Source organism: Paenibacillus sp. FSL R5-0527 (genome assembly GCF_038008055.1).
GTDB classification, from domain to species: Bacteria; Bacillota; Bacilli; order Paenibacillales; family Paenibacillaceae; genus Fontibacillus; species Fontibacillus macerans.
Genome location: NZ_JBBOYI010000001.1, coordinates 7,053,085 through 7,110,755, shown reverse-complemented (window position 1 = coordinate 7,110,755; position 57,671 = coordinate 7,053,085). Strand labels below are relative to the sequence as shown.

Below are 57,671 nucleotides of genomic sequence, written 5' to 3'. Positions count from 1 at the left end.
AAGCCTATCGCAAGAAGTGGAATCAGCATGTTGACGCCTTGGAGAATTTTTTGGACCAGCAGAAAAAAGATTAGGAGGAAACGGAACATGAGATCGCCGATTGAGAATCCAAAGCTTATGCAAGAGCAGGAGGACTGGGTGCTTGTACTGGAACGGGTATTGAATCATCCGCCGGAAAAAGCTTGGGACGCGCTGACCCGGGCCGATCAAATCACCAAATGGGGACCGTTTTCAGCAGAAAAGGATTTGACCGAAGTGGGACCCGTACGGCTGAAGATGATCAATGCGCCCGTGGAGGAAGAGACGGAAGGAGACGTGCTGGAGGTTAACGCTCCGCATCTGCTTGTGCTCCGCTGGGGTACAGACATCCTGCGTTGGGAGCTGTCCGGCTTTAATCAAGACAAGACGACCCTGGTGCTGCGGCATCGGTTTGCGGAGCGCAAACAAGCGCCTTCCTACGCGGCGGGTTGGCATCTTTGCCTGGATGGTTTGGCCGGAACGCTGGTCGGCGAACAAATGCCCTCGATGGTCGGGGAAGAAGCGCTCAAATACGGTTGGCAGGAACTGCACGAGGCCTACGCGGAAAAGCTGGGCATCCGTACGTAATGAAGGCCACAACCCAGCTGAAAATCGGCTGATTAAAGCATAACGTCACCCGCTTAACTAACTCGATAATAAACAATGTAAAGTGGCTCAAAACCGAGATCAATGCTTGACAAATAAATTATGACTTTGGCTCTGAGGTGGCTGGGCTGTCTATAGCGTTTCGTGTCTTGGTATCCCTGCATGCTGCTTTGCACGATTATCCCTCTTGTTAAGGGGGGGGGGGTAGGGGCTAATCACGGGCCTTTCATTTTTCACGATGTCGTGCCCCATTCCTTCCGTCAGGTCTGCTTCACTTCTCCAAACCTCCTTCTCACTAACCTGTCTAACGATCTGGAACTAATGATCTCGAACTAATGATCTCGAACTAACGATCTCGAACATGTCTGCTGCTCCCAAACCTATTTTCTTCTCCTGAATTTATCTTCCTCTCTGCTTCCGGATCAAACGGGATAATCATGCAAAGCGTCCGGACAGCGGATATGGATCTGCCAATATTTCTTGCCACGATCGGTTACCGGCCTTCCCTGTCAAGCGCTGATTATTAAGTTGAGTTTGTAAAGTCATTGAATAAGTCTTGGACAAGGGCGTCCCTTAAAGGGGCGTACGTTTTTTTACGCAAAAATTCAGAATTCTCCCCGTGCAGACAGTCGTTTTTCTAGGAAAGACAAGTTTTGGAAGTTTTGTGAACTGGGGCGCTGAAGACCCTGATAACCAATGTTTATCGGTGCTAAAAAAATCGTTGATTTGCTATAATGAAGGCGTAAATCAAAGCATCGCTCACAACGTCGGAAGGCCATGATTGTCAAAGTAAAGCTCATCAATTTAGGAGGGTGACTTAAGATGGTTGAAGGATTCCTTGAGATGCAAATCGCCGTACACCAAATTCAAGGACGGCTGGAAATCGACGGAGAGTCGGAATACCGCAAAATCGAATTCGGCACCGAACGTTTCCTGCATACTCCCGAACCCGGCCATCGGATCTACAGCGAAGGAGAACCTCAGCAACATCCGCGGCGCAAATGGTGGTTCCACTAAAAAGTGAAGCTGCCAAAAAAGAAGTTTTGTACCTGAACTTGTTATCCCGATTCCGCTTGATCGGACGTTTGTCCGGTGAAGCGGTTTTTTTGTTATCGAAGAGGGATGAGGGATTGATTGTTTTCGCAATGTTATGTTAGTTTAGTTATACATAATGTGTTACTTTTATCTATTTTTCTGTTCTTTTTCATATCATTTAGAACAAATTTGTCAGTTTTCATAACATATTTTTAAAATGACATCGCTTACACTATTGACAGTAAATTTCGACATGTTATAATTGCTTTAAATTTTAGTTTGTTTGTTCTCCGACGAAACTGAATGAAGGAGGGGAGAGGTTGTATAATCGAACCGGAAGTTTGGATCTGATCAAGAAGATCAACCGGAACTTGGTTCTGGAAATGATCCGAAGCGAGAAAAAAATCAGCAGAGCTTTAATAGCCAAGAAATTGGGCTTAAGCCGATCCACGGTCACCTCCATCGTCAATGAGCTGATCAAGAAAAAGTTTGTTGTGGAGACGGGGTTGGGCGACTCTACCAAGGATGGGGGCCGCAGGGGAATCGAACTGGGCTTTAATCCTAAATCGGGATACGGCATCGGCGTCGATATCGGGCGGACTCGAACCCTGATCGTACTGACCGACCTTGATGGTGAGATCGAGCATAAGGAAGAATGCAAAACAACAGCTACCGTAGAAGAGACTTTGGATCTGGTTCAATCGTTTATTCAAAAATCCGGGATTGAAAAAGATCGTATCCTCGGCATGGGGATCGGGCTTCCGGGGATTGTGGACAGCAGGGAAGGGGTTCTCCTCGACGTGCCCGCTTTGAACTGGGGCAACATCAATCTGATTGAGAAGGCGAAAACCTATTTTCCGTTTCCGGTATATGTCAACAACGATGTCAATTTTGCCGCATTAGGCGAAAGATGGCTGGGCAGCGAGGGGTTAACGGACAATATGTTCTTCATAGCTATTGGAAGCGGAGTGGGCGGCGCTATTATCGCCAACGGCGAATTAATCGAAGGCCATCGTTACTCGGCGGGGGAAATCAACTGTTTTATCGATCGGGAGGACCTGGCCCAAAACAGACGGAACCGTCCCGGACAGACGGGAGCGTTCGAGCAGCAAATTTCGGCATTCGCTCTGGAGAAAAGCGGGGTATCTCCCGAAGAACTTTTTGTGCGCTACACCCGGGGAGAGCCTGAGGCGGCTCGTGTTATTAACGAATTTGTGCAATATTTGTCCATCACCATCGCGAATATCGCGAGCTTGCTGAATCCGCAGAGAGTGATTATCGGCGGGGGCGTATCCGGCTCCATGTCCGCCGTGATTGAGGATATCCGCCAGCAGGTGTCCGAACTCACGCCGATCCGCACGGAGATTAAGCTGGCCCGCCTGGGCAGGGATGCGGGCGGATTGGGAGCAGTCGCTTACGTATTCCAGCAGCTGCAGGATGCGGAGGATCTATAAGAAAAAGCTTTTATCGACGTACTTTCAAGGAAGCCAGAACACATATAGCGGTAGTTTCTATGGTCTTAAAAAAATTCAGGTTCAGTCAGCAAGAGGCTCTGAAATGAAGAGCCGCGCCGCTTTCAATTTGTTTGTACTTAGAACAAACTAACATATCAATGGGGGTTATTTCATGAAAAAGTCATTACTCGGTATCATGTCCCTTGTGCTAATTCCGTCCCTGCTCGCCGGGTGTTCCGGCGGAAAACCGGCAAGCGGCGCCAATGACGGCGGCGTTCAAACGATCCGCGTTTTGTCGAGCGATGACTTTGCGGGCTTCCGGGAAAAAGCGGTGGAGGAGTTCAATGCGAAAAACCCGGACATCGAGGTCGTTCTGGATCATGTAGCGTACGATCAGTTGCACGATAAGGAGTTGGCCTCCTTCAATGCCAGCGGCGACGCGGCTTACGACATTGTGGACGTCGATGAAATCTGGACCTCCGAGTATGCCAACGCCGGATTCATTCTTCCGGTGACCGGCCGCTACACCGACGAGATGAAGCAAGGCATCCTGCCGGCGAGCCTGCAAATCGCCAGCCTGGGCGAAGAGATCTATGGCGTACCGATGTTTAACGATGTCGTGTTCTTTTACTATAACGAAGAACTGTTAAAGAAGGCCGGTTTCGATCATCCGCCGGTGACTTGGGACGAGTTCGCCTCGATGTCGAAAGCTCTGCAGGAAAAAGGAATAACCCCCGGTCCGGCCAGCGCATGGGGATGGAGCGCCAATGAAGGCCTCGTTGCTTACTTTGCCGAATTCCTCGGCTCCTTCGGAGGAAAGTTCATGGATGAGGCGGGTAAGCCGGCGTTCAATGACGAGAAGGGAGTTCAGGCGCTTACGTTCATGGCCGATTCCATGAAAAACGGAGTGATCGACAAGGCGTCGATCAACTACAACGACCGTCAAGTGCTGGATGCTTTTAAAAACGGGAAAACGGCGTTTGTTGCCGGATGGTCCTTTTACTGGGGCGAATTGAACGGCAGCGATTCCAAAGTCAAAGGCAAGGTGAAGGTGGGGATGGTTCCGGCGGCCGAGGGAGCCCCGCATACGGCGGCTACCGGGTCGATGTACCTGGCGATTACTCCGCAATCGGAACATGAAGACGCCGCTTGGAAGTTTATCGAATACCTGGGCAGCAAGGAAGTCCAAAAACAGCAATCGCTCGCAGCCGGCTCTCTGCCGATTTGGAAAGAGCTCTACAGCGACGCCGATCTCAATCAGAACTTTACGGCACTGAAGGATATGGAGAAACAGCTGGAGCAGGTGATTTCCCGCCCGTCGCTGGATTCCTACAATGAATTTTCCAAAAATATGCAGATTGTTCTCCAGGCGGTATTAACCGGTCAAAAGGATGCGAAGACCGCGCTTGATGAGCTGGCGGCATCGACGGAACAGCTTGCGGCCAACGGCAATTAAACGGGTCCCGCTCCGGCGGGACTTCCCATCAAACCTGCGGAGTCTCATATGGATGTGGAGGTATCTAATGATCAAAAAACTTCGGCCTTTCGGATATTTGCTGCCCAGTTTTCTCGTTATTCTCGGCGTGACCCTGCTTCCTTTGATCTACGCGATTTTTATCAGCTTCATTAACTTGACCAAAAATGTGCACAAACTGGACAATCCGAAACTTTGGGATTACGTAGGTTTTGAGAATTTCGCCAAAGTGCTGTCCGACGCTTCCTTTTGGCAGGCCGTCGGCCGAACGATGTATTTTACGGTGACCTCGGTAGGTTTGGAGTTCATTCTCGGCATGGCGTTTGCCTTGATTCTGAATGAGAAATTTGCGGGACGAGGTTTTGTCAGAGGTTTTATGCTGATTCCTTGGGCGTTCCCCACGATTGTAAATGCGGTCCTATGGAAATGGCTTTACGACCCGGATCATGGAACGGTCACCGTGTTGCTGGCCGCCCTTGGCATTACGGACGGTTACTTTAATATTTTGGGCTCCTCCTTCTCGGCTATGAATGCCATCATTATCGCCGATGTATGGAAAAATACGGCTTTCGTGACTCTGATTTTATTGGCGGCGATGCAGTCCCTCCCGATCGAGGCCTATGAAGCAGGGAAAATCGATGGGGCCTCGGCGTTCCGGAGATTTTTCAGCATCACGCTTCCGCTTTTAAGTCCGGCCATATTGGTCGCGCTGATCATGCGGACGATGGAAGCTTTCAAAGTATTCGACATTATTTATATCATGACCGGGGGCGGCCCGGCCGGGGGAACGCAAGTGCTGTCCTTCCTGACCTATCAGTCCTCCATGATGTTCGGCAAATTCAGTTACGGCTCGTCCATAGCGTTTGTGATGTCGATCTTTATTCTGATATTCGCCTTTACCTACATCAAAATTCTATACAAAAAAGCGGAGTGACCTATGAGAGAACAAGAGCTCAGAAGTTTTGGATATATGTCGGCGTGTGTCTTATCATGCTGTTTACGGCGCTGCCTCTGCTCCTGCTGGTGATCGCCACCTTCTCCTCCAGCGGGGATCTGAACGCGAAAACCCTTCACTTGTGGCCTGCGGTATGGACTTTTGACAATTACTCGAGAGTGTTCTCCGGTGAAGCGAGCGACGGCAGCCTGCCCCCCTTTCTAACGGCGATGAAAAATAGCGTGGTCGTCGCGCTCAGCTCCACCCTGCTGACGCTGCTTATCGGGATGTTTGCGGCGTATGCCTGCGCCAGGTTCCGTTTTCGCGGCAGGGACGCCTTGCTGGTCTCGATTCTTGGCTTCCGGATGGTGCCGGAAGTGGTGCTGCTGATCCCTCTGTACGTGATCTTCGCCCGAATGGGGATGATCAACCATAAGCCGGCGCTTATCGTGATCTATATGGCCTTCAACCTGCCGTACGTCATTTGGATGATGCAGACGTATTTCCGCTCGATCCCGAGGTCTATGGAAGAATCGGCGCAAATCGACGGTGTATCGCCGCTCGGCATTTTATTCAAGTTTTTGCTGCCGCTGTCGCTTCCGGGCTTGGTGGCCACCGGAATATTCGTGCTGCTGATTGCCTGGGACGAGTTTATGTTCGCCAGCATATTCACTTCGACTTATGACGCCAAGACCATTACGGTGGCGATCTCCGAGTTTTCGAAACGCGGCATGATCGACTTCGGCATGCAGATTACCGGCGGATTGCTGGCATCGCTGCCGCCGATTGCTTTGGCTTTGTTCTTACAAAAATACATCATCAGCGGCCTGTCGGAAGGCTCTGAGAAGGGATGAGAATTATGAGTCAATTTTTCAACGAGGTTAAACAACAACCGGAGGCGATCCGGGAGACGATTCGAAACCATGTTTCCGTCAGCGCGGCCGGCGACAAGCCGCTGTTGTTGACGGGCATGGGCAGCTCCCTGGCCGCTTCCGAACTGCTTGTCTCTTATTTGAACCTGCACGGCATTCAAGCATCGGCTATCGATAATTCCGAACTTATATACTATTATCCCGATTCTTTCCTGGACAAGCATCAGCTTTACATTGTTTCGCAGAGCGGGGAGAGCTTCGAGGCCAAGGAGCTGGCTAAGCGCTACCCCTCGGCCTCGGCCATCACCAACTCTCCGGACGGTTCTTTGGCCGGTTTGGCCCGGGAGGTTCTGCTCACGCATGCGGGAAAAGAAATAGCTATCGCTTCCTCGAAATCTTTTACGACGACGGCGGCTTTGATGCTGTTATTGGGCTCTAAAATGACGGGGAACGATCTGACGGATTCGCTTTATCGGGCGGCTGACGTCATTGAGGAGCATTTGAATAGAGAAGAGGAGTACCGGAAGCGGATCGTCGATTTCATTAATCCGGAGAAACCGCTCGTTCTGCTGGGCCGGGGGCCTTCGGTTTACACGGCGCGGCAGGGTTCCTTGACGCTGAAGGAAACGGCGCGGATTTTTGCCGAGGCCGCTTCGGCTCCGCAATTCCGGCATGGTCCATTCGAATTGATTAAAGAGAATTTGCAAGCCATCTTCTTTAATCCTAAAGGAGCAACTTTCGAAACTAATAAAAAGTATGTTCTGGAAATGGCCGAATTGGGCGCAAAAGTGCTTTATGTCTCCGATGAAGAGCTTGGCCATGAACGCGTCATGTCGTTGGCAATTCCATCCGTTCACGAATACGTGAGCCCCATTCCTTACTCGCTGGTCATTCAGTTAGCCGCCATCGAGTTATCGGCGAAGCGGGGATTGGTCGCAGGGGAAGCCGAAATCATCACGAAAGTAACAGGGAAGGAATAACCCCAGATGATAAATTTGGTAGGTGTAATCACCGCAGATCTGATCCTCGCCCAAGTGAAAGAACGTCCGGACTTTGGCGAAGAGCATATGGTCGATACGATGATTTTGCGGCCCGGCGGCCTGGCCAACACGATTTTCCCGCTGGCCAAGCTCGGCGTCAAACAACGGGTCATCTCCCTTTTGGGCCAAGACGATTACGGAAGCAAAATTTACGACGAGATAGCGCCATTGATAGAAAATGAGCTTGCCCGGACCGAAAAGGGGACGGTGCTGTCCGTATCCATCGTCAAAGAGGGCGGGGATCGCTACTTTGTTACTTATAAAGGGAACGCCTACGATTTAACCGCGGCTTCGGTTGAAAGGGAGCAAGACTTCGACCTTGCGCGTGCGACGCTGTTGTACGGTTATTTCCTGGCTCCGGGATTTGGTCCCGATGCGGCGCAAACCTGTTTGAAACGGGCTAAAGCCGCCGGTCAAATCACTTTCTTCGATGCTAATTCGGCCATCGATGGCTGGAGTTTAAAGAGCAGGCAGGAGATTATCTCCTTCCTGCCGTACATCGATTACTTTATGCCCAATGATGAAGAAATTTTGCATCTAACCGGGGCGAGCGAGGTGGATCAAGCCGCGAAGCACTTGATTTCTTTAGGCGCCAATACCATCATTGTCAAGCGGGGAAGCCGGGGAGCAAGCGCTTATACCCGCTCGGGAGCCGTGCATCATGCCGGATTTCCTGTAAAGGCTTACGATACGACGGGGGCCGGGGATAGCTTCAACGCCGGCTTCATTTACAGCGTGCTGGAGGAGAAACCGCTCGAAGAAGCATTGCGATACGGGAACATGCTCGCCAGTATTGTCGTCTCCAAAAAAGAAGACCGGTACCCCACGCCCGATGAAATTGAGAGAAACATTATGGAAAAGGCGGGCAGGTAACCGGTTGAAATAACCGAATTCCACAAATAAGGGTTTATTCCGCAGGACCAGGTTCTGAGGGAATAAACCTTTTTTTGACGCCATTGAACCTGTGAATTAATTGGTAGCAAAAATGGGTGGATATGGAGCGTGTATCTAGGTTCGTATATCTATTTTTGAACGTAGTATGTGGTATAATGTCAACATCTGAAATTTTATTTTGATTTAGGGAGAATTTGGTAATGAAAATACGTAAAGCAATTATTCCGGCGGCCGGATTAGGGACGCGCTTTTTGCCGGCGACCAAGGCCATGCCCAAGGAAATGCTGCCGATCGTCGACAAGCCCACGATCCAATATATCGTGGAGGAAGCGGTCGCTTCCGGGATTGAAGACATTATTATCGTGACAGGGAAAGGCAAGCGGGCCATTGAAGATCATTTCGACAATTCTTTTGAACTGGAACATAACTTAACGGAAAAAGGCAAGTGGCAACTGCTTAATGAGGTGCGTAAATCGTCGGAAATGGCGGACATTCATTACATTCGACAGAAAGAGCCTAAAGGACTGGGGCATGCAATCTGGTGTGCGCGGAAATTTATAGGCAACGAACCGTTTGCAGTGCTGCTTGGCGACGATATCGTCGAGTCGGAAGTACCTTGCCTGAAACAAATGATTAACGTGTTCGAGGAGCACAAAGCTTCGGTGGTTGGCGTACAGCCGGTAGACTGGAATGAAGTGTCCCGGTACGGAATTGTGGATCCTAGTGTGATTCAGGATCGCGTATATTTAGCCAACCAACTTGTAGAAAAGCCGGAAACCGGCAAAGCGCCTTCAAATTTGGCGATTATGGGGCGCTATATTTTGACCCCGGCTATCTTCGGCATTCTTGAAGAACAGCGAGTGGGCGTAAACGGAGAAATCCAGCTGACCGATGCGATCTCGCAGCTAGGCGATACCGAACGGATCTTGGCCTATAACTTCGAAGGTACCCGGCATGATGTAGGCGAGAAGATGGGCTTCATTCAAACCACCATCCATTATGCGCTGGAAAATCCGGAATTGCGGGATGAATTACTTCGTTTTATGACGAAGATCGTTAGTGCAAATCCAAAAACGGCCTCTCCTGAGTGAGAGACCGTTTTTCTTTATGCTTTAAAAGTTTTGCTGAGTTATTTTGTCAATTTCCCCTTTTTCGTTCGGATCCATTTGCAGCAAGCGATCATATACCGCCTGGTCGGTGGTTCCGTTCTTCTGCAAGGCTGCCAAATACCAGCGGGCGATCTCACGGTTCGTACCATCATTCAAGTCATCCTTGATGCCAACTTTAAAAATCTCCGCAGCTTTTGCCGGATCGTTCAGCATATATTGCATTTTACCGGCGTTTAGCACCATCGGTTGCGTGATTTCAAACGGATTTCCTTGCAATTGACCTTTCGGCAGAGTTTTCAAATGTTCAACCCCGGCAACCACATGCTGATATGCGGCAAGTCCTGTTTTGAAGTAGTCGTCCTTCTTGGCAGTATCCTGTTGATCAAGCGCTTGATAACCTAGCTCATAAGACTGCACAATCAACTGTTCGTACCAATTCATGTCATAGGCGTAACGATCGGCATTATCGCGAAGAACGGCGTAGGCCTTATCGTTTTCGCTATTGGATTGATACAGCGCCATAAGCTGCTTGTACATATTTTTGTCGAACGGTTCTTTTTTTAGCGTATTTGTTAGTAAATTAAGCTCTTCGTTGTAAAAAGACTCATCTTTTGTCTGACTGTACACGGCTTGAAGAAGGCTGGACATATACAATACCGCATCGGGATGATCTCCACGTTTGCTGAGAGCCTTATCCAGCGGTGTTTTAATTTCCTGGAAGTCATTACTTGTGGTGAACAAGTTTTTAGCTTTAACAACGTCTTGGCTTGCCCCAATATAACGGATCGATACAAAGATCAGCACGATCGAGGCAAGCACCATAACCGTGCTATACAGGCCTCGCATTGTGCCTGGCTTCAACTTGAGTTTGGCTACCGGGCGGTTGTCCATCACAGCCGCCATGCCCCCCAGTCCCAGGAAAACAAGCATGCTGATAAAAACAAAACTCATGTTGAAATCCATCAAGCTGTGAATCAGAATCGAAAAAACAAGAATGAAATAAGCAAAATAAGAGTCACGTTCCTGTTCACCGGCCTTGATGTAGCCGCGAATATATTTATAGAAAATAAAGATCAGAAATGCCACAAAAATAATGAATCCTAAAAGGCCGGTCTCGACCAGATACTGCATCACAAAGCTGTGCGCTTGACGGCTGGAGTACGGGTTGTTTTGATACTTTTCAAAAATCGACGCCCATGCACCGCCGCCTGCACCGATGATTGGATAATCTTTAAGAACTTTTACGGCGTCTTTATAGAATGTCATCCGTTCAAGGAAACTGTGCTGCTGCAGGTTAAGGTTTTCCAAACGATCCCCGATGTTGCCCGGCAAAATATGCTTGAGGTTCGTGCCCAGGAACAGCCAAGCCAGGATACCGACCACAACGACGGAAACGACCGGCAGCCCCAGGGTGGACAGCTTTTTCTCGGCCCATTTGCTAAGACCGCTTTCCAAACGAGGAGCTGCATAACGCTGGATCAGCCATACGATCACGGTAAGCGCCAGCGAGGCGCCAAGTACATAAAACCAGCCTTTGGCCGGATCATTGATTTGCCCCAGGTGGAATTGCTGGCCGAGGTTCGTTACCGGTTTGGCGATCACCAGCGTGGCAACACCGGCCAGCACGCAATAAACAATCCACAGAATTTGTTTGGCCGGCTTCAGGAATAACAACAATACGACGAAAACGACAGGTAAGAATACCAAGCCGCCGCGCGATAACGTCAGCAAAATCGAAAGCACCATCGGTACCAGCATAAATGCATGAACCGCTTGGCCGTACCACTTTTTAGAGCGGGTGATGCCGAACACGGCGATGAAGAAGAAGGCCATCAGGAACGCAGCATAAGTATTAGGATATTGGAAAACAGATGCGAGACGTGGACCATTTGCGTCAACCCAAACTGCCTGCGTGTATTGTCCATTAACGACAATTCCCGAGAACCAGCCGACAATGGCCGACACGGTTCTTCCCTGACCGAGCCAGTTGAATAAGCCGAACAGCACAATCACGTAAGCAACCGTAATCAAGGTCGTCTCAATCATCCGGTTAGCCTTGTGATTTTGCAGCAAATAAAGCCCCATAATGAACATAAACGCATAAAGCGATTGAATCAGCACCATATTGGAAGCAAAGTACTGGCTTGCCGCCGAAATTAGTGCGATAATGTAGGTTATGGGAATTAGGAGCACAAACAAGGCTGTCCAGTCCCGTTGGTCTTCCAGCTTGATATTTTTGAAGAAAGCCGCGGCCCATGCCAGCAGCAGCACGCTGCCGACAAGAACCGACCAATAGATCGGCTGCTCAAAATTTAGCACAAGCCCGTTAAACACACCGGCTTGGAATGGGGCCCAAACCATAAACAAAATTAAGCCGACTATCAACAACCATAACGCCGCAGGTAACTTTTCCCCGTTTCTCGACGCTGCGGCCTTTTTCCCGTATACTGGATTCGACACGTATTTATCTCCTTTGCTAATAGATACGTTAGTATTTTAGCATAATGAAAGATTAGGAGCTAGATAAGCGTCTGTTATGGAAGTTACTAACTTTGGGAAACCAATATTCAGGAAGAGAGAGTTTTGTATGAATAAGAATCGAATTTTGTTGCGTTCTGCCATTACATTCCTTCTAATATGGCTAGTTATTTTGATAAGCTATGAGGTAACTCACGTTTATGGGGCTGCAAAAAAAGTAGAATTGGATTTGCCGAAATTTGGAACCCGCATTCATGCTGGAATAGATCACTTAGAATTGAAAACAATTAAGTTTAAAAAAGTGATAAAACTGGATGGGTGGGCTTATATAAATAAACATAATGCAGAATCTCAAAGTACCTATATAGTACTGTATTCTCAAAATAATCAATATATTTTTGATTCGCAGAAAGTGATTCGAAACGATCTACCAGCAGCGCTTAACAATGACAATGATCGTGTGGAGAATGCCGGTTTAACATCACTTATCGATATGACACGAGTAAAGCCGGGTTCTTACCAAATAGGATTTTATATTATGAATAATGATTCCAATGAATTTACACTGTCCAATATGAGCATTAATAAATCTAAAGTTGGTATTGAGTTCAAAGAAAACGTAAATACCAAGCATAATATCAAAATTCAGAAGGCGAATTCAAAAGTTCAAGCAAATCTTGAAGAGGTATCCCAAAATAATGGGGAAATTAGGTTTAAAGGTTGGATTTTCATAGAAGGCAAATCGTTAGAAGGGGCTAAGGTTTATATTGTTCTTAAGAACCGAGATAAGGAGATCATCTTTGATACAGAACCCCAGTTTCGTAAGGACGTAACGAAATACTTTGGGGGAGTCCAAGATTACGATAAGAGTGGCTTTATAAGTAATATAAGCAAAGTTGACTTAGGTAAGGGCAAATATCAAATAGGCGTATATATTGTCAATGGAGATGCAAGGGGAATGTATTGGTCTGAAGAAAGTATAGGTGAAGAGTGATGCAGTTAATTAAGAACTTTGCTGGGGATGTCTACAGAAACAGAAAAATTATTTTCTCCTTGGCCTTAAATGATTTTAAAATGAGGTATGCCGGGTCCTATCTAGGTATTGTTTGGGCATTTATACAGCCCATAATGACGATTCTTGTTTATTGGTTTGTTTTTCAAGTGGGATTTCGATCCGGATCGGTTGAAAAAGTACCGTTTATTTTATGGTTTATGTCAGGGTTGATTCCATGGTTCTTTTTTTCCGAAGCCCTTATGAGTGCAACGAATTGCTTTTTTGAGTACAGCTACTTAGTGAAAAAGGTATTATTTAAAATAAGTATATTGCCAATCGTAAAGATTGCATCTTCGTTATTTGTGCATTTATTTTTTATAGGTGTAATGATACTTATATTTGCGTTATATGGAATATATCCATCAATATATACGCTGCAATTGTTTTATTATCTGGTTTGTTTAGTCGGTGTTACCGTTGCATTAAGTTATATAACCTCGTCTATAGTAATTTTTACTAAAGATTTCGGGCAGGTAATTGGTATAGTTTTGCAGTTTGGAATGTGGTTCACACCAATTATGTGGAATTACAAAATGCTCTCTGAAAATTGGCGGTGGTTATTTAAAATCAATCCAATGTATTACATTGTTGAAGGCTTTAGAGATGCCATGTTCAATCAAATATGGTTCTGGGAAAAATGGAATGAAACGTTATGGTTTTGGGATATCACATTAATTTATTTTGTGCTTGGTTTCATCATTTTCAAAAAACTAAAGCCACATTTTTCAGATGTGTTATGAGGTGTTAAAAATAATGAGTAACCTAGCAATAGAGATCGAGAATTTAAGTAAGACATATAAGCTTTATGATAAACCTCTAGACAGATTAAAAGAATCTTTAAGTATTACTAAAAAACATTATCACCGTGATTTTAATGCCCTCTCTAATATTTCTTTTTCTGTAGAGAAAGGTGAGACTGTCGGTATAATTGGTAAAAATGGCTCGGGGAAATCTACATTATTAAAAATAATAACGGGCGTTTTATCGCCAACTAGTGGCAGAGTTGCGGTGAATGGAAAAATTTCAGCTTTGTTAGAATTAGGTGCAGGGTTTAATTTAGAGTTCACTGGCATTGAGAATATTTTTTTAAATGGAACAATGATGGGCTACTCTCAGCAAGAAATGGAAAAAAAGGTTGACGCTATAACTGAATTTGCTGATATTGGTGACTTTATTTACCAACCCGTAAAGACTTACTCGAGCGGTATGTTTGCAAGGTTAGCCTTTGCAGTTGCTATAAATGTAGAACCCGATATTTTAATTGTTGATGAGGCATTGAGTGTAGGGGATATTTTCTTCCAAAATAAGTGCTTCAAAAAGTTCGATGAACTAAAAGAAAAGAACACAACGATTTTATTTGTATCCCATGATATCGGCAGTATCCGCCAGATGTGCAATCGTGTTTTATGGTTGGATTCTTCGCAACAAATTATGTTTGATGATAAAGATACTGTATGTTCTCAGTATCTTAATAGAAGATTTATGGAAAATAATATGATGAATCAGGAACTAGTAAAGGATTTGAAAAATGATCGCATAGAAATGAAATTAGTTGAGGGGGCAAATAGGGAATTTCCGAAAATAATAACTTTGGGAGATAATAATTTGTTGTCCGATGATGTAGAAATCCTCTCTTTCTTTATAACAGATATTAATGAGAATAGAATTACTGAATTGGAGGTGGAAAACACTTATAAGTGCCACATAGTGGCAGAATTTAAAAAGGATTTAAATAATTTAATAGCCGGATTTGTCTGGGAGAATAATAAAGGGGTTTCTTTGTTTGCTTTTAATACCTTTATTCAAAGTAAAGCTAACTTTGAAGCCAATAAGGATGATATTGTTGAAGTCATATTTGAGTTCCAGTTGCCTAAAATAATGAAAGGCGAGTATTTACTTAGCCCTGCCATAGCGCAGGGGATTCAAGATCAGCATGTCATGCTTACTTGGTTGTCAAATGTTGAAAAAATCCATGTAATCAATCAAAATTTCAATCTATCCTTAATTGAACTTGACTCGGACATTGAATTAAATAAGTACAGCAAAGATTTAGTAATTATTAAATAAAGAAGATGGAGGTTAAATTATGGAATTCACTGGTGAAAGATTTGTATTGGGTAAAGCTAGTGGAGGAATCGAAACGGAACATCTTCATAGATATTACTCTTTGCTAAAAATGGCATCAGGTAAAAAAATTCTGGATGCTGCTTGCGGGGAAGGATTCGGATCCGCTATATTGGCGAAAAATGCTCAATATGTGTGTGGAATTGATATTAGCAACGAGGCGATATCTTATGCTAAATCAAATTATCAGCGATATAACCTGGAATTTAAACAGGGATCTATTGAGAACTTGGAGTTCGAAGATGACTATTTTGACATGGTTGTTTCTTTTGAAACCATCGAGCATGTAGACGAAGGGATGCAGGAAAAATTTTTAAACGAGATATTCCGTGTTTTGAAAAATGATGGAATCCTTATTATGTCAACACCGGATAAGTATTTGCATACTGATCTTCCGAAACATAATAATCCATTTCACATAAAAGAATTCTATTTTAATGAATTCGCTCAATTTCTAAAAACAAAATTTAAACATGTAGAATTTTTTAACCAAACTATCGATAATTTCGGATTGATTCTGAACTATGATGTCAATTCACGAGAATACATTAAAATTATTAACGAGGCGGATTCGGATAGATTTGGAAAGTATATCATTGCCCTGTGTTCTAATGCTGAAATTCAAGATAAGAGCATTTTAAACACCTTGTTCTCTCATAAAGAAGAAAATCAGGTAAAACCTCAATCTGATAGTGATTTTCTACAAATCTTTTGGGATAATAATAACAGTTTTATAGAGTACAATTCAGTTAAGGCTGCCTACAAATTCACAAATGCATTTCAAACTCTCAGTTTCTCAATTCCAAATGAATCCGTGGGGAGATTGAGAATTGACATTGGTAATCGGCCTTCAATAATACAAATCAAGAAAGATTTGATCTTTAAAACAAAAAACGAAGTGTCTTTGCAAGAGATTAAAGTTTTAAGTACAGAAGGATTGGTACGTTTGAATGATGAAGATGACTGTTTGAATTTTATTTCATTGTCAAAAGACCCGCAAATTATTTTGGATTACTGTTTTGAAGAACCAACCGAAGATTTAAGCATAATCACAGAAATAAAAGTGACTGATTTTAAATTTGAAGTATGTTTGGAAAAATTAAATGATTTTCATAAGTCTATAATTAAAGACCAATATGACCAAAAGACATTGGATATGGGGGATCTCGATGAGTAATAAGGTTAAGCCAGTTGCTTTTTATTTACCGCAGTACCACCAGGTAGAGGAGAATTCTCGTTGGTGGGGCAAAGGATTTACGGAATGGACTAATGTCGCTAAAGCTAAACCGAATTTTCAAGAGCATTACCAACCACATATTCCTAAAGATTTGGGGTTTTATGATCTTAGCAATGTTGAAGTGATGAGAGAACAGGCTAAAATGGCAGAAATGTATGGAGTGCATGGGTTCTGTTTCTACTTTTACTGGTTTAACGGGAGAAGAATACTAGAAAAGCCGCTTGATAACTATATGCAATCAGACATAAATTTTCCTTTCTGCTTTTGTTGGGCTAATGAAAATTGGACTCGTACTTGGGATGGCCTTGATAAAGAAATACTGTTGGCACAAAATCATAATCATGATGACGATCTCAATCTAATAAAATACTTAATTCCGATATTTAAAGATGAAAGATATATTAAAGTAGACGGTAAACCCATGTTTGTAGTTTATCGTGTGGATTTATTTCCGGATATAAAAAATACAGTGAGAATATGGAGAGAAGAAGCAAAAAAAGCTGGCTTTGAAGATCTACATTTGTGTGCAGTTCAATTTTACGGCATTGACGACCCCCGAGATTGGGGGTTTGATGCTGCTATTGAATTTCCACCGCATAAATTTATTAATCCTGAAAACAAACCCACGCAATTCCCCAATATTACAAACCCTAATTTTGTTGGCGGGATTGTTGATTATCCTAAGGTGGTCTCCCAAGCCATTCAGGCAAAATCCAGAGATTTTATTTGGTATAGAGGTATAATTCCTTCGTGGGATAATACGGCTAGAAGACAGAATAACCCGCATACTATTATTAATTCGTCGCCTAGCCTGTATCAATATTGGTTAAGAAACATTGTTGATTATACGGAGAACACTTATTTGGAAGAAAACAGATTTATATTTATCAACGCTTGGAACGAGTGGGGGGAAGGATGTCATCTAGAGCCTGATTTGAAGTATGGACATGCTTACCTTGAGGCGACTGCAAAAGCATTAATGAAACTTGATTTTGATTTTAATGAATTGATTGAATGCGTGTCTCTTACTAATAGTGAAATGAAAAGGTTTGCTGAAGAATACTCCAAAGCTGTATCCCTCTCAGTATTGTATGCGAATGAGAATAGAGCGTTAAATATGAAGTTGAACAGCAGGGTTGTGACAGCATATTTTACAAAAAACAGAATCAGAGAAAGGTTGAAGAAATACCCACGGATATATAAATTGACAAGAGCTGTTTATTTAAAACTACGGGGGAAATAAAATTGAAGAGGATAGCAGTATTTGCGCATTATGATAAGGATGGTAAACTGTCGAAAAATACGTTGACTATAATACAGCAACTTGAAAAAGTATGTGAGAGAATTATTATGGTATCTACAAATCTTAATTATGATGAAATAAAGTTGTTACCATCAAAAGTTGAATGCCATATACGAGATAATGTTGGATATGATTTTTACAGTTATAAATTCGGTATTGAACTGATAAAAAACCTATATGTTTATGACCAGTTGATTTTAATGAATGATAGCTTCTTTGTTTCTTCTAAGTTTAATATTGAAAAATTAATAGCACGTGTGGATAACAGTATTTATGAAGTGTGTGGACTTATCGATTCGTATCAATTTAACTACCATGTTCAAACATTTTTTGTTGTAATTAAAAAAGAGGCTCTGTTTAGCGTATGGTTTAATGAATTTTGGAGTAATGTCACAGTGCTCGATACTAAAATTGATATCATATTCAATTACGAGATAGGTTTATCTCAATCTGCAATTAGCCATTCGCTGCTGGTAGGTCCTTGTTTTGACTGGAAATCGGGAAGTTATTTTAGAGCTTATATAAATAGTATTCAAAAAAAACGGCTGAATTTACTTTTATTAGGTCTCTTTAACTATAAATATTTAAGAGAAGGAAATGCTAGCCACCTCCTTTGGAAAGAAATATATGATGAATTCGGCATATGTAAGTGGGAAGTAATAAGAATGTATCCCGAAGTGATGCGTTATATTGAGCGTGTTGGAAATGAATTCGAAACCTTGGAAGTTCGAAACTATTTAGATACTAAGGCGTCTTTTTATCAAGAGAAAAAAATCGATGATGCGTTAGTTATCGACAATCACACTAAAATCGTTGAACGGTATTCTTTGGGCGAAATATCAAAAAAAGGACGTAACGAAAGTAGTGTTGCTGTAGTTGTTCATTTGTTTTATTTAGAATTGCTTGATGAAATATTGTCATATCTCCGAAATATACCAATAAAATTCGATCTGTATATTTCAGTGGTGAGTCTTTCATCCGCTATTCAAGTAGAGAAAAAATTGAGCTATTTTACCAACGCTAATGTTTACATCTATTGCGTTAAAAATCAAGGAAGAGATGTTGCCCCTTTTATTTCCTTAGTGAATACCGGAGTGTTGGATGAATATACTTGCGTTTGCAAAATTCATTCTAAAAAAAGCCTATACAGCAATCAGGGTACTAATTGGAGGCAAGATATTTATAACGAACTCCTTGGTTCAACCAATAGAGTTTTATCAATTATAAGTGCCTTCAGAAATAGTCATGATATTGGAATTATTGGGCCCGAGAAATCATATTTAACCAATGATGAGTTTTGGGGAGCCAATCGCGAAAGAGTATACGAATTATCTAGAAAAATTGGAATTGAAAGTGATGAGGTATCATTGGGCTTTTTTGCGGGGACTATGTTCTGGTTTAACCCTAAAATTTTAAAAAATATTAAGGATTTAAATCTAATACTAAATGATTTTGAAGAAGAAAATGGTTTGCAAGATGGAAGTTTTGCACATGCTATTGAAAGGTTTTTCACTTTAGCTGCAAGAAAAGAGAATTTCAAGGTTACTACTGTTGAATTTCTTGATTCAGATGTTCTGAATAGGGATTATAGTCAGAGGAAAGTCCCGGTTTTGCCTTAGTTAATTTATTTTTGTTTAAGGGGAAAAATATGTTTGAAAATATAAAAACCTCTCTAAAATCTAATTCTATAGTATCTTTAGTTGCAGCTAGTTTACTAATTTCTTTGTTGTTAACATTCCCTATTCTAAAGAATACTTTAATGTTCCAACCAAGTATAAAAGATTTTTCTGAACATATTATGTCATCTGCGACATCTGAGAATGTAAATGTGGCTACACGAATTAAATTTTATTACTCCATTTTTTTGGAATAATTTGTTTGTTCTTTGCTTGTTTCTTTTCACTGCTCATTTTTTTGGAAAAAAAATTAAATAGCAGTAAAGATTACTTTATATATATAAAGAATTTATCTTTTATTGGCATTTTTGGGGTTATTTCTAGTATTTTATCTGCAAGCCAAGATTATTCAGTGTTTTTTATTGGTGGTGTAGTTTTATTAAGTTTATTATTTTTTAAGTATGATAATCTTAATTTTGATATTTCTATGATCTTATGGAGTAGTCTCTTGGCAATACCTATTACTCTTTTTATTAGAGTTATTTTATTAAAGTTTACTTATTCCAAATAAGCTGGACTTTACAGGAATTATATATTTCATTGTTATTTGGTTTTTGATTGCAGCCGTTCGGGATGTGTTTGATACTTATGAACTATTAGCATATTTATCAGTGAAAGCCCCGAGACTGGGATATAAAGTTATTGAAATTCCGGTGACCTCTTATCCTAAAGGTAAAGTGCCTACTAAAATAAGTCCCTTGCGAGGTAATTGGTTGCTTATCAAAATTTTACTAAACTTATTTTTTAAAAAGTATGATATAAACTATGATAATAGAAGCTTAAATAAGGAGGAATGAAAGAAACCGGAAATTAAATGATCATACCGGGAGACGCTTTGTCAGATCTTTGAGAATCCGCTTCTGCAACACTTCCTTGGCTTGACAAAATATCAATCAACTCATTATCTGAGGATGCGCTCGAATGTGGACAAGCCAGTAGCTTAGCTTTTTCTCGCTGAACTTGCCTTCTACCGCATTGCACGCGGCCGCATCGGCTGTTATGATTCTTTTTCTACTGTACCGTCCATTATTACAAAGAGAACGCTCCGGCACTGAGGACTGCCATCAACGGACCTTTAGGGGCTATAGTCGTTGGTGATGCACCATTAAAAGAGACTTCGGCTTCTCTTTTTGTTTCTATGCAATGGCTATCGTAAATTGTGACTCGTTAAGCAAGATTACAGTCAGATGTATCGAATAGGGGATGCAATTGTAGAAAAATCCGTATTAGAATAAATGGATTGACAGAAAAGAGAGAGTGACTAGTGAAAAATAGTAAAGTAAATATGTTGAATTCAGTGTTATTACTGATTGTGTTTTTTGTTTTTCTTCTAGTGATAAACTATAATACACCAATGATTGGTGAAGATTTCGCACTTTCTCCAACACTTGATGCTAAACAAAACTTATCTTTTTTAGACTCGTTACATTGGATCGTAGGAAGAGTTCACAATCAATCTATGAATTGGAATGCTAGATTAGGTGAACAACTGGCTATAGTATTTTTGACTTTTAATAAAGATATTTTTAATATTTTGAATAGTTTAATGACATTAATATATGGTTACTTAATATTTATTTATGCATTTAATAGGAAATTCAATTTGGAGAATAAAAGCGATATTTTTTCTGTTCTATTGATATGTTTACTTAACATTGCATATATGCCTGCGTTTGGGGAAATTTTCTTTTGGGAGACGGGAGCAACTAATTACTTATGGAGTCTCGTTATATTACTTATTTTTGGCCTCCCTTATAGAAGGATGCTGTCTCAAGATGAGAACTTCATGTCGAAGTATCCAAAAATATTAATACCTTATTATTTTCTTAGCTTTATAAGTGGTATGACCAATGAAAATACAGTATTCGCTTTTGCTGGGTTAGTATTTATAGTGTTTTTGATTAGAATTTTTAGAAAACAACAAATATACCGATGGATGTATATAAGTTCAGCGTTGTACACTTTGGGTATTGTTTATTTGTTGACTTCACCTTCTACTAAAAATAGAACGAATTACTATAATGAAGTCTTTGGCATAACTGAAATTAATTTAGGCACATATTTAGCTAGATTTAAAAATGTTACATTAAGTTTTTTAAATACAAACCGAGACATTTTAATTGTTTTTCTAGTTGTGTTGTTCTTGTTTTTTGTATTTTCTAAAATAAACACTTCAATAAAGACAAAGCTTCATAAATTGCCTGTTGTGCTTTTCTTAGTTCTATTATCAGGTGCTTCTGTTCTGGTTCTTATTATGGCTCCGTACATTGAAAAGAGGGCGTTTTTTCTATCAATCACCATGATAATTGTGGCAATTACTTATATGACAGTTTCAATCTATAATGAATTCGCCAATACTTTAAATAGATATATAGAGTTAATTGTTATAATTTCCTTAGTTGGAACATCTTTGTTATTCGGTTATAAAATATACAGTGTTTATTATAAATTTAATAATGAGGCAATCCTCAGAAATGCGCAAATTATTAGTGCTTCGGTGGAATCTAGAGTGGTGAATGTTGAACCCTATATTACAAAAACAACAAGACTACTAGATCCAAGAGAGGATTATGTAAAAGGGAATTATCAATATTATAGATACTATAATTTAGATGAAATTACTATTTCCCCAAGGAATTCAGATAAAGAAATATTATATAACATTGAAACCAAAGAAATTGCTAATAATACTTTAAAAATTAAGGGGTGGGCTTTTCCTAATAATCCTGCATTTCCTACAAATTTATTTAGGTATTCACTTATTTTGAATTCTGATACTAAGAGATATATTTATTCAGCATCTGTCCAACAGAGACCTGATGTCACAGAGTATTTCCATAAAGTGTATGATATAAATCTAGATAACACAGGTTTCTTAGCTGAGATTCCAGTTTCAGAATTAGACAACGGAATTTACAAAATCGAAATATTACTCGAGTATGATAATAAAATATTTATGCAAATGACCGAACATGAAATTAATATAGCTAAATAAGATTGTTACTAATAGGAAATCTATGTTTTAAAACTTAAGGTAACATACTTTCGGGTATTTGAAAGGGCAAAATGAAATTTATGATAGTATTTTTTAGAAAATATAAAGAGATAATTATGTTTGGAATTTTTGGAATTTTAACAACACTTATTAATGTTATCTCTTTCTATATTTTTCATTTTTATATTAATTATTTATTAAGCAATGCTATAGCATGGTTGATTTCAATATTATTTGCTTATATTACGAATAGAATGTATGTTTTCAATAGCACGGTAAGCGGACTGAAAAATATAATAAAAGAGTTTAATTTATTTTTGATTAGCAGACTGCTATCAGGCGTTTTAGATATGGCATTAATGTTTATCTTCATCGACTTTCTTCATTGGGATAATTTTAGTTCGAAGGTTTTGGTAAATATATTTGTAGTAATTACTAACTACTTATTTAGCAAGTTACTCGTTTTTAACTTGAGGGGAAATGATAATTAATGAGCTTTATTTCAATTATAGTTCCATGTTATAACGAACAAGATGCACTTCCGCTTTTTTATGATGAAATTATGAAAGTTATTAATTTAATGAAGGAGCATACATTTGAGCTATTATTTATAGATGATGGCTCAAAGGATGATACTCTAAGTATCTTGAAAGCATTACAAAATAAGGATAAAAGAGTTAGATATATTTCTTTTTCAAGAAATTTTGGTAAGGAATCTGCTATATATGCAGGACTAGAAAATGCTATGTATTCAGAAGATGGACTAGTGGCTATTATGGATGCAGATTTGCAAGATCCCCCGATGCTATTGGTAGAAATGTATAAAAGTATCATAGAAGAGGGCTTTGATTGTGTAGCGACTAGGAGAACCACGAGAAAAGGCGAACCTGTTGTACGATCTTACTTTGCTCGCAAATTTTATAAATGGGTTAATAAATTATCAAAAACTGAAATTGTTGAAGGTGCAAGAGACTTTAGACTAATGACTCGTCAAATGGTAGACTCAATTTTGAAAATGACAGAGTATAATCGTTTTTCAAAAGGGATATTTGCTTGGGTTGGATATAAAACAAAATGGCTAGAATATGAAAATGTTGAACGTGCTGCAGGCAATACAAAATGGTCATTTTGGAAACTACTCATATATGCACTTGATGGCGTCGTTGCATTTTCAACTGCACCCTTAGCAATTTCATCGGTTATTGGATTCATATTTTGCATTATTTCGTTTATTATGATTATGATAATAATATTAAAAACGCTTTTATTTGGTGACCCTGTTGCAGGTTATCCATCTTTAGTGTGTATAATCTTTTTTATTAGCGGTATACAACTATTCTGTATTGGGATAGTAGGCCAATATCTTTCTAAAACTTATATGGAGACAAAAAAACGTCCTATTTATTTAATTAAGGAAAGTAAATAATCTATTTGATTTAATTGTGAGATCTGTAAAAAGAACTAATTTCTTTATCATTTTATGGTATGCTAAGTAAACTTCATTAAAATATTAGTTGGGGTGGTAGTTAAATGAAAGGGATAATTTTAGCAGGAGGCACAGGCTCACGCCTGTATCCATTAACCAAAGTGACCAATAAACACTTACTGCCGGTTGGTAAGTATCCAATGATTTTTCATTCCGTTAGTAAACTGAAGCGGGCCGATATCACTGACATCCTTGTCGTTACCGGTAAAGATCACATGGGAGACGTCGTAAATCTTCTCGGCAGCGGTAGTGATATGGGCGTTTCTTTTACCTATAAGGTTCAGGATGAAGCTGGGGGAATTGCTCAGGCTTTAGGATTGGCAGAACAGTTTGTGGGTGATGACCAAGTTGTCGTTATCCTTGGGGATAATGTGTTTGCCGATGATATTTCTCCATTTGTGGCCAATTTCAAAAAGCAGCAAACAGGAGCGAAAATTCTTATTCAAGAGGTCCATGATCCTAAACGGTTCGGGGTTCCTGAGTTGCAAGGCAATCGGATTGTTTCTATTGAAGAGAAACCTCAAAATCCTAAGTCGAATTATGCGGTAACCGGAATCTATATGTTTGATCATAAAGTTTTTGAGATTGTAAAGACACTTAAACCGTCCGCCCGCGGCGAATTGGAAATCACCGATGTCAATAATGCATATATTGAACGTGGAGAGCTAACTTTTGATGTTCTGCAAGGTTGGTGGACGGATGCAGGTACCCATGCGTCGCTGGCTCGTGCTAACGAACTCGCAAAGGACCTTGTATTTGGTGAAGAGTTTGGGAAACTTAAGCTTTAGATAGATAGAAAGGATGGCTGACGATGAAACTGAACTCGCTTAAATTGGACGGTGCAGCACTGTTAGAACCAATGGTGCATGGCGACCACCGGGGTTTTTTTATGGAAAGTTACAATGAGTCCGTGATTCGTGGGCTCGGTATCAATTATGAGTTTATTCAGGACAATCAGTCGCTTTCGGCGGAGCCAGGCGTATTGCGGGGACTGCATTACCAGTTGAATCCCAAGGCGCAAACGAAGCTGATTCGGGTGCTTACGGGCGCCATTTATGACGTTATTTTGGATATTCGCAAGAGCTCGCCCACTTTTGGTCAATGGGTCGGAGTTATTCTTAGTGAATACAATAAACGCCAACTGTTGGTTCCTAAAGGCTTTGCACATGGTTTTTGCACTCTCGTGCCAAACACACAAGTTCTATATAAAGTGGACGAATATTATTCTCTGGAGCATGACCGCGGCATATTATGGAATGATCCGGAGTTAAATATCGATTGGCCGGTCAGTGAGCCGTTGCTTTCGGACAAAGACCGGAGGCATCCGACATTCGCGGAAGCGGAAATGAATTTCGACTAGGAGGACCTTTTTCATGAAACTGTTCGTAACAGGCGGTGCCGGATTTATCGGCAGCAACTTTGTATTATACATGTTAAACCAGCATCCGGATTACCAAATCGTAAATGTGGATGCGCTGACCTATGCGGGAAATCTGGAAAACCTGAAATCGGTAGAAGGTAATCCAAACCATATCTTCGTGAAGGCGGATATTACGGATGCAAAGACGATGGATGAACTGATCGGTCAAGGCGTTGACGTGGTAGTCAACTTTGCGGCGGAGTCGCATGTGGACCGGAGTATTTTGGAGCCGGATGTTTTTGTGAAGACGAATGTGCTGGGGACCCAGGTGCTGCTTGACGCGGCTAAAAAGCATGGCGTTAAGAAATACGTACAGGTTTCTACGGATGAAGTTTACGGGACTTTGGGAGAAACGGGGTTGTTTACTGAGGAAACGCCGCTCACGCCTAACAGTCCCTATTCGGCAAGTAAGGCCGGAGGGGATCTGCTTGTACGCGCGTATCACGAAACCTTTGGACTGCCAGTGAACATAACACGCTGCTCGAACAACTACGGACCTTATCAATTCCCGGAAAAGTTGATTCCTCTCATGATTTCCAAGGCATTAGCTGATGAGGTGCTTCCAGTGTATGGGGATGGGTTGAATGTACGCGATTGGTTATACGTAGAAGATCACTGCAGTGCGATAGATCTGGTGATTCACAATGGCCGAAATGGCGAAGTTTATAACATCGGGGGAAATAACGAGCGGACGAATTTGCATATTGTGCGGACGATACTGGAGCAGCTTGGTAAACCGGAATCCTTGATCAAACATGTGCAGGACCGTCCTGGACATGACCGCCGCTATGGCATTGATCCTACCAAGACCATGCAAGAGCTCGGTTGGAAGCCGAAGCATTCTTTTGAAACCGGAATTAAAGAAACGATTCGTTGGTACTTGGATAATAAGGAATGGTGGACCCGCATTCAATCTGGTGCATACCAGGAGTATTACGTCAAGCAGTACGGCGACCGTCTGGGTGAGCGCCCATGAGAGTGCTTGTCACCGGGGCCGGAGGACAGTTAGGAAAAGATGTCGTAGGGCTTTTTGAGCAAGCCGGACACGAGGTTCTGCCGTGTGATCGAGCTTCGCTGGACATAACCGATTACGAGGTGTGCCTAAAACGCGTGCAGGATTTCAAACCGGATGCGATCATTCACTGTGCGGCTTATACCGCCGTCGATCAAGCGGAAACCGATATTGATGGTGCCTATGCAGTAAACGCAGTAGGAACTAGAAATATGGTCGTTGCAGCCGAACAGGTGCAGGCTAAATTTTGTTACATCAGTACGGACTATGTCTTCGATGGAAATGCAACTTCGGCTTATCATGAATTCGATAATACTGATCCTCAAAGCATTTACGGCAAATCGAAGCGGGCGGGAGAAGTGCTCGTGCAAAGCTTGTCTTCCGCGTTTTTTATCGTTCGTACTTCTTGGGTGTACGGGCTGCATGGCAATAATTTTGTGAAAACGATGTTGAAACTAGGCCAAGAAAAACCGCTGCTTAAGGTCGTGGATGACCAAAAAGGATCCCCTACTTATACGGTCGATTTGGCAGCCTTCCTTCTGGAACTGGTACAAACGGAAAAGTACGGGATTTACCACGCTTCAAATACAGGAGAATGCACTTGGTTTGAGTTTGCCCAAGCGATTTTTGCGGAAGCTGAAAATGTTTGGGGGGAAGAATATCCGGTTCGGGTAGAGCCTTGCACGACGGAGGAATTTCCGCGTCCTGCTCCACGTCCGCGGAATTCGGTGATGGATCTTCTATCGATCCGTACGAATGGGTTGCAGGAGATGCGGCCTTGGCGGGAAGGATTGAGGGCGTTTTTACTGGAGCTCAAGGAAAACCAAGGGAGTTGATTCGTTCAATGTGTTATGTATCGTCCGCCGCTTGGCGGACGATAGAATCCTTCTCCGATACTACACCTTCCCCACCCACATCTCCCCCACCGAAATCTTTATCCGGCTGAGCCAAACGGTAAGGAACAAACTGATGGAGGCGCACAGAACAAAGGAAATCACTGTTTGCGAGTATACGTCCAGCATATACAAATAATCGATCGCCAAACGGCTGGTGAAACTCAAGACGAAAGCGTGCATGAGATAGGTGCCGAAGGAATATTTGCCAAACAACCCGAGAAGCTGGGTAAACTTCGTTGGTTTGCCGGCCAGCTTCATCGCGGCGGCGAAGACGAGCACGATCAAAGCGATGATGGCGATCATCATCAACGGTTTAAGCGGCGCCGTTACGTTGGCGCTGTAGAGATATAGATCGCCGGTGGAACTGCCGGCAATTCGAACGATATCGTCAATAATGAAGTAAAAGCAAACCGCCAGAGCCGCGATGGCTATATACTTGGCTTTGGCGACAAATTTCTTCCACGTTTCGTAATACAGCCCCGCCAAACCGCCCAGTACAAAATAAAACATCCAGAACAGGAAGTTCCGGTCCAGATAGTCAAAAATAAAAGCAAGCTGCGGATTGTCCGAGGCGATCATGCCTTTGGACAAGGCGTAAACCAAAATGAGATTCACCACAAAGAAAATGGCCGCGACGAGTAGATTGAGCCATGTTTTTCTTTTTTTGGACATCAGCAATCGAAAGCATGGGAACAAAATGTAAAACGGTATGATCATCACCATAAACCATAGATGATATGAGGCTTTCCCCGTAAGAGCGGCTTCTAACAGATTAAGCAGCTCATTCCAGGTCGTTGATGCCGGAACGCCGCTTAAGAAGCTGACCCAAACAAAGTAAAAAACGGTCCAGGTCAAATAGGGCAGGATGATTTGCCGGAATCTTTTCCGCAAAAAGCTCAGATAGTTCAGTTTACCGTCATAATTATAAAATAACACCACGCCCGTGATAAAAACGAACAGCGGAACCGCGAAGCGGATGAATCCGAGGAACGTCGTCCCGGCGATGATGGATGGGGCGCTCACATCCGGTTGGTAAAAGACGCCGGCGATGACATGCTGCAGGACGACCGCCAAAAACGCAATCCCACGCAAGATTTCTATCTCTTCCAATTTTGCTTTTCTCAAAGAAATTCCTCCAGAAGCTTTTGTCATAAAATTACCATAATGAAAAAGTGTCGCCCCGTCAACCGAAGTGTACGTAGGAAGTCACGTTTGGTATAATGAACTCGCCACATAAATACGGCAGGAATTATTATAATTTCGAGTTCAAAAAGTCAGGTTTTCAGCACCGAGAAGGTTGGATGAAGCTAGGGACGTAAGGAGCGGAGCGTACGTTTTGGGTACGTGAGCACCGGAAGGCCCGGCTGAATTCAAGATTCGATGTCGATTAAGCTACTTGACCTGCTTCGTGATCAAAAGATGACTTTCTGAACTACCTCTATAAGAAAAGGAAACTTTAACATGTTATTATCCCCGACGGTTACCGTACACATTGTAACTTATAACAGCGCTGAAGATATCGAAGTTTGTCTGAATGCCGTTTTGCGGCAGACGTACGAACTTCAGAAAGTTATCGTTATCGACAATGCCTCGGTGGACGGTACAGCGGAACGCGTACGTAACTATATCGAACGAACGGAAAGCCGTATCATTCAACTCATTTCCAATCCCTCGAATACCGGCTTTGCCCCTGCGCATAATCAGGCGATTCGCATGACGGAAAGCGATTACGTACTTGTTCTTAATCCTGATGTAGAGCTTGGGAACGGATATGTGGAGCGGCTTGTCAGGGAGATGGAGCGGCAACCGGAGATCGGAAGCGCTACAGGACTGCTCCTTTTCAAGGATTCTCCCGGAACGGTGGACAGCACCGGTCTCGCCATGAACGGAATCTGGCGTGCTTTTGACCGGGGAGCCGGGGAGCCGGCGACAGCCTGGAAGGAATCAGGCGAAGCGTTTGGCGTGTCGGGCGCAGCGGCGCTCTACCGGAGGGAGATGATCCGGGAGATTTCGCATCAAGGCGAATTTTTCGATGAGAGCTTTTTTGCCTATAAAGAAGATGTCGACGTCGCCTGGCGGGCGGGGTTGCTCGGTTGGAAAGCGTACTATTGCGCGGATGCGAAGGCAACCCACGCCCGTGGCTGGAAAAAGGGCGGCCGCAGCTCGAAGCCGCTGTTTGTACGCAGATACTCCTATATTAACCGCTATAAGATGATCTATAAAAATCTTACCGGCTATCGCTGGCTAACGTATTTGCCGAAGCTCTTGGCCTATGAGCTGGCTAGTCACGGTTACATTTTGCTAAGGGAACCGAAAGTGCTCGGAGCGTGGGGCGGATTTTTTAAGCAGCTCCCGCAATTAAAGGAGAAACGAAGGGCGATTCTGGAGAAAAGACATCTATCAAAGGCGGATCTATAAGCGGAGGATCTATAAATCGTTACTCTCGAAATCGTTACTCTCGAAAATGTCAGCGGATCCCTATTGTTGTCCGCGTTCAAGAAAACCATCTAATCATAAGACGCGGGACATACAGTAAAATATCTAATGTCAAGGTCATGATGTCAGCAAATCGCTCGCTTTTGGTTCTGCTCCATTTCATGGTTTGGCACCTCGCATTGGAAGAGATTTACTTTAAGTATAACAGCAACGAAGCACATAAAAAAAGTAAATTGAAAAATTCTTACACAACTATTTAAGGCGGTACCTATGATATAATGTCGATAGATTACTATATTTGTCAGGAGCGTTGCCCGGTGGATTTAAGCATTGTCATCGTAAATTACAACACATGCCGCTTAACGGTCGATTGTCTGCGGTCGGTTTACGCGTCGGAAACGGACTACACCTATGAAGTGATCGTCGTCGACAATTATTCGCATGACGATTCGGTAGAGACGATCCGCCGCGAATTTCCCCAGGCAACGTTGATTGAAAACAGGCAAAACACGGGTTTTTCGTACGCCAACAACCAGGCGATCAAAATATCAACCGGCCGTTACGTCCTGCTGCTGAACTCGGATACGGTTATTCAAAAGGATACGCTCGACATCATGCTTTCCTTTATGGACAGCCGTCCTGAGGTGGGAGCTTCCGGGTGCAAGGTGATTCTGCCGGACGGATCGCTGGATAAAGCGTGCAAGCGCGGGTTTCCGACGCCTTCGGCTTCATTTTATTATGCTTTTGGGTTCTCCAAACGGTTCCCGAACAATCCCAAGTTCAATCAATACCAGCTCGGCTACCTGGATCCGGATGAGGAATATCCGATCGACTGCCTGGTCGGGGCGTTTATGATGGTCCGCCGGGAAACGATCGAGCAGGTCGGCTTGTTGGACGAGGATTACTTTATGTATGCGGAGGACACGGACTGGTGTTACCGGATCAAGCAGGCGGGATGGGTCAACTACTATTATCCGCGCACGACGATCGTACATTACAAAGGGGGCAGCGCGCCTCGCCGTCCGCTAAAAATCATTTATGAGTTTCATCGGTCTATGATTCTTTTCTATCGCAAGCATTATCGGAAAAATTACAACATATTCGTGAGTGCGGCCATTTACGCCGGGATCGCCGTACAATTTACCCTGGCTTTGGTGAAATCGGCATTGGCCAAACCCGCAAAGCGGCCGGCGCCGGCGGCTGCGCAGAGTCAAGGGTCCGGCCGGGACGTCGGCATGAACGGGTAGGCTGCCGCTCCAAGAACACGGTTAGTGACAGGCGTCCAAGGGCTTGAAGTTTATTTAGGGAGTGTAGAAATGAATTCGTCCGTTTCGATGAACAATCGCAAAATCAAAACGACCAATCTGCTGATCGCGGAGAATATCACGGCGTACAAAAAAAGGACGGTACGTCTGGAGTGGATTCTCAATTTTTTCCTGATCGGCTTCGAATATATCCTGTATGTGCTCAGCTTTTTGGCGTTGTTTTCACTCCGCGTGCTGCCTGCTTACAACATGAGAAGCTGGTCAACGCTGTTTCATAACTTGGAGCATCTGCCCATCGCGTGGGACTACGGAGTCCTCCTGGCGGTCATTTTCGCCATTTATGCGCTGTACAGCACGCACAACGGCCTGTATAAATGGGACCGGGACATCAAACTCATCGACGACACGTTCACTGTCTGCAAAGCCGTGTTTTTTTCCTTTTTGATCGCGTTGGGACTTATCTTTTTTCTCCAAACAGGGGTAGTGTATTCCCGGCTCGTCATCTTGTCGTTCGCGGTCATGATCGTTGTGTGCGCTTTTGTGTCCCGGCTGCTGCGGATGGGTGTCATGCTCCTCCTCAAACGGACCGATATATACAGCAAAAACGTGCTGATCATCGGGGCGGGGCGCGTAGGGGAGGAAATTCGGGACAATCTGTTTGCCAGCAAAACGAACGGCTATCGTTTCGTCGGTTTTTTGGACGATTACAAAGCGGGGAACAACCACGTCATCGGCAGCATCGATCAGGTTGAAAAACTGCTGCAGCACTACCAGATTCACGAAATTTACATTACGATCCCGTCCGAGCGGAAAATCATTAACGAGCTGATCACGAAAATCCGCAAATACGACGTCCGCATTAAAATCATCCCGGAAATGTTCGAAATGGTCACCTCCGGCGTTGTGTTTGACCAGGCTTACGATTATCCGTGCATCGAGATCGTTAAAACCCCGTTGCGCGGTTTAAATCTGATTTTGAAACGAGCCGTCGATATCGTGCTTGCGAGCCTGGGGCTGATCGTCATCTCGCCGCTGCTGGCGGTGGTGGCGGTCTGCATCAAGCTGGACTCCAAGGGCCCGGTTATGATCAAGCAGCGGCGCATCGGCAAAAACGGCGCTCCTTTTGGCATGTACAAATTCAGATCGATGGTGGAAAACGCCGAATCGCTAATCCATCAGCTGGCCGCTCATAACGAAGCGGATGGACCTGTTTTTAAAATGAAAAACGATCCCCGGATTACCCGGGTGGGGCGGTTTATCCGCAAGTATTCGATTGACGAGCTGCCGCAGCTGATCAATGTCGTTTTAGGCCAGATGAGCCTGGTCGGCCCCCGGCCCCCGCTGCCCCAGGAAGTGGAGCGGTATACCGATTACGAATGGCGCCGCCTGGACATCCGCCCCGGGATTACGGGGCTTTGGCAAATTAACGGGCGCAGCGATCTGCCGTTTGACGAGTGGGTCAAGCTTGACCTCTATTATATTGAGCATTGGAGCCTGGGGCTGGAGCTGAAAATTATTTTCAAAACAATCCCGATCGTGCTCAAAGGCACCGGGGCTTATTGAGGCGCAGGAAGATAAGATAGGACATCGTAAAAATACGATAGACAACCAAGATAGGAAGTTTCTTGTCATGAAAAACAAACTGAGGTATAACGCAGCAATCATCATCGCTTGTCTTGTTCTTTTGCTGGCGAGCCTGTCCGGCCGGCAGCAGCCGCAGGGGCAAGGATTTACCGCCCACCGGATGGTCGCGCACGCCCTCGGCGGAATTAATGGAATGACGTATACGAACACCTATGAAGCTTTCATTGCAAACTATGAAAAAGGTTTCCGCATTTTCGAAGCGGATTTGCTGCTGAGCAGCGACGATCAGCTCATCGCCCGCCATGAGTGGGGCGAAAGCTTCACCAAAATGATGGGCCAGCAGGACGAACTCGAGCCGGACCGTCATAGTGCGATCTTTTCACACGAGGAATTTAAGGCGGCCAAAATCATGGGCCAATACGAGCCGCTGGATTGGGACGACATTTTGGGGCTGATGGAGCTCTATCCGGACGTGTATTTCGTGACGGATACGAAGCAGAGCAAACCGGAGGAGATCCAGCGCATTTTTACCCAGATCGTCGCCAAAGCGAAGGCGAAGGACCCGGCGCTGCTGGATCGGATCGTGCCGCAAATTTACAATCGTCCCATGTTGGAGCCGCTGAAGGAAATTTATCCGTTCCCGTCGGTGATTTTCACGTTGTACCAGACGACCGACACGGATGAGGAAGTGGTGCAGTTTGCCAAGGAAGCGGGCATTACCGCCATTACGATGTCCGAGCAGCGGGCGAATTCCCGGCTGATCTCGGCGCTGAACCGGATCGGCGTAGTTTCTTACGTACATACCATAAACGATCCGAAAAAGATGACGGCGTTCAAAATGATGGGGGCTTACGGCTTTTACACCGACTTTTTGACTGAAGACGATGTGGCCAAGCCGGGATGGATTTTGGCTTTGGGGCGGTAAACCGGGGGAGGGCTAGATTGTTGGTTGCAGTCTTGGAGATTGTCCCAAGCAGTTGAATAATTGTATTTTCTACAGTTGGATTTCAAGATCAACGCCTGAAGAGACGAATAGTTGCGAAAGCTGCAATTAATGATATCGAACGAGCACGGATGCCCTTATGAGCACCAATCTAACTGCATGAAATGCAACTAAAAAAGAGCTGAGAAGCAACTTCACCGCTAATAATTGTATATTTTACATTAATCGGACTTTGCCGTTTCGGTTTGAGGAATCATGCGGGATAGGCGCCTAAGGGCGCTTTTTTTGTTCGCCTGCCATGCGAACATTGACAGGGATTCCACGGTAACATAGACTAGAAAAAGAATAAGAAACCGGGGAGAAAAAGAGTCTCTCAGACGGTTTGACGAACAACGATGATTACGTTGAGCGGACGAGAACGGGGCGGAGCAGGATAGGCCCCGTTTTTCGCGGGCGCGGGACGGGTTGGGAGCCCCGGCTCCTTCTTCCCCGATCCCCGCTGGTGAATCCTGTAGGCATCGATTTATTGGAGGAATTCGCTTGAATCAAATGATAGCATCCTGGCGGCACGTATTTAAGCTGGATCCGGACCGCCCGCTGGATGACCGGGCCTTGGAGGCCGTGTGCCTGTCCGGGACCGACGCGATTATGGTCGGCGGGTCGAGCGGCGTAACGTATGACAATACCGTCGATTTGCTCTCGCGCGTGCGCCGGTATGAAGTATCCTGCGTGCTGGAAGTGTCCGACCTGGAAGCCGTCGTGCCGGGCTTCGATCTGTACATGATCCCGATCGTGCTGAATGCCGGTCATCCGGACTGGCTTATCGGCCAGCATGTCCGCGCGATCGAGAAGTACAGCTATATGATCCCATGGGAGCAGTTGATCCCGGAAGGATACATCGTGCTGAACCCGGAGGCGACCGTAGCCAAGGTTACCGCAGCGAACGCCGGGCTCGACGCCGCCCAGGCCGGCGCTTACGCCCAGTTCGCCGACAAGTTGCTTGGGCTGTCAATCGTGTACGCGGAGTACAGCGGCCAGCTGGGCGATCTGGAGCTGGTGTCGGCGATGCGCCGGACGCTGGAGCGCTCCCGTCTGTTCTACGGCGGCGGCATCACCGATGCCGAGTCGGCCCGACGGGCGGCAGCGGTATGCGACACCGTCGTTGTCGGCAACGCGGTATACACCGACCTGGAGCAGGCGCTGGAAACCGTGGCGGCCGTCAAGGGAACGCGATAATTTTTTTAAGTACGTGTTCAAAAAGCCGGTTCGACGCTGAATCCGCTGCTTGGCCTGCTTCGTGATAAGACAAACATCTATCGGCGCACATTCCAGGAAGACAGACCGCGTTTAGCGGAAGTTTTTCTTGCGATATAAGGAGGCCACGCCCAGGAAGCCCTGGAAACATATTTTTTCTTATCTCTTCAAAATATGATTTTTTGAACTACCCCTTTAAGAAAGGAAGGTGCATGAACATGCAACCTGTTAACATACAAGAGGCGGTCAACCGCCTGAACCCGCAGCAAAAGCAAGCGGTGGAGGCGACGGAAGGGCCGCTGCTCATCATGGCCGGTGCGGGCAGCGGCAAGACGCGCGTGCTGACGCACCGCATCGCCTATCTCATCGCCACGCGCAAAGCGCCGCCTTGGGCGATTTTGGCGATTACGTTTACGAACAAAGCCGCCCGCGAAATGCAGGACCGGGTATCCCTGCTTGTCGGCGGCGCGGAAGGGCGGGACATTTGGGTGTCCACGTTCCACTCCATGTGCGTGCGCATTTTGCGGCGGGACATCGAGCGGATCGGCTTCAACTCCAACTTCAGCATTCTCGATTCGACGGACCAGCTGTCGGTGATCCGCAACTGCATGAAAGAGCTGAACATCGACACGAAAAAATTCGAGCCCAAGGCGGTTCAGGCGATGATCAGCACGGCTAAAAACGAACTGATCACGCCGCAGCAGTACGAACAGAAAGTCGGGGATTATTTTGAAGGCATCGTCGCCAAAGTGTACGTCATGTACCAAAAACGGCTGCGCAGCAACAACTCGCTCGATTTCGACGACCTGATCATGAAAACGATCGAACTGTTTAAGGAAACGCCGGAAGTGCTTGATTTTTACCAGAAAAAATTCCAATATATCCACGTCGACGAATACCAGGATACCAACCGCGCGCAGTACATGCTGTGCCGGATGCTGGCCGACAAACACCATCGTATCTGCGTGGTCGGCGACAGCGACCAGTCGATCTACCGCTGGCGCGGGGCGGACATCAGCAATATCCTGAATTTTGAAAAAGACTATCCCGAAGCCAAAACGATTATGCTCGAGCAAAACTACCGTTCTACTTCGACAATCCTGGACGCCGCCAACGCGGTGATCGGCCAAAACACGGGGCGCAAGCCGAAAAACCTCTGGACCGATAAAGGCGAAGGCGACAAGATCAAGGTGTACCGCGCCGATTCGGAGCATGACGAAGGGTATTTTGTTACCTCGGAAATTCATAATAGTGTGAAAAATGGCCGCCGCTACCGCGATCACGCGATTTTGTACCGGACCAACGCGCAGTCGCGGGTGATCGAGGAAATTTTGATCAAATCGGACATCCCTTATCAAATTGTCGGCGGCATCAAGTTCTATGACCGCAAAGAAATCAAGGACCTGCTCGCTTATTTGCGGCTGTTGTCCAACCCGGACGACGACATCAGCCTGACGCGGGTCATTAATGTTCCGAAGCGGGGCATCGGCGACACGACGGTGGCCAAGCTGGCGGACGCCGCCGCAGAGCGCGGAACATCGATCTACAGGGTGCTGGAAACGGTGGACGACCTCGGGCTGGCGGGACGCACGCGCAACGCGTTGGTGGAGTTTTACGACATGATTGCCGCCTTGCACCAGATGGTTGATTACCTGTCGGTTACCGAACTCACGGAAAAATTGCTGGAAATGACCCATTACCGGCTTGAACTGCAAAACGAAAACACGATCGAATCGCGGTCCCGCCTTGAAAATATCGATGAGTTCCTGTCGGTGACGATGGAATTCGAGAACAACAACGAGGACAAGTCGCTCGTCGCGTTCCTGACCGATTTGGCGCTGATCGCCGATATCGACAGCATGAACGATAACAGCGACGCCGACAAGCCGGCCGACGACGCCGTCGTGCTGATGACGATGCACAGCGCCAAAGGCCTGGAATTCCCGGTCGTGTTCATCATCGGCATGGAAGAAGGCGTGTTCCCGCACAGCCGCGCGTTCCTCGACAACGAGGAACTGGAGGAGGAGCGCCGCCTGGCGTACGTGGGCATCACGCGCGCCGAGGAGCGGCTGTTCCTCTCGTGCGCGCAGATGCGCACGCTGTTCGGGCGCACGACGGCCAACCCGCCGTCCCGGTTCCTCGATGAAATCCCCGAGGAACTGAAGGAGGACGGCGGGGGCGCGCCGCGCGACCGCTACCGCCGTGGCCCGGGCGTCGGCGGCGCCTACAGCGGCCGCGGCTTCGGCAGCGCCGGCGGCGGGAACTTCGGCCGCTCTGCCGACGGCGGCGGCCTGGGCTCGCGGTCCGCGGCTGCGCCGGGCGGACCGGCCGGGCGCGGTAACGTTATCCCTCTGCGAGGGCGGGATAACGTTACCGTGACCACCGGCGCGCCGGGAGCCGCGGCGGCCAAGGCGGCGAACCCCGGCGACTTCAGCGCCGGGGACAAGGTCTCCCATGCCAAGTGGGGCGTTGGCACGGTCGTCTCGATCAAAGGCTCCGGCAACGATACGGAGCTGCAGATCGCTTTTCCGGCGCCGGTCGGTGTGAAACGCCTGCTCGCCGGATTCGCCCCGATCACCAAGGTCACCGACGGCGAGTGAGGGGGGCGGCCGTGCTGCTTTGGCTCGTACACGCCTGGCTCGAACCCTGCCTGGGCCGTACCGTGTCTGGGCCGTACCGTGTCTGGGCCGTACCGTGTCTGGGCCGTACCGTGTCTGGTTCGTACCGTGTCTGGGCCGTACCGTGTCTGGGTCGAACCCTGCCTGGGCCGTACCATGCCTGGGTCGAACCGTGCCTAGCTCTTACCATGCCTAGCACGTACCATGCCTAGCACGTGGCAAGATAAAGAAACGGAGAACTTTACCATTCCCGTAGTCTCCAAAGTATATCTCCCCCGATCTGGGGAACTGATGATAGTAGATGGCAACAGGGACCGGTAGCAAGGGTCTGGCCATCTGCCGTGCAGCACGGGGGCGAAGCGCCGGGAGAAGTGCCGGAAGAAGTGCCGGAAGAAGCGCTTGCGTTAGATTATGCGTGTGCGGCGCTGTTGGCGGAGGGCCGCTGCAAAGCTCAGGCCGATTCACTTAAGAAAATGCATGCCGGCGGTCAGGCCGGCCGAAATGGCCGAAAACACCGGTTTGTCCGGCGGTTTTCTCTGCCGGGCTGTGTCGGCTGCCCGAAATAGCGGCATTTTTTGTCGCTATCTGTCCGAACTTTGTCTTCTGAAATAAATAGCGGCAAAAAATGTCCTTATCCGGCCAGATTGACCCGAATTGCAGCCATTTCGTGGTGTTAGCCTAAAAATAGCGGCATAAAATTCCCTTAATCCGGCGAAAACGCTCCAACCAAGACAAATAACGCCCTAAAAGGCCGCTAATATCACAAATGTCACAAATGTCACTAATGTCACTAATGTCACTAATGTCACTAATGTCACTAATGTCGCTAATGCCACTAATGACGCTAATGCCACTAATGACGCTAATGCCACTAATGACGCTAATGTCACTATTGTCGCTAAATTCGCTATTATCACTAATTTCACTAATGCGCTAATGTCGCTTTAACTCTTGCAAAGACAACTTGTCGCCCTGATACTTTTCGGATTTCCCGCAAAGCTCAGGTTTTTGAGTGACACTATCGCCTGCCGGAACTCTAACGGTTGCAGCAGCCGCTATTTTCCGAAAAAGGTCCTTTTCTAAATTGTAACGGTTGTGAGAAGCGTTATTTGCCTGAATCTAAGCAAAATGAGTTGGGTTTCAGTGAAATAAGCGCTATGGCAACCGTTACAATTTGAAATCAACGTTATTGGAACAAATAGCGGCTGTGGCAACCGTTAGAATCTCTCGATCATCAATGTCGGCGTTTGGCCATAAGCCGGTCCGCCGCACCAATGTTAATTTTGAAGCGGAGCCATTCCCGGGCCGATCCCGGAATGTTCCGTTTCTATATATATAAGGAGGGTTGTCCCTGCATGGATGTTATGCAAAAAATGAAGCAGCTCGTAGAGCAATTGAACAAGTACAACTATCATTACTACACCCTGGATGAGCCGTTGATCAGCGACAAGGAGTACGATCAACTGTACGACGAATTGACCGCTTTGGAGGCGGAGACGGGCGTGACCTTGCCGGACTCGCCGACGATGCGGGTGGGCGGCGAGCTGCTGCAGGGATTCAAGCCTCACCGGCATCTGGCTCCTTTATGGAGCCTGGATAAGGCCCAAAACGAGGAGCAACTGCAAAGCTGGAACAACCGGGCAATCAAGCTGATCGCGGATTATAACACCAAAAATCCCGAAAATCCACTCCCAGAGCCGACGTATGTCGTCGAACTGAAGTACGATGGACTGACGCTGAACTTGACTTATACGGACGGCAACCTGGTGCAGGCGGCGACCCGGGGGAACGGCGTTGTGGGCGAAGGCATTTTGGCCCAGGTGAAAACGATCAAGTCCGTGCCGCTGACCATCCCGTACCGTGAGGGCACGATCGAAGTGCAGGGCGAAGGCATCATGAATTTGTCCGTACTGGCCAAATACAACGAAACGGCCGCCGAACCGCTCAAAAACGCCCGCAACGCCGCGGCCGGCGCCCTGCGCAACCTGAATCCGCGCGTCACGGCGGAGCGGAAGCTGAGCGCTTTTTTCTACAACGTGGGGTATTCCGATCAAGTCCGGTTCCGGGACCATCGCGAGATGATGGAGTTTCTCAAAGAGAACCGTTTTAAAGTCAATCCGTTCGTGACCTACCACAGCAGCTTCGATGAGGTGGTGCGCGAGCTGGAGCGGATCGTGGAGCGCCGCGCTTCGCTCGATTACTTGATCGACGGAGCCGTCGTCAAAATTACCGATATGCGCACCCGCGAGGTTCTCGGCTACACGGATAAATTCCCGCGCTGGGCGGTGGCGTTCAAATTTGAGGCGGAAGAAACGACCACGGTGTTGGAGTCCGTGTCCTGGAACGTCGGGCGTACCGGCAAAATCACGCCCCTGGCCAAGGTCGAGCCGGTGGAGTTGGCCGGTGTCACCGTGCAGAACTGCACGCTCAACAACGTTGGCGACATCGAGCGGAAAAACCTGAAGTTTGCGCTTGGCACCCGCGTCTTCATCCGCCGTTCCAACGACGTCATCCCGGAAATTCTCGGCAAAGTGACGGAAGAGCAGGACGGCGGGGAGATCGTCTTTCCGACTGTGTGCCCGGCATGCGGCACGCCGCTGGAGCAGCGCGGCGCCCATCTGTTCTGCAACAACCGGCTGGGCTGCAAACCGCAGATCGTCGCCCGCATTACGCATTTCGCGTCGCGCGACGCGATGGACATCGAGACGTTCAGTGAAAAAACCGCCGAGCAGCTGCATGACGAGCTGAACGTTCATGAACCGGGCGACCTGTACACGCTGAAATTCGATGATCTGATCAAGCTCGACCGCTTCGGCGAAAAGAAAGCCAACAACCTGCTGGAGGCGATTAAGCAGAGCAAAGGCCGCGACCTTGCTTCCTTCCTGTTTGCGCTGGGCATTCCGAACACCGGTAAATCGACCACTAAAGTGCTCGCCGACCATTACGGCAGTTTGTCCGCGGTGATGTCGGCAACGGTGGAGGACTTAATCACCCTGCCGGACATCGGCGGCATCGTGGCCGAAAGCATCGTCTCGTTTTTCGCCGATCCGTTCCAGCAGGCGGGCATTCAGAAGATGCTGGATCAGGGCGTGGCACCGAAGGCGCCGGACAAACCGGCGGCCCCGGTGACGGATTCTTTCTTCTCCGGCAAAACCGTCGTCCTGACCGGCACGCTGCACCAGCTCGGCCGCGATGAGGCGACCGCCCGGCTGGAGGCGCTTGGCGCCAAAGTGACCGGCAGCGTGTCGAAGAAAACCGACCTCGTCATCGCCGGGGAGAAAGCCGGCAGCAAGCTGGCCAAAGCCCAGGAGCTCGGCATTCCCGTGATCGAAGACGAGGATGAATTTATCCGGCTGTTAAACGAAAGCAACGGATAGCCCACAAGCCCCGGAATAGCCTATAACCTGGGATAGCCCATAACCTGGGATAGCCCACCCCCCCCTGAAAACGGCACAATCGCCGGTTTCGGGGGTTTTTATTTTTCTGCCGGTGTTGATGATTAATATTGACAATCAGCCGGGAGTTAGCTATTATTCTTTTCGGCATTACTCTGTACAAAGTAATATGTTTGTATTAAAAATACACAAAAAGGAGCGTGTTTCCAAAGATCTGTTGAGATCTGCCAAGGTATTCCAAGTTATTCATGGTCTGCTAATGTCTACCAAGGTCTACCGAGGTCTACCAAGGTCTGCCGCTAAAAGGTAAATGCAATCATAATCGGATTGAGTATTGAAGATGTTTGCCAAAAAATTCAGCCTACTGGGGTGGAGTGCGTGAGTAAGAAAAAAATTTATTTAATTCTAGTTGCCTTGGTTGTAATAAGCGGCGGGGCGTTAGGCTGCTACTACTGGTACCAAGGCGCTCATTATGTGAAAAGCGATGATGCGCGTATAGCTGCGGATCAGTATAGAGTGATGCCGCAAATCACCGCCAAGCTGGATCAGATTTATGTTGAAGAAGGCGATACGCTCAAGAAGGATGAGATGATTGCTGTCCAGGATGTATCCGGCCTGGACTCCAGTTCCATCAGCAAAGCTGTGCTGCGTGCCCCCATTGACGGTACGGTGATTAAGCTTTACTCCCATGAGCAAGAGATCGCGTCGCCCAGCACCGCGGTAGCGGTAATGGCGGATATGAGCAGCCTGTATGTTTCAACCAATATCGAAGAAACCGACATTGGCCGGATCAAGCCGGGGGAAGTCGTCGATGTAACTCTGGACGCTGCGGGGGGGCAGGTCATTCAGGGGAAAGTGAGCAATGTCGGGCAGGCCACCAACTCCGTATTCTCGGCAATTCCAGCAACGAATACGAGCGGCAACTTCAACAAGGTTACGCAGCGCATTCCGGTGAAAATTGCCTTGAATATACCGGAGGGAATGGAGCTGATCCCAGGAACAAACGTCGAAGTCAGAATTCATACTCCATAGGGGGGGATTGGCATGGATTCAAATCCTATAACCGCTGCTCCTCCCGCTGATTCATCATCCAAAGAACGTTGGCTGGCTTTCTTTGCCATTGTCGTGGGAGCTTTTGTAGCCGTTTTGAACAACAGTTTGATTAACGTGGCGATTCCGCAATTGACTACGGATTTAGGGTCGACCGCCTCGCGGATTCAGTGGGTAATTACCGGCTATACACTGGCGCAAGGAATTATCGTTCCGATCACGGGGTTTATGGAGCAGCGGGTCGGCTATAAGAAGTTTTTGCTCGGCGCTCTCTCCGTTTTTACGATAGGCACGGCCTTGTGCATATTTGCCTGGAATGACCTGTCGTTGATTGCCGCCCGCATTATTGCCGGCCTTGGCGGCGGAGTTATTATGCCACTGAGCATGACGATTGTCTATAAAATTATACCGCGCGAACAAATTGGAATGGCGATCGGGATCTGGGGAATTTCCTCCATGGCCGCGCCTGCCATCGGTCCGACACTAAGCGGTTATTTGATTGAATGGTTCAACTGGAGATTTCTGTTTATTGCTTGCGTTCCGTTTGCCTTATTCGCCATTCTGATGGTTGTCCTATTGATCAAGGAACCGCCAAAAGGTGCGCCCATCAAGTTTGACGTTCCAGGGTTTTTATTAGCCGCGACCTGTGCGGGCACATTGCTTTACGCGCTTTCCAGCGGGCCGTCCGACGGCTGGGGATCCTTTAAAATTGTTTCGTTGCTTTTTATCGCTTTCTGGTCGTTGGTGTTTCTAATTTTTGTCGAGAAGGGCAAGGATAATGCAGTTATCGATATTTCACTGTTTAAAAATCATAAGTTTACCGTTAGTGTAATTACCTCCAGTTTTGTCATGATGGGGATGTATGGAGGGACCTTTTTGACGCCGTTATTTTTGCAAAATATTCAGTCGGTATCTCCTGTCGAAACAGGAATTATTTTGCTCCCGCAGGCTATAGGCATGGCTCTCATGATGCCGATCGCGGGCAAGCTGTTAGACAAGATAGGCATCTTGCCGATCGGACTCGCGGGGCTGACTTTAACCAGTCTGATGACCTACCACCTTCACTTGTTGACGCCACAGACATCGCACTTGTGGTTTGAGGGCGTGACCGCACTGCGCGGAATAGGAATCGGACTATGTATGATGCCATTGTCCACGGTCGGGATGAACGCCGTAGAGAACAATAAGGTGGGCAAAGCTTCAGCCGCGTCCAACCTGATAAGAACGCTCGCCGGTTCCATGGCCATTGCGGTTTTCACCTTCCTCATGCAGAACCGTACGGCCCTGCATACGCAGCATATTGCCGAATCCATAACTGCGGAAGGCGCGCAAATCTTACAATCGACGCTTGGGAGCTCGTGGGCTTCTACGGTATCCGGATTAATTTCGCTGGACGCCTATTCCCGGGGGATTGCGGATACATTCCTGTTATCATCCATACCATTATTTTGTTCGATACCGCTGATTTTCCTGTTTGCCACTGGACGAAAACGAAAAGCAGCCAAAGACGCGGCTGCGGAAATTCAAGCATAAGCACGGAGAGAAAGGGGACGGAGCATAGATGAAAGAGTGGAAAGCGACTTCTGCTGTATTGCTGCTTGGAATCGGTATTTTATCCGGTTGTTCGCAAGCCGGCCAGGCCGCTCAGGAGATAAGCATAAATGTAAAGGTCAGCCAGGCGCAAAAAGGAGTAATTGGAGAAGGGGAGATATATACAGGGAAAATCACCTCATCTGAAACGGTGAATATTACTCCTAAAATTTCCGGCAAGGTGGCTGCCGTAACCGTCGACGTCGGGAGCAAGGTGAAAAAGGGGCAGGTGTTGTTCAAACTTGAAGACGATGATCTTCTGAACAAATTAAAAATCGCCAAGTCCGATGTGGCGGCTGCGCAGGCAGCGATTGCCTCCGCGGAGGATTCGCATGAATCCGGTATGGTGTCTGCGAACTCAGGCGTAGTTAGCTCGCGGAACAGCATCATCTCCGCCAAAAGCGCAATTACGCAGGCACAGGGTGGGATCAATCAGGCACAGGCGGCCGTTGACCAGGCTCAAACCGGATTGAAGCAGGCCCGTACAGCCGTCTCTACTGCCAAGAATACGGTAAAGCAGACGCAGGAGGCGCTGGAGAATGCTAAAAAGAACCTGTCCCGCACGGAGTCTCTTTACGCCAGCTCGCTGGCGTCACAAGTGCAATTGGAAGAAGCACAGGCTGCTCAAGTTAGCGCTCAAGCGGCCTATGACAATGCGGTAAATGCGAAATCCAACGCTGAAGAACAGCTGGCTGCCGCTGAAAGATCATTAGCCACTGCGCAAAAAGCGTTGACCACGGCCAAGGATGCCTACGAAAATGCTAAAAACAGCTATGAAAATGCCAATAACGGCTACAAAAATGCCCAGCATCAGTTGGAAGTGGCCCAGAGCACAGCAGGGGTTGATGCGAGCCGGCAAAAGCTGGAGCAAGCACGGCTTAACGTTGAAATCGCCCAAAATTCGTTGGATAATGCGGTCATCACTTCGCCTATAGCCGGGATTGTCAGAAGCAAAAATATTGAAGTCGGTGAGATAGCTTCCGCCGCATCTCCGGCACTTGTAATCCATAATCTAGATAGCGTTAATCTGGAGATTTACGTGCCTGCCGAACGGATTAATGATATTAATGCGGGTGATCCTGTGCAGGTTCGCGTAGCCGCTTCAGGCATATTGACAACAGGCAAGGTCAAAAGCATAGGAACGGATGATGCCAATGGCAACGGCTTTCCGGTGAAGATAGCCGTTGCCAATCCGGACGGCAAACTGAAATCCGGGATGCTGGCCGATGTAAGCTTTGTGGATGCGAATGCTAAAGAAGGAATCATTATTCCGGCGAAGGCGATTGAGAAAGACGGCGACCAGTCTTATGTATACATCGCTGTTGATGGCCATGCTTTACGCAAGGATATTACCGTAGGAGAAGAATCGGGTACGCAAGCCTTGGTTGCCAACGGCCTTGAAAATGGGGAGCAAATTATAGTAAACAACCATGCGCTTCTTTCTGATCATGCGGCTATTACCGTTTCGCAGCCTTAAGTGCATTAAGCAGATAGAGAAGGGGGAACCAGCCGCCTTGATATGGGCGAAAGCTGGCTCCCCCTATTTTATTTCGAGCGTGCGATTCGGCATCTCCGAACGTTATAGTGTAAAATAATTAATATCAAGTTAAAGGGGGGAGTAACCTTGTCACTGCAAATATTTATCCTCGGTCTGTTGCATAAAGGAGACTATCATCCCTATGATGTCAAGAAAAGAATTTTACAGGGCACGAATAATGCGGTCAATGTTACAGATGGTAATCTATATTACAATTTTGAGGCGCTGCTTAAAAAGGAGTTCATTCAAAAATCCCAAATTATCCAAGCGGAGAACCGTCCTGACAAAATAACCTACAGCATTACCCCAAAGGGCCGGGAAGCCTTTAAAGAAGAGATTTACAAAAGCTTTAAAAACGCCAAGTCCATCAGAACATTACTTCCAGTATTGCCGTTTTTAGAGTATGTTGACGCTAAAAAGCTGTTTTTTTACGTGGAGGACGTTCTGGAACGGCTTAACAATCGAGCGAAGGAATTTGAAGAAAAAGGGCTGGCAACGGAGATTGATCCGGTTAATCCGGACTATAAAATACTTATCGGTGAAGTGGTCACGGAAAGCATAAAGCTGGAAATCCAGATGTTTAATAAGCTTTTGCTGGTTTTAAAAACTCGCCTTTCTTCCCCCTCGTTGTAATTTACCGAAAAAGGTGACGCAAATCACGGCAAGCGGATGCTCCTTTTTTTCATCATAGGACTTAAGGGCTTTTGCCCGATGTTTCCTATTTCAAAATAAAGGATGGATCAAAATGAATTTTGACGCGTCACAGTGGAAGGCTTCGCGCTTTAATGCGCAAAGCGAGACGGATGACGGCGGCCTGATGCTGTACAACAGCTATACCGGGGCGATCGCTTCCTTCTCGTCGGCGGAACGGAATGAAGTTTTGGAGTGGCTGGCACCGGCCGCCCCTGTTCCCGAGCCGGCGCCTCCGCTGGTTGACGGGTTGATAGAGCAAGGATTCCTCGTCCGTTCGGACGTGGATGAAATGCGCCGCGCCATGTTTTTGCACCACTCCATGCATGCTCAAGACGCTATGCATTTGGTGCTGCTTGTGACGGAAGCCTGCAACTTTCGCTGCACTTATTGTTATGAATCGTTTCCGCGCGCTTCGATGCGCGAGGAGGTGATCCGCGGTCTGGAAGCTTATATGGCCGAGCGGGCCAAGACGTTGAAGCAGCTTACCGTAAGCTGGCATGGCGGCGAGCCTCTGCTGGTCCCCCACATCATCGAACGGTTGTCCAATTCCTTTATCGAAGCTTGCGACCAAAACGGCGCCGCCTACGGCGCGGAGATGTCGACGAACGGCTATTACCTGACCAGGGACCGCCTTGAACAAATGCTGGATCTGCATGTCCGGCGCTTTATGGTCACGTTGGACGGGGAAGGGGAAACGCATGATTCACGGAGAGGACTGAACGGAGGCGGGGGAACGTACCGGACGATCGTGGATAATTTGCTGTCCTTGAAGCAGGTCGACCGCCCGTTTGAAATCAATCTGCGCGTCAATTTCGACAACGGCAACCTGGAGGCCGTATCGCGGTTTATTCCCGTACTTCGGGAGTTGTTTGCCGATGATCCGCGGTTTAAAGTATATTTCCGTCCCGTCGGATGTATGGGCGGGGAAAATGATCTGAACCTCCCGGTATGCGACGAGCGGACAAAGGATCGCGCAATTTGGGAGTTGAACGAGCGGGCGATCGCCGAAGGGCTGCAGGTAAGCTCCTTCATTTCGGATATTTTGCTGCCGACCGGCGCGGTTTGTTATGCGGCCAAGCCGAATTCCCTGATCGCCGGCTCCGATGGCATGTTGTATAAATGCTCCGTCGCGTTGGAGCAGGACAACAACCGGCTGGGCCGGATTCATGAGGATGGGACGCTGGACCTGGATTACGACAAGCTGGCGCTCTGGACGACATCCGGCGAAGAAACGGATGAGAAATGCCAGGCCTGCTTCTTCCGGCCCGCGTGCCAGGGCAATCATTGCCCGCTGTACCGCATGCGGACGGGGAATCGCCCCTGCTCCTACGAGAAGCGGCAAATCAAGAAGACGCTGCGGACGATTTGGATGGCGGCCCGGCGGGATGAGGAGGTGATACTATGAAAATTATCCGTCCCGCGGCGCAGCCCGCATTGGTTAAAACCGGCCGGGTATCCAAGTCCGTACCGGGCAATCTGAGCTGATGGAATAAGATATCCGGGAAAGCCAACCCTTAAGGAAATATAAAAGGGTTGGCTTTTTTTGAGAAAATAGGTAACTATTTAGCGCCTGATTACGTCTAAGTAATGGGCAAGATTAAAAAAAATTCATTTAGGAGGTCATGATGAAGAACGGATTCATACATAAGGCGATATTGGTGCTGTTTAGCGGGCTGCTGCTTGCCGGCTGCACCGGCGGGCCCGCCAAAGAGACCGAACAGGTCTCGAGCCTGAAGGTGATGTTTTGGGATGAGAGTTATTTTTACAGGGAGTACGGCGATTTGTTTGCGATGAAACATCCGAATATCGATGTGGAAGTCGTCGCAACGGACCGGATTTACCGGGACAGCGACCAGAAAGATTTTGACTATGACAAAGCGTTTGCCAAATTTATCGAAGAAGAGCAGCCGGACGTGCTGCTGTTGAATACGAAGCAGTATGAAAAGTTCGCTTCCGAAGGCAAGCTGACGGAGCTTGATTCGCTGATCGCCAAGGATAAGTATAATACCGAAACGATTTTCCCGGCGATCCTGGAGATTCTGAAGGAAAAAGGCGGCGGCAAGCTGTACGGTTTATCCCCGACCTTTTACGGCTCGGTTTTGTACTATAATGCCGATTTATTTGCCAAATACGGAATTGAGGCGCCGCACGACGGAATGAGCTGGCAGGAGATTCTCGACACGGCCCGCCGCTTCCCGACGGACGGGGACGAAAAGACCCGCGTTTACGGTTTCGGTTCGGATTACGGTATGTCGCTGGAAAATTTGGCTTCCAGCATCTCTTCCACCCAAGGCTTGAATTATATCAACCCCGACACGATGAAGCTCACTCTCAATACCGATTCGTGGAAGCAAGTTTATAAGATGGCCATGGATGCCTTGGACTCCAAAGCAATTTACAATCCGGATAGTGAAGGTTTCCAGGGAGGGACCATGGAAGAGTATTACCAAAGCCAGCCGTTTATGATGGGGCGGATGGGCATGACGGTCGACGGCTCCAATCTGCTGCAAAATCTGAAGGATGCCCAGGGACAGATTAAGGACTACAAGCCGTTCCAAATCGGTGCGGTTGCAGGGCCGGTAGATCCGGCCGAGCCCGATAAATCGCGGAACATTTCCATGAGCGAAATCTTGGCGGTCCGGGCGAACTCGGCAAATGCCGATGCGGCATGGGAATTTTTAAAGTTCGTAAACGGTGAAGAATTTGCGAAGATCAAGTCCAGAACCTTGAATGGCGGCTTGATGTCCCGCATGGGCGTGCAAAAGGAATACAACGGCGTAAGCCTTGATGTGTTTTATAAGCTGAAACCTAAATTGGATAACGACTTCGACAACTACGATAAAATCCCGGATAGTTTCTTTGAGAAGTACTACTCCATCTTTAGCCGGGAAATGAAGCTGGTTCAGGATAAAAAGAAATCTATCGACGAGGCGCTGCAGACCGTTCAAGACGAAGGCCAGGCGGCCCTGGATAAAGCGGTCCAAGATGAAGCGGCCGGCAAAAAGGACAAGCCTGGCGCGGAGGCGGATCAGGCCGGCTAAAGCACTTAAGCTGATCGCCCTATCATTTTTTGGAGGTTATAATGAAGAACGGAATCTTAAATAAGGTTATGCTGCTGCTTTTAAGCGGGCTGCTGCTTGCCGGTTGCACCGGCGGGCCCGCCAAAGAGACCAAACAGGTATCGAGCCTGAAGGTGATGTTTTGGGACGAGAATTTCTTTTACAGGGAGTACGGCGATTTGTTTGCGATGAAACATCCGAATATCGATGTGGAAATCGTCACAACGGACCGGATTTACCGGGACAGCGACCAGGAAGATTTCGACCGTGACAAAGCGTTTGCCGACTTTATCGAACAAGAACAGCCGGATGTGCTGCTGTTGGATGCGAACGAGTATGAAAAGCTCGCTTCCGAAGGCAAGCTGACGGAGCTTGATCCGCTGATCGCCAAGGATAAATACGATACCGAAACGATTTTCCCGGGACTCATGGAAATTCTGAAGGAAAAAGGCGGCGGCAAGCTGTACGGTTTATCTCCGACCTTCTATGGATCGGTCATTTACTACAACGCCGATTTGTTTGCCAAATACGGAATTGAGGCGCCGCACGACGGAATGAGCTGGCAGGAAATTCTCGACACGGCCCGCCGCTTCCCGACGGACGGGGACGAAAAGACCCGCGTTTACGGTTTCGGTTCGGATTACGGCATGTCGCTGGATAATTTGGCTTCGAGTATCTCATATACGCAAGGTTTGAATTACATCAACACCGATACGATGAAGCTCACTCTCAATACTGATTCGTGGAAGCAAGTTTATAAGATGGCCATGGATGCCTTGGACTCCAAATCGGTTTATAATCCGGATGGCGAGGGGTTCCAGGGAGGGACCATGGAAGAGTATTACCAAAGCCAGCCATTTATGATGGGGCGGATGGCCATGACGGTCGACAGCACCTATATGCTGCAAAACCTGAAGGACGCCCAGGATCGGATTAAGGACTACAAGCCGTTCCAAATCGGTGCGGTTGCAGGGCCGGTAGATCCGGCCGAGCCCGACAAATCGCGGAACATCTCGGTGAGCGACATTTTTTCCATCCGGGCCAACTCGGCAAATGCCGATGCGGCTTGGGAATTTATTAAATTCGTGAACGGTGAGGAATTTGCGAAGGTCAAGTCCAGAACCTTAAACGGCGGCATGTTGTCCCGAATGGGAGTGCAAAAGGATTTCCATGGCGTAAACCTCGACGTTTTTTACAAGCTGAAGCCTAAAGTGGACAACGACTCCGACAATTATGATAAAATCCCGGAAAGCTTTCATGAACAATACCGTACTATTTTTGACCGGGAAATGAAGCTGATAGCGGAGAAAAAGAAATCCATCGGCGAGGCGCTGCAGGTGATTCAGGACGAAGGCCAGGCGGCGCTGGATAAGGCCATAAAGGAGGAAGCGGCCGGGAAGAAGAAAAAGCCTGCCGCGGAAGCGGATCAGGCGGGCTAACGCGCTTTAGTTGCCCCCGAAAAGGGGCTTTGTGCGAATTGCTTTATAAAATTTTTGGAGGTTAAGATGAGGAACGGAATGTTATATAAGGTTATGCTGGTTATGATATGCGGACTGCTGTTCGCCGGTTGCGCCGGCGGCCCTGCCAAGCAGGAAGCGCAGACTTCTACGCTGAAGGTCATGTTCTGGGACGAAAGTTATTTTTTCAGCCAATATGGCGACATGTTTGCGATGAAGAATCCGAATATCGAAATTGAAGTAGCTAACACGCAAAGCATTTATAATGACGAGGAAAAGGACTACGACAAGGCGTTTGCCAAATTCGTGGAAAAGGAACAGCCGGATATCATACTGCTGAACTCCAACAAAAATTACGAAAAATTCGCATCCGAAGGCAAATTAATGGATTTGGATACGCTCATCGCCAAGGATAAATACGATATCTCGACGATTTATCCGGCGCTGATCGACCTGCTAAAGGAAAAGGGCGGCGGGAAGCTGTACGGGCTGACTTCATCTTTTAATGTGAATGCGATTTATTATAATGCCGATCTGTTTGCTAAATATGGAGTTGAGCCGCCGCATGACGGGATGACCTGGCAGGAAATTATCGATACCGCCCGCCGTTTCCCCACGGATGGGGATAAGGACAGCCGGATTTACGGATACGGTGCTCGTTACGGGAAAGCTTTTGATGAATTGGCCTCTTCGATCGCCATGACACAAGGGTTGCAGGTGCTGAATCCGGATACGAAGAAAATGACGATCAATTCGGATTCGTGGAAAAAGGTTTTCCAACTGGCTCTGGATGGCGTAAAATCCAAGGCGATTTATGATCCGGGCGACGACGGTTTCTCAAGCGGGACGATGGAAGAATATTATAAGAGCCAGCCTTTCATAATGGGACGTATGGCGATGACGATCGACGGCACCAATCTGCTGCAAAATCTGAAGGATGCCAAAAACAGCGTAAGGGATTATAAGCCGTTCCAAATCGGCATCGTGGCCGGTCCGGTGGACCCGGCGCTGCCTGACTCGACGCGGGAAGTCAGTTTTAATGAAATTTTCGCGATCCGGTCCGATTCTCCAAATGCCGATGCGGCCTGGGAGTTTTTGAAATTCATCAACAGCGAAGAATTTGCCAAAGTGAAATCAAGAACGTTGAATAACGGTCTCATGTCCCGGATGGGCGTGGTGAAAGATTACGAGGGACAAAGCCTTGACGCTTTTTATAAGTTAAAACCTGCAGATAGCAGCGACGGATATATGGGGATCAGCGACGCTCCTAACAGCTTTTACGGACAATTCCAACAAATTAAGGATCGGGAACTGGACCCTGTCCAGAAGGGAAGCAAGTCGCTTGACGAGGCGCTGGAAAAGATTCAGGCGGATGGACAAGTAGCCTTGGATAAAGCGTACCAAGAGGAAGAGGCACAGAAGAAGAAGGACGGGAAAGACGATACCAGCTCATGAGATAAAGCGGACGTGGACACCGGCAGCGATGACGGTATGGTTATCAAGGGCAATTAGCTGCCACCTTCAGGCCGCGGTATTATAGAAGGCTAACCTTTGCAGCTTTGGCTCGGGGTTGGCCTTCATTTGTGTACCTGTAAGTTTTATCATGCATGAAGGTTCCACCGCGCCATGCTGAGTAAATTAACCGTTTAGGACAGTTCCCGTAAATTCAAAAATGGAAAAACATACATATTGCAAAAGCATCCCGATCGTGATAAATTATTAATTGTCGCTTCGAACGGCAGCTTGTCGAAAGGCTTGCTACAATGTCGAAAAATGAGGTTGACAAAGTAAAGTAAAGTGGTTATAATAAATAACTGTTCGACAAAAAATGATGTTTATCGAAAATGCCGGACAGCAAGTTCTTTGAAAACTGAACAAATGGAACGCGTCAATAACTTTGAACGATTTTTTAAAATCGTCAGTAACTGATTGAGCTAATCGCTCTTTCGAATAAACTTGGATGATTGGTTCATCCAACCTTTATTGGAGAGTTTGATCCTGGCTCAGGACGAACGCTGGCGGCGTGCCTAATACATGCAAGTCGAGCGGACCTGATGGAGTGCTTGCACTCCTGATGGTTAGCGGCGGACGGGTGAGTAACACGTAGGCAACCTGCCCGTAAGACCGGGATAACTACCGGAAACGGTAGCTAATACCGGATAATCAAGTCTCTCGTATGAGGGGCTTGGGAAAGGCGGAGCAATCTGTCACTTACGGATGGGCCTGCGGCGCATTAGCTAGTTGGTGGGGTAACGGCTCACCAAGGCGACGATGCGTAGCCGACCTGAGAGGGTGAACGGCCACACTGGGACTGAGACACGGCCCAGACTCCTACGGGAGGCAGCAGTAGGGAATCTTCCGCAATGGACGAAAGTCTGACGGAGCAACGCCGCGTGAGTGATGAAGGTTTTCGGATCGTAAAGCTCTGTTGCCAGGGAAGAACGTCCTGTAGAGTAACTGCTACAGGAGTGACGGTACCTGAGAAGAAAGCCCCGGCTAACTACGTGCCAGCAGCCGCGGTAATACGTAGGGGGCAAGCGTTGTCCGGAATTATTGGGCGTAAAGCGCGCGCAGGCGGCTGTTTAAGTCTGGTGTTTAATCCTGGGGCTCAACCCCGGGTCGCACTGGAAACTGGACGGCTTGAGTGCAGAAGAGGAGAGTGGAATTCCACGTGTAGCGGTGAAATGCGTAGAGATGTGGAGGAACACCAGTGGCGAAGGCGACTCTCTGGGCTGTAACTGACGCTGAGGCGCGAAAGCGTGGGGAGCAAACAGGATTAGATACCCTGGTAGTCCACGCCGTAAACGATGAGTGCTAGGTGTTAGGGGTTTCGATACCCTTGGTGCCGAAGTAAACACATTAAGCACTCCGCCTGGGGAGTACGGCCGCAAGGCTGAAACTCAAAGGAATTGACGGGGACCCGCACAAGCAGTGGAGTATGTGGTTTAATTCGAAGCAACGCGAAGAACCTTACCAGGTCTTGACATCCCTCTGACCGCTGTAGAGATATGGCTTTCCTTCGGGACAGAGGAGACAGGTGGTGCATGGTTGTCGTCAGCTCGTGTCGTGAGATGTTGGGTTAAGTCCCGCAACGAGCGCAACCCTTGACTTTAGTTGCCAGCAAGTGAAGTTGGGCACTCTAGAGTGACTGCCGGTGACAAACCGGAGGAAGGTGGGGATGACGTCAAATCATCATGCCCCTTATGACCTGGGCTACACACGTACTACAATGGCCGGTACAACGGGAAGCGAAGGAGCGATCTGGAGCGAATCCTAGAAAAGCCGGTCTCAGTTCGGATTGCAGGCTGCAACTCGCCTGCATGAAGTCGGAATTGCTAGTAATCGCGGATCAGCATGCCGCGGTGAATACGTTCCCGGGTCTTGTACACACCGCCCGTCACACCACGAGAGTTTACAACACCCGAAGTCGGTGAGGTAACCGCAAGGAGCCAGCCGCCGAAGGTGGGGTAGATGATTGGGGTGAAGTCGTAACAAGGTAGCCGTATCGGAAGGTGCGGCTGGATCACCTCCTTTCTATGGAGTACCTCGTTCCTGTTACGGAACGGTACAAATACGGTCCGCGTTAGCGGGCAATTAATGAGACTTTGCTTGCAAAGTCAACCTTATTGACGTGTTTCCCATTTGTTCAGTTTTGATGGAATTTGCGGGGCCATAGCTCAGCTGGGAGAGCGCCTGCCTTGCAAGCAGGAGGTCAGGAGTTCGATCCTCCTTGGCTCCACCATATATTTCATCATTGATCCTTGAAAACTGGATAACGAAACGAAATTTGCGTTTTAGAACAATCCTTTTAGCTGAACTTGTGTCAAAACAAGTGAAGATCTAGTGGTTTGATATTTTCCTTCGGGAAAAATCATGGTTAAGCTACTAAGAGCACACGGAGGATGCCTAGGCGCTAGGAGCCGAAGAAGGACGTGGCGAACAACGAAACTGCCTCGGGGAGCTGTAAGCAAGCATCGATCCGGGGATGTCCGAATGGGGAAACCCGGCTGGGGTAATACCTAGTCACTCATCACTGAATCCATAGGTGGTGAAGAGGCATACCAGGGGAACTGAAACATCTAAGTACCCTGAGGAAGAGAAAACAATAGTGATTCCGTCAGTAGCGGCGAGCGAACGCGGATTAGCCTAAACCGAAGAGCTTGCTCTTCGGGGTTGTGGGACGTCTCACATGGAGTTACAAAGGCAGAGGTTAGACGAACAGGTCTGGAAAGGCCGGCCAGAGAAGGTAAAAGCCCTGTAATCGAAAGTCTTCGCCCTCCGAGACGGATCCCGAGTAGTGCGGGGCACGTGAAACCCCGTATGAATCTGCCAGGACCATCTGGTAAGGCTAAATACTCCCTAGCGACCGATAGTGAAGCAGTACCGTGAGGGAAAGGTGAAAAGCACCCCGGAAGGGGAGTGAAACAGAACCTGAAACCGTGTGCTTACAAGAAGTCAGAGCCCTCTATATGGGTGATGGCGTGCCTTTTGTAGAATGAACCGGCGAGTTACGTTTGCAAGCAAGGTTAAGGCGAGAAGCCGGAGCCGCAGCGAAAGCGAGTCTGAATAGGGCGAATGAGTTTGCAGGCGTATACCCGAAACCGTGTGATCTACCCCTGTCCAGGGTGAAGGTGCGGTAACACGCACTGGAGGCCCGAACCCACGTACGTTGAAAAGTGCGGGGATGAGGTGGGGGTAGCGGAGAAATTCCAATCGAACTCGGAGATAGCTGGTTCTCCCCGAAATAGCTTTAGGGCTAGCCTCGGTGTGACAGTCGTGGAGGTAGAGCACTGATTGGGTGCGGGGCCCGCAAGGGTTACCAAGCTCAGTCAAACTCCGAATGCCATAGACTGATTCACCGGGAGTCAGACAGTGAGTGCTAAGATCCATTGTCAAAAGGGAAACAGCCCAGACCATCAGCTAAGGTCCCCAAGTGTGTGTTAAGTGGGAAAGGATGTGGAGTTGCACAGACAACCAGGATGTTGGCTTAGAAGCAGCCACCATTTAAAGAGTGCGTAATAGCTCACTGGTCGAGTGACTCTGCGCCGAAAATGTAACGGGGCTAAACACACCACCGAAGCTATGGCTTGATGCTTTGCATCAGGGGTAGGGGAGCGTTGTGTATGCGTTGAAGGTGTACCGTAAGGAGCGCTGGAGAGTACACAAGTGAGAATGCCGGTATGAGTAACGAAAAGATCAGTGAGAATCTGATCCGCCGAAAGCCTAAGGGTTCCTGAGGAAGGTTCGTCCGCTCAGGGTAAGTCGGGACCTAAGGCGAGGCCGAAAGGCGTAGTCGAAGGACAACAGGTTGAAATTCCTGTACCACCGTAATCCGTTATGAGCGATGGGGTGACGCAGGAGGGTAGTGACGCGGGGCGATGGAATGCCCCGTCCAAGCAGTGAGGCTGGTGTGTAGGCAAATCCGCACACCGTAAGGCTGGGCTGTGATGGGGAGGGAAAATTTACAGTACCGAAGGTCATGATCTCACACTGCCGAGAAAAGCCTCTAGCCAGGAGAAGGTGCCCGTACCGCAAACCGACACAGGTAGGCGAGAAGAGAATTCTAAGGCGCGCGGAAGAACTCTCGTTAAGGAACTCGGCAAAATGACCCCGTAACTTCGGGAGAAGGGGTGCCCCGGTAGAGTGAATAGCTCGAGGGGGCCGCAGTGAAAAGGCCCAAGCGACTGTTTAGCAAAAACACAGGTCTGTGCGAAGCCGCAAGGCGAAGTATACGGGCTGACGCCTGCCCGGTGCTGGAAGGTTAAGGGGAGCGGTTAGGGGTTAAACCCGAAGCTGTGAACCGAAGCCCCAGTAAACGGCGGCCGTAACTATAACGGTCCTAAGGTAGCGAAATTCCTTGTCAGGTAAATTCTGACCCGCACGAATGGCGTAACGACTTGGGCGCTGTCTCAACGAGAGATCCGGTGAAATTTTAATACCTGTGAAGATGCAGGTTACCCGCGACAAGACGGAAAGACCCCATGGAGCTTTACTGCAGCTTGATATTGGACTTTGATACGATTTGTACAGGATAGGTGGGAGCCTAGGAAGTGGGAGCGCAAGCTTCCATGGAGGCGACGTTGGGATACCACCCTGATCGTATCGGAGTTCTAACCCAGTACCGTAAGCCGGTACGGGGACCGTGTCAGGCGGGCAGTTTGACTGGGGCGGTCGCCTCCTAAAGAGTAACGGAGGCGCCCCAAGGTTCCCTCAGAATGGTTGGAAATCATTCGCAGAGTGCAAAGGCAAAAGGGAGCTTGACTGCGAGACTGACAAGTCGAGCAGGGACGAAAGTCGGGCTTAGTGATCCGGTGGTACCGCATGGAAGGGCCATCGCTCAACGGATAAAAGCTACCCTGGGGATAACAGGCTTATCTCCCCCAAGAGTCCACATCGACGGGGAGGTTTGGCACCTCGATGTCGGCTCATCGCATCCTGGGGCTGAAGTAGGTCCCAAGGGTTGGGCTGTTCGCCCATTAAAGCGGTACGCGAGCTGGGTTCAGAACGTCGTGAGACAGTTCGGTCCCTATCTGTCGTGGGCGCAGGAAATTTGAGAGGAGCTGTCCTTAGTACGAGAGGACCGGGATGGACGCACCGCTGGTGTACCAGTTGTTCCGCCAGGAGCACAGCTGGGTAGCTAAGTGCGGACGGGATAAGCGCTGAAAGCATCTAAGCGTGAAGCCCCCCTCAAGATGAGATTTCCCAATTAGTAAGACCCCTTGAAGACGACGAGGTTGATAGGCCTGAGGTGGAAGTGCAGCAATGCATGGAGCTGACAGGTACTAATCGGTCGAGGGCTTATCCAAAATGATACCCCAAAAAGTGACGCGAGGCTTCGAAGGTAATTCCGATTACTTTTCGGGGACCCCGGGAACTGAATAGGGGCTAACACGCAAATCAAGTTTCGTATCCAGTTTTCAAGGATTAACCTTGAATCGTTTGGTGGCGATGGCGGAGGGGTTCCACGCGTACCCATCCCGAACACGACCGTTAAGCCCTCCAGCGCCGATGGTACTTGGACCGAAGGGTCCTGGGAGAGTAGGACGCCGCCAAGCATGAAGAAGAGCACCGCCGAGTGATCGGCGGTGTTTTTTTGCATTGTCGGAATGCCGCTGCGGGATGAGATGGATGGGTACTACGTTATACAGCAGACTCCGAGCGGATATTTCCGACATTATTTAAAAACCCAGCTTTTCGAATCAATACTGTTGCCCACCTATTGCCCATCGGAACTCTAACGGTTGCAGTAGCGGCTATTTTACGAAAAAGGGCCTTTTCGAAATTCTAGCGGTTATGAGCGCCCTTATCTGCCTGAATCTAAGCAAAATCAGCCGGGTTTCAGTGAAATAAGCGACGTGGCATCCGTTACAGTTTGAAATCAACGTTTTTGGAATAAATAGCGGTTGTGGCAACCGTTAGAATTGTTTCGTGGTCGGAAATGTATCTGTCAGACTAGAGTTTGTTGCAGTATTAGCGGGAAATCCCCGGGTAATGACGTTTAATGTCATTTGAGTACGTTACAGGTCAGAAGGGGCCAAGCTTGTTCCGCTAAAATGTCGAAAAACCGATTAAGCAAGTCCAACGGGCCGGATGCTGCGTTTTTCGCTTTTTTGATGCCCCTGGAGCACGAATATTTTCGCCCCTGGTCGATCACACTGAAATTGATTGGGGAA

General features: G+C 47.2%; 41 protein-coding genes, 1 tRNA gene and 3 rRNA genes (1 of these 45 running past the window's edge). 43 read left to right on the top strand and 2 right to left on the bottom strand.

Features of this window, described 5'->3' with window-relative positions; translation table 11 throughout:
- The 10 genes from NYE69_RS32180 to galU all read left to right on the top strand — a co-directional run.
- A protein-coding gene (locus NYE69_RS32180; RefSeq protein ID WP_340930111.1) for an ArsR/SmtB family transcription factor crosses the window boundary here: on the top strand, positions 1 to 74 show its 3' portion. Its footprint begins 238 nt before the window's first position; 74 of the gene's 312 nt are visible here — the last part of the coding sequence; its start codon lies off the left edge, out of view; its stop codon occupies positions 72 to 74.
- Positions 75 to 87: 13 nt separating this feature from the next.
- Positions 88 to 606: an SRPBCC domain-containing protein gene (locus NYE69_RS32175; protein WP_340930108.1), complete on the top strand. Its 519-nt coding sequence runs from the start codon at positions 88 to 90 to the stop codon at positions 604 to 606.
- An 840-nt stretch (positions 607 to 1,446) separates the two neighbouring features.
- Positions 1,447 to 1,641, top strand: coding sequence for a hypothetical protein (locus tag NYE69_RS32170; RefSeq protein ID WP_213509750.1), 195 nt, complete (start codon positions 1,447 to 1,449; stop codon positions 1,639 to 1,641).
- Between the two features lie 338 nt (positions 1,642 to 1,979).
- Positions 1,980 to 3,113 carry an ROK family transcriptional regulator gene (locus tag NYE69_RS32165; protein ID WP_213509751.1) on the top strand — a complete coding sequence of 378 codons (1,134 nt, stop codon included), beginning with the start codon at positions 1,980 to 1,982 and terminating at the stop codon, positions 3,111 to 3,113.
- Between the two features lie 172 nt (positions 3,114 to 3,285).
- On the top strand, positions 3,286 to 4,569 hold the full coding sequence (locus NYE69_RS32160; protein ID WP_328270626.1) for an extracellular solute-binding protein: 1,284 nt from the start codon (positions 3,286 to 3,288) through the stop codon (positions 4,567 to 4,569).
- 67 nt (positions 4,570 to 4,636) lie between these two features.
- Positions 4,637 to 5,521 carry a carbohydrate ABC transporter permease gene (locus NYE69_RS32155; protein ID WP_326044638.1) on the top strand — a complete coding sequence of 295 codons (885 nt, stop codon included), beginning with the start codon at positions 4,637 to 4,639 and terminating at the stop codon, positions 5,519 to 5,521.
- A 44-nt stretch (positions 5,522 to 5,565) separates the two neighbouring features.
- Positions 5,566 to 6,375, top strand: a complete 810-nt coding sequence (locus NYE69_RS32150) for a carbohydrate ABC transporter permease (RefSeq protein ID WP_340930104.1) — start codon at positions 5,566 to 5,568, stop codon at positions 6,373 to 6,375.
- Positions 6,376 to 6,380: 5 nt separating this feature from the next.
- A complete protein-coding gene (locus NYE69_RS32145; protein WP_340930102.1) occupies positions 6,381 to 7,373 on the top strand; it encodes an SIS domain-containing protein in 993 nt (330 codons plus the stop codon).
- A 6-nt stretch (positions 7,374 to 7,379) separates the two neighbouring features.
- Entirely contained in the window at positions 7,380 to 8,306 is a 927-nt protein-coding gene (locus tag NYE69_RS32140; RefSeq protein ID WP_326044641.1) for a carbohydrate kinase family protein, read from the top strand.
- Positions 8,307 to 8,527: 221 nt separating this feature from the next.
- Entirely contained in the window at positions 8,528 to 9,418 is an 891-nt protein-coding gene (gene galU / locus NYE69_RS32135; protein WP_340930100.1) for a UTP--glucose-1-phosphate uridylyltransferase GalU, read from the top strand.
- Positions 9,419 to 9,439: 21 nt separating this feature from the next.
- On the opposite strand, the gene NYE69_RS32130 is transcribed toward galU, so the two are convergent.
- Positions 9,440 to 11,896, bottom strand: a complete 2,457-nt coding sequence (locus NYE69_RS32130) for an O-antigen ligase family protein (RefSeq protein ID WP_340930099.1) — start codon at positions 11,894 to 11,896, stop codon at positions 9,440 to 9,442.
- 127 nt (positions 11,897 to 12,023) lie between these two features.
- Between NYE69_RS32130 and NYE69_RS32125 the strand changes: the two genes are divergently transcribed.
- The 13 genes from NYE69_RS32125 (at position 12,024) to rfbD (ending at position 27,057) form a co-directional block, all read left to right on the top strand.
- Entirely contained in the window at positions 12,024 to 12,908 is an 885-nt protein-coding gene (locus NYE69_RS32125) for a hypothetical protein (protein ID WP_340930097.1), read from the top strand.
- Positions 12,908 to 13,708, top strand: a complete 801-nt coding sequence (locus NYE69_RS32120; RefSeq protein ID WP_340930095.1) for an ABC transporter permease — start codon at positions 12,908 to 12,910, stop codon at positions 13,706 to 13,708. The genes NYE69_RS32125 and NYE69_RS32120 overlap by 1 nt, the downstream gene beginning before the upstream one ends.
- A 13-nt stretch (positions 13,709 to 13,721) precedes the next feature.
- Positions 13,722 to 15,035, top strand: coding sequence for an ABC transporter ATP-binding protein (locus tag NYE69_RS32115; RefSeq protein WP_340930094.1), 1,314 nt, complete (start codon positions 13,722 to 13,724; stop codon positions 15,033 to 15,035).
- Between the two features lie 19 nt (positions 15,036 to 15,054).
- Positions 15,055 to 16,269 (top strand): class I SAM-dependent methyltransferase, encoded by a 1,215-nt coding sequence (locus NYE69_RS32110; RefSeq protein ID WP_340930092.1) that lies wholly within the window; start codon positions 15,055 to 15,057, stop codon positions 16,267 to 16,269.
- Positions 16,262 to 17,572 carry a glycosyltransferase WbsX family protein gene (locus NYE69_RS32105; RefSeq protein ID WP_340930091.1) on the top strand — a complete coding sequence of 437 codons (1,311 nt, stop codon included), beginning with the start codon at positions 16,262 to 16,264 and terminating at the stop codon, positions 17,570 to 17,572. The genes NYE69_RS32110 and NYE69_RS32105 overlap by 8 nt, the downstream gene beginning before the upstream one ends.
- A 2-nt stretch (positions 17,573 to 17,574) precedes the next feature.
- Positions 17,575 to 19,251 carry a rhamnan synthesis F family protein gene (locus tag NYE69_RS32100; RefSeq protein ID WP_340930088.1) on the top strand — a complete coding sequence of 559 codons (1,677 nt, stop codon included), beginning with the start codon at positions 17,575 to 17,577 and terminating at the stop codon, positions 19,249 to 19,251.
- A gap of 1,321 nt (positions 19,252 to 20,572) precedes the next feature.
- Positions 20,573 to 22,303 carry a DUF6056 family protein gene (locus tag NYE69_RS32095; protein WP_340930086.1) on the top strand — a complete coding sequence of 577 codons (1,731 nt, stop codon included), beginning with the start codon at positions 20,573 to 20,575 and terminating at the stop codon, positions 22,301 to 22,303.
- A 71-nt stretch (positions 22,304 to 22,374) separates the two neighbouring features.
- Positions 22,375 to 22,794 (top strand): GtrA family protein, encoded by a 420-nt coding sequence (locus tag NYE69_RS33855; protein WP_155620323.1) that lies wholly within the window; start codon positions 22,375 to 22,377, stop codon positions 22,792 to 22,794.
- Complete coding sequence (locus NYE69_RS32090; protein ID WP_340930084.1) at positions 22,794 to 23,729, top strand: glycosyltransferase family 2 protein; 936 nt, start codon at positions 22,794 to 22,796, stop codon at positions 23,727 to 23,729. Before NYE69_RS33855 ends, NYE69_RS32090 begins: the two co-directional genes overlap by 1 nt.
- Before the next feature lie 104 nt (positions 23,730 to 23,833).
- Complete coding sequence (locus NYE69_RS32085; RefSeq protein ID WP_340930083.1) at positions 23,834 to 24,577, top strand: sugar phosphate nucleotidyltransferase; 744 nt, start codon at positions 23,834 to 23,836, stop codon at positions 24,575 to 24,577.
- A gap of 23 nt (positions 24,578 to 24,600) precedes the next feature.
- On the top strand, positions 24,601 to 25,149 hold the full coding sequence (gene rfbC / locus NYE69_RS32080; protein ID WP_340930081.1) for a dTDP-4-dehydrorhamnose 3,5-epimerase: 549 nt from the start codon (positions 24,601 to 24,603) through the stop codon (positions 25,147 to 25,149).
- Between the two features lie 13 nt (positions 25,150 to 25,162).
- Positions 25,163 to 26,185 (top strand): dTDP-glucose 4,6-dehydratase, encoded by a 1,023-nt coding sequence (gene rfbB / locus NYE69_RS32075; protein ID WP_328270617.1) that lies wholly within the window; start codon positions 25,163 to 25,165, stop codon positions 26,183 to 26,185.
- Positions 26,182 to 27,057 (top strand): dTDP-4-dehydrorhamnose reductase, encoded by an 876-nt coding sequence (gene rfbD, locus NYE69_RS32070; RefSeq protein ID WP_340930079.1) that lies wholly within the window; start codon positions 26,182 to 26,184, stop codon positions 27,055 to 27,057. Before rfbB ends, rfbD begins: the two co-directional genes overlap by 4 nt.
- 60 nt (positions 27,058 to 27,117) lie before the next feature.
- Here rfbD and NYE69_RS32065 read toward each other — a convergent pair whose 3' ends face one another.
- Complete coding sequence (locus tag NYE69_RS32065; protein WP_340930078.1) at positions 27,118 to 28,242, bottom strand: acyltransferase; 1,125 nt, start codon at positions 28,240 to 28,242, stop codon at positions 27,118 to 27,120.
- Positions 28,243 to 28,578: 336 nt separating this feature from the next.
- Between NYE69_RS32065 and NYE69_RS32060 the strand changes: the two genes are divergently transcribed.
- The 20 genes from NYE69_RS32060 to rrf all read left to right on the top strand — a co-directional run bounded on the left by NYE69_RS32060 (position 28,579) and on the right by rrf (position 57,053).
- Positions 28,579 to 29,535, top strand: coding sequence for a glycosyltransferase family 2 protein (locus NYE69_RS32060; RefSeq protein ID WP_213509776.1), 957 nt, complete (start codon positions 28,579 to 28,581; stop codon positions 29,533 to 29,535).
- Between the two features lie 335 nt (positions 29,536 to 29,870).
- Positions 29,871 to 30,800 carry a glycosyltransferase family 2 protein gene (locus tag NYE69_RS32055; protein WP_036619445.1) on the top strand — a complete coding sequence of 310 codons (930 nt, stop codon included), beginning with the start codon at positions 29,871 to 29,873 and terminating at the stop codon, positions 30,798 to 30,800.
- Positions 30,801 to 30,869: 69 nt separating this feature from the next.
- On the top strand, positions 30,870 to 32,381 hold the full coding sequence (locus tag NYE69_RS32050) for a sugar transferase (protein WP_051985236.1): 1,512 nt from the start codon (positions 30,870 to 30,872) through the stop codon (positions 32,379 to 32,381).
- A gap of 67 nt (positions 32,382 to 32,448) precedes the next feature.
- The gene (locus tag NYE69_RS32045; protein ID WP_051985237.1) at positions 32,449 to 33,327 is read left to right on the top strand and encodes a phosphatidylinositol-specific phospholipase C/glycerophosphodiester phosphodiesterase family protein; all 879 of its coding nucleotides are present in this window, start codon (positions 32,449 to 32,451) and stop codon (positions 33,325 to 33,327) included.
- A 567-nt stretch (positions 33,328 to 33,894) separates the two neighbouring features.
- Positions 33,895 to 34,581: a heptaprenylglyceryl phosphate synthase gene (locus NYE69_RS32040; RefSeq protein ID WP_340930594.1), complete on the top strand. Its 687-nt coding sequence runs from the start codon at positions 33,895 to 33,897 to the stop codon at positions 34,579 to 34,581.
- Between the two features lie 236 nt (positions 34,582 to 34,817).
- Positions 34,818 to 37,199 (top strand): DNA helicase PcrA, encoded by a 2,382-nt coding sequence (gene pcrA, locus NYE69_RS32035; RefSeq protein ID WP_340930074.1) that lies wholly within the window; start codon positions 34,818 to 34,820, stop codon positions 37,197 to 37,199.
- A gap of 359 nt (positions 37,200 to 37,558) precedes the next feature.
- Complete coding sequence (locus NYE69_RS32030; protein WP_340930072.1) at positions 37,559 to 37,783, top strand: hypothetical protein; 225 nt, start codon at positions 37,559 to 37,561, stop codon at positions 37,781 to 37,783.
- A 789-nt stretch (positions 37,784 to 38,572) separates the two neighbouring features.
- Positions 38,573 to 40,594, top strand: coding sequence for an NAD-dependent DNA ligase LigA (gene ligA, locus NYE69_RS32025; protein WP_340930070.1), 2,022 nt, complete (start codon positions 38,573 to 38,575; stop codon positions 40,592 to 40,594).
- 396 nt (positions 40,595 to 40,990) lie between these two features.
- On the top strand, positions 40,991 to 41,644 hold the full coding sequence (locus tag NYE69_RS32020) for an HlyD family secretion protein (RefSeq protein ID WP_340930068.1): 654 nt from the start codon (positions 40,991 to 40,993) through the stop codon (positions 41,642 to 41,644).
- 12 nt (positions 41,645 to 41,656) lie between these two features.
- Positions 41,657 to 43,195: a DHA2 family efflux MFS transporter permease subunit gene (locus NYE69_RS32015; RefSeq protein ID WP_340930066.1), complete on the top strand. Its 1,539-nt coding sequence runs from the start codon at positions 41,657 to 41,659 to the stop codon at positions 43,193 to 43,195.
- Between the two features lie 28 nt (positions 43,196 to 43,223).
- Positions 43,224 to 44,729, top strand: coding sequence for an efflux RND transporter periplasmic adaptor subunit (locus NYE69_RS32010; protein ID WP_340930064.1), 1,506 nt, complete (start codon positions 43,224 to 43,226; stop codon positions 44,727 to 44,729).
- Between the two features lie 147 nt (positions 44,730 to 44,876).
- On the top strand, positions 44,877 to 45,422 hold the full coding sequence (locus tag NYE69_RS32005) for a PadR family transcriptional regulator (RefSeq protein WP_340930062.1): 546 nt from the start codon (positions 44,877 to 44,879) through the stop codon (positions 45,420 to 45,422).
- A 112-nt stretch (positions 45,423 to 45,534) separates the two neighbouring features.
- A complete protein-coding gene (locus NYE69_RS32000; protein WP_340930059.1) occupies positions 45,535 to 46,887 on the top strand; it encodes a radical SAM/SPASM domain-containing protein in 1,353 nt (450 codons plus the stop codon).
- A gap of 220 nt (positions 46,888 to 47,107) precedes the next feature.
- On the top strand, positions 47,108 to 48,523 hold the full coding sequence (locus NYE69_RS31995) for an ABC transporter substrate-binding protein (RefSeq protein WP_326044915.1): 1,416 nt from the start codon (positions 47,108 to 47,110) through the stop codon (positions 48,521 to 48,523).
- A 41-nt stretch (positions 48,524 to 48,564) separates the two neighbouring features.
- Positions 48,565 to 49,980: an ABC transporter substrate-binding protein gene (locus tag NYE69_RS31990; protein ID WP_340930057.1), complete on the top strand. Its 1,416-nt coding sequence runs from the start codon at positions 48,565 to 48,567 to the stop codon at positions 49,978 to 49,980.
- 66 nt (positions 49,981 to 50,046) lie between these two features.
- Positions 50,047 to 51,453 (top strand): ABC transporter substrate-binding protein, encoded by a 1,407-nt coding sequence (locus tag NYE69_RS31985; protein WP_340930054.1) that lies wholly within the window; start codon positions 50,047 to 50,049, stop codon positions 51,451 to 51,453.
- Positions 51,454 to 51,978: 525 nt separating this feature from the next.
- A 16S ribosomal RNA gene (locus NYE69_RS31980) occupies positions 51,979 to 53,532 on the top strand.
- Positions 53,533 to 53,664: 132 nt separating this feature from the next.
- Positions 53,665 to 53,740: transfer RNA gene (locus NYE69_RS31975), tRNA-Ala, on the top strand.
- A 133-nt stretch (positions 53,741 to 53,873) separates the two neighbouring features.
- Positions 53,874 to 56,804 (top strand): 23S ribosomal RNA (locus tag NYE69_RS31970).
- 132 nt (positions 56,805 to 56,936) lie between these two features.
- Positions 56,937 to 57,053, top strand: a 5S ribosomal RNA gene (gene rrf / locus NYE69_RS31965).
- The 16S, 23S and 5S rRNA genes sit together here with 1 tRNA gene alongside, the layout of an rRNA operon.
- Positions 57,054 to 57,671: the final 618 nt, after the last annotated feature.

Coding starts and splice junctions, on each gene's coding strand:
- NYE69_RS32175 (WP_340930108.1), top strand. CDS start 88: ATGAGATCGCCGATTGAGAATCCAAAGCTTATGCAAGAGCAGGAGGAC.
- NYE69_RS32085 (WP_340930083.1), top strand. CDS start 23,834: ATGAAAGGGATAATTTTAGCAGGAGGCACAGGCTCACGCCTGTATCCA.
- NYE69_RS32090 (WP_340930084.1), top strand. CDS start 22,794: ATGAGCTTTATTTCAATTATAGTTCCATGTTATAACGAACAAGATGCA.
- galU (WP_340930100.1), top strand. CDS start 8,528: ATGAAAATACGTAAAGCAATTATTCCGGCGGCCGGATTAGGGACGCGC.
- NYE69_RS32010 (WP_340930064.1), top strand. CDS start 43,224: ATGAAAGAGTGGAAAGCGACTTCTGCTGTATTGCTGCTTGGAATCGGT.
- NYE69_RS32015 (WP_340930066.1), top strand. CDS start 41,657: ATGGATTCAAATCCTATAACCGCTGCTCCTCCCGCTGATTCATCATCC.
- NYE69_RS31995 (WP_326044915.1), top strand. CDS start 47,108: ATGAAGAACGGATTCATACATAAGGCGATATTGGTGCTGTTTAGCGGG.
- NYE69_RS32050 (WP_051985236.1), top strand. CDS start 30,870: ATGAATTCGTCCGTTTCGATGAACAATCGCAAAATCAAAACGACCAAT.
- NYE69_RS32155 (WP_326044638.1), top strand. CDS start 4,637: ATGATCAAAAAACTTCGGCCTTTCGGATATTTGCTGCCCAGTTTTCTC.
- NYE69_RS32110 (WP_340930092.1), top strand. CDS start 15,055: ATGGAATTCACTGGTGAAAGATTTGTATTGGGTAAAGCTAGTGGAGGA.
- NYE69_RS32000 (WP_340930059.1), top strand. CDS start 45,535: ATGAATTTTGACGCGTCACAGTGGAAGGCTTCGCGCTTTAATGCGCAA.
- rfbD (WP_340930079.1), top strand. CDS start 26,182: ATGAGAGTGCTTGTCACCGGGGCCGGAGGACAGTTAGGAAAAGATGTC.
- ligA (WP_340930070.1), top strand. CDS start 38,573: ATGGATGTTATGCAAAAAATGAAGCAGCTCGTAGAGCAATTGAACAAG.
- NYE69_RS32115 (WP_340930094.1), top strand. CDS start 13,722: ATGAGTAACCTAGCAATAGAGATCGAGAATTTAAGTAAGACATATAAG.
- NYE69_RS32045 (WP_051985237.1), top strand. CDS start 32,449: ATGAAAAACAAACTGAGGTATAACGCAGCAATCATCATCGCTTGTCTT.
- NYE69_RS32040 (WP_340930594.1), top strand. CDS start 33,895: ATGATAGCATCCTGGCGGCACGTATTTAAGCTGGATCCGGACCGCCCG.
- rfbB (WP_328270617.1), top strand. CDS start 25,163: ATGAAACTGTTCGTAACAGGCGGTGCCGGATTTATCGGCAGCAACTTT.
- NYE69_RS32060 (WP_213509776.1), top strand. CDS start 28,579: ATGTTATTATCCCCGACGGTTACCGTACACATTGTAACTTATAACAGC.
- NYE69_RS31985 (WP_340930054.1), top strand. CDS start 50,047: ATGAGGAACGGAATGTTATATAAGGTTATGCTGGTTATGATATGCGGA.
- NYE69_RS32105 (WP_340930091.1), top strand. CDS start 16,262: ATGAGTAATAAGGTTAAGCCAGTTGCTTTTTATTTACCGCAGTACCAC.
- pcrA (WP_340930074.1), top strand. CDS start 34,818: ATGCAACCTGTTAACATACAAGAGGCGGTCAACCGCCTGAACCCGCAG.
- rfbC (WP_340930081.1), top strand. CDS start 24,601: ATGAAACTGAACTCGCTTAAATTGGACGGTGCAGCACTGTTAGAACCA.
- NYE69_RS32120 (WP_340930095.1), top strand. CDS start 12,908: ATGCAGTTAATTAAGAACTTTGCTGGGGATGTCTACAGAAACAGAAAA.
- NYE69_RS31990 (WP_340930057.1), top strand. CDS start 48,565: ATGAAGAACGGAATCTTAAATAAGGTTATGCTGCTGCTTTTAAGCGGG.
- NYE69_RS32140 (WP_326044641.1), top strand. CDS start 7,380: ATGATAAATTTGGTAGGTGTAATCACCGCAGATCTGATCCTCGCCCAA.
- NYE69_RS33855 (WP_155620323.1), top strand. CDS start 22,375: ATGAAATTTATGATAGTATTTTTTAGAAAATATAAAGAGATAATTATG.
- NYE69_RS32170 (WP_213509750.1), top strand. CDS start 1,447: ATGGTTGAAGGATTCCTTGAGATGCAAATCGCCGTACACCAAATTCAA.
- NYE69_RS32125 (WP_340930097.1), top strand. CDS start 12,024: ATGAATAAGAATCGAATTTTGTTGCGTTCTGCCATTACATTCCTTCTA.
- NYE69_RS32160 (WP_328270626.1), top strand. CDS start 3,286: ATGAAAAAGTCATTACTCGGTATCATGTCCCTTGTGCTAATTCCGTCC.
- NYE69_RS32145 (WP_340930102.1), top strand. CDS start 6,381: ATGAGTCAATTTTTCAACGAGGTTAAACAACAACCGGAGGCGATCCGG.